Raw genomic sequence first — 57,503 nt, 5'->3', positions numbered from 1 at the left:
CGCTCGACGAAAGCATCAGCGACCCGGCCTGCGAGCAGCTGCCGCTGTTCTCCGACGACATCTTCCTCGCCGTGCCCATCGATTCACCCTTCGCCGAGAAGGCCGAGGTGGACCTGGCCGACCTGGCCGACTCCACCTTCATCACCCTGACCCAGGGCTTTGCCACCCACCGTGATGGTGCACGAGTGTTCCAGCAAGCCGGCTTCGAACCCAAGGTGGCCATGCAGGTGAACGATATCTTCACCCTGCTGAGCATGGTCAGCTCGGGCGTGGGCTTTGCTCTGCTGCCCGGGCGTATCGCGGCGGTGTACGAAAACCGGGTCCGGTTGATTGCCCTGAAGCCGCAATATCGCCTGCAGCAGCATATCGGCGTGGTGTTCCTCAAGGCGCGGGAGCGTGAGCCGAACCTGCTGGCGTTGCTGGCGGAGTGCCGCATGTACAGCCTGGAGCGCTGAATTTTGTTGTTTGCTGCACTGGCCTCTTCGCGGGCTTGCCCGCTCCCACAGGTACCGAGCATGTCTCAGGCAATGCACCATCCCTGTGGGAGCGGGCAAGCCCGCGAAGAGGCCAGTACAAGTCCCCGCTAAACCACCAGGGCCCTCTGCACCTCGCCCACCGTGCTCGCCAGGCTATTCAGGTGCAGGTTCAACACCCGCTCCACCGGCGCCTGATCCAGCGGCCAGTGCAAGGCAATGCTCCCGGCCAGACGCCCTTCGGCATGCACCGGCAGGGCAATCGCGCGGATAAGGAACGGCAAACGCACCGGGTACTCCCAGTGCCCTTCGGTTCGCTGGCCGAATCCCTTGCTCGCGTCCTCCTCGATATCGCGCAGTACCGTCTCGTCGCCCACCCGCTCATGGGCCGCCAGACGCTGCACTTCATCGACCGCCAGCTCACCCAGGCATGCCCGCCCCATCGCCGAATGAAACAGGCTGGCATGGTGCCCGACGATCTGACAGGTGTGCGGGTAGCGCTTGCGCAATACCTGGGGAATGGCGCTCTCCATCACCTCCAGCCGCTCGCCATCGAAACACGACAGGTCAGCCACCAACCCGGTGCGCTCGCTCAATGCCAGCAACATGGGCGCTGCGCTTTCCACCAGGCGCCGCTTGAAACGCAGTTGGCGATCTCCGAACAGGCGCCGCGCGCACAGCCGATAACGCCGGTCACTGAGGCCGCGGTAAACCCAGCCCTGCTCCTGCAAGGTGGCGAGCATGCGCGATACCGTGGCCTTGGGCAGCGCCGTCAGGTAATGCAGTTCTTCCAGGCCTAGCGCCTGGTGTTCGCCCAGCAGGTCGACAATGGCCAGCGCCCGCTCCACCGAACGCACGCCGCCACTGTCTGCCGTGATGCCCATGAGTGTGACCTCCTTGTAGCCGGATGGTCAGGATAGCCAGCAAGATCCGCGCCTGCCCAGCAGTTTCATGGCACTTGCAGCCTCCGGGGTGGGCGCCGCGCTACCCAGCGGGTGAGTTGTTCATGGGCATGGGCCAGCTGCAACACGGCATGGTCGGCCTGGGCCGGGCCGATGATCTGCAGGCCCATCGGCAACCCGGCAGCATTGAAACCGACCGGTACGCTGATGCTCGGCAAACCGGCCAGGGTCGGCCCTATCACCACTTCCATCCAGCGGTGGTAGGTGTCCATCGTCCGCCCCCCGACCACCGTTGGCCAAGGTTGCCGTGCATCGAACGGGAACACCTGGGCCGAGGGCAGCAGCAGAAAATCGTAACGCTCGAACAGCTTGCCCAGCGCACGGTACCAGTCGCTGCGGGCCACTGAAGCCTGGTACACCACCGTAGCACCCAGTTGCAGGCCACCCTCCACTTCCCACTGTGCCTCGGGCTTGAGCAGCGCCCGCCTGCCCGGGTCGGCATAGGCCGCGCCGAGGTTGCCGTGCACCAGGAAGTGGCGGTGGGTCAACCAGCATTGCCACAAACGCGCCAGGTCGAACGCCGGCTGGCAGGCCTCGACCCGGCAACCCAGTTCCGCGAAGTCCGCCAGGGCCGCTTCGCACAGGCTCAGTACCCCGTCATCCATCGCCAGGTAGCCATCGTAGTCGCCCAGCCAGCCAACCCGCACGCCTCGGAAATCGCGCTGCAACCCGGCGGCAAAATCACATCGGCCCTCGCCCAGTGACAACGGCGCCCGCGCATCGAAGCCCGCCTGGATCGACAACAGCCGCGCCACATCCACCACGCTGCGGCCCATCGGCCCCTCGGTGGCCAACTGCTGTACGAACAGTTCCGGCGCCGGCCCATGGGGCACCCGGCCCTGCGACGGGCGCAGGCCATACACGTTGTTGAACGCCGCCGGGTTGCGCAGCGAGCCCATCATGTCGCTGCCGTCGGCAACCGGCAGCAGGCGCATGGCCAGCGCTGCCGCCGCTCCGCCGCTGCTGCCCCCGGCCACCTTGCCCGGGTCGTAGGCATTGGTGGTGGTACCGAACAGGGTGTTGTAGGTCTGCGAGCCGAGGCCGAATTCCGGCACATTGCTCTTGCCCACGATCAGCGCTCCACTAGCCCTTACCCGCGCCACGCTGATCGCGTCCTGCTCGGGCACCTGCTCGGCGAACAGCGGCGAACCCAGGGTGGTGCGCAGCCCGGCAGTGGCAGCCAGGTCCTTGATCGCCTGGGGCATGCCATGCATCCAGCCGCGCGAATGGCCGCGGGCCAGCTCGCGGTCACGCTCATCGGCCTCGGCCAGCAGTACCTCGGCCGGGCGCAGCGACACCAGCGCATTGACCTGCGGGTTGAAGCGTTCGATATGCGCCAGATAGGCCTGCATCACCTCCCGGCACGACATCTGGCGGGCATGGATGGCCCTGGACAATGCCTCGGCATCGAGGGCAACGATGGGGTCGATGGCTAGCGGCATCACGGTTTCACTCCAAGGTTGAAAGCGGCAGGCTGGCCCGCGCGTGGGGCTTCTTTCAGACAATAGGTACCCAGCAGTGTCAGCAGGCAGGCAAACAGCACGTAGAACGACGGCGCCACCGGGGTACCGAGCACCTTGCTCAGCCAGGTGACGATCAACGGGGCGAAGCCGCCGAACACCATCACCGCTACGTTATAGGCCACCGATACACCGGTAGAACGCACCTCGACCGGGAACTGCTCGGCCAGGGCCGTGGGCGCCGGTCCGAAGAAGCCACCGATGGCGGTGCACAGCAGCAATTGCATCACCAGCAGGCGCTCCAGCGACGGCGCGGCAGCCACCCACACATACAACGGATAGACCATGACGAAGAACGCCAGGGTGAAGGCCATCAGCACCGGTCGCCGCCCCAGCCGGTCAGACAATGCACCGGACAGTGGAATCACCACCGTCATCAGCCCCACGGCAAGCATCTGCACCAGCAGCACCTGGTCCAGCGGCAACCCCAGGTTCTTGTGGGCGAAGGTCGGCATGTTCACCAGCACCACGTAGAACGACACCGTCGCGCCACAGGCCAGGCCCATCGATACCAACAGGCTGCGCCGATGCTCACGCAGCACCTGCCACAGGCTGGGCGACTGGCCCTTGGCCTGGCGTCGCGCCTCGATGAACTCCTCGGGTTCTTCCATGTGCTTGCGAATCCACAACCCCACCGGGCCGATCAGCAGGCCGAGCACGAACGGGATACGCCAGCCCCAGCTGTCCAGCGCCGCAGGCGTGCACAAGTGGGTGACCAAGGCCACCATCGCCGCCCCGGAGAACACCGCCAGGCACTGCCCCACCAGCTGCCAAGAGCCATACAGGCCCTTGCGGTGGGCCGGCGCGCTCTCCACCAGGAAGGCCGTGGCGCTGGCGTACTCGCCACCGGTGGCAAAACCCTGCAGCATGCGCGCCACCACGATCAGCATCGGCGCGGCCATGCCGATGGCCAGGTAGTCGGGGGCAAAGGCGATCATGGCAATGGACACGGTCATCAGCCGGATGATCATCTGCATCGCTGCCTTGCGGCCTTTGCGGTCGGAATACATGCCCAGCAGCACGCCGCCCACCGGGCGCATGAAAAAGCCGACGCCGAAGGTGGCCAGGGCCATCAGCAGCGAGGCGTATTCGTCGTCGGAGGGGAAGAACTGGCGGGCGATGATGCTGGCCAGAAAGCCGTACACGATAAAGTCATACCACTCCAGGGCGTTGCCGATGACGGCGGCGACCACTTGCCGGGTACGTGACACGCCGGTGCTCGAAGTCTGCATAGGAAACACTCCACACAATGATTGGGTGATCGCCCAGGCGCGGTCGCGCCCGGGTTCCAGCGGCAGTCGTCAAAAGAAAAGGTCAGGCAGGCGCGAGCCAGCGCTCTGCCAGCGCGCCCCAGTAGGCGGCGCCGGTTAGCAGGATGTCGTCGTTGAAGTCGTAGGCAGGGTTGTGCACCATCGGCCGCGCTACACCGTTGCCGATGAACAGGTAGGCGCCCGGGCAGCGTTGCAGCATCCAGGCGAAGTCTTCGCTGCCCATCAGCTTGCGGGTATTGCCATCCACGGCCTCGGCACCGAGCAACTCCACCCCCACCTGCCGGGCGAAGGTGTTTTCCGCGGCGTGGTTGACCAACACCGGGTAGGCCGGGCGGTGTTCAATGGTAGCGCGGCAGCCAAAGCTCTCGGCCTGGCTGACGATAATGGCCCGCACCCGCTCCAGGGTCTGCGCCCGGACCTCGGCGTTCAGCGCGCGCAGGCTCAGGCGCAGCAGCGCCTGCTGCGGGATCACGTTGGCGGCTTCGCCGGCCTGCAAGGCGCCGACGGTGACCACGGCCGCCTCCTGCGCATCGATATTGCGCGCCACCACGGTTTGCAGCGCCATCACCACACTGGCCGCCGCCACCAGCGGGTCGACGGTCAGGTGCGGCATCGAGCCATGGCCGCCAACCCCGTCCAGGGTCACCGTGAGCAGGTCTTGCGAGGCCATCATCGGCCCCTCGCGAAAGCCCAGGTGCCCTGCCGGCAGCCCGGGCATGTTGTGCATGCCGAACAGTGCATCGCAAGGGAAGCGCTCCAGCAGGCCATCGGCCAGCATCGCCTCGGCGCCGCCCTGACCTTCCTCGGCCGGCTGGAAGATCAGCGTCAGCGTGCCATCGAACTGCCGGGTCGCCGCCAGATAGCGCGCGGCGCCCAGCAGCATGGTGGTATGCCCGTCATGGCCGCAGGCGTGCATGCAGCCCTGGTGCTGGCTGCTGTAGACGACACCGGTGGCCTCGTGGATGGGCAGCGCGTCCATGTCGGCGCGCAGGCCCAGGCGGCGTGAGCTGCTGCCGTTGCGCAGTACGCCGACCACACCGGTCTTGCCGATACCTGTATGCACCTCGTAGCCCCATGCTTCGAGCAGACGGGCGACCAGCGCCGAAGTGCGGCTTTCTTCGAAACCCAGTTCCGGGTGAGCGTGGATATCGTGACGGATTGCATGCAGGTCGCTGGCCACATCGTTCAGCCAGGCCAGGATGTGCTGATGTCGGGACATGTAGAGTCTCCTCGCGCGGGTGGTTTCCCGTTCTTGTTGTTCGCCTTGAGGTCACGACAGGTGAGGCAGGTCGTGCTTGGCTGACAGATAAACGCGAGGAGCGATGAAGCACAATCGAATCTGGTTTCGCACGGTGGAACCGAAACGTGGGTTGCCAGGGTGACCGTCACACTTTTTCAGCCATGCGCACTAACAATACTTTTTCCGGCAGGGGTTCGAGGATGGCCGACTCCTGGCCACGTAGTCGATTCCATCCGGTAACTTCTTTAACGGACTCTACTGCCAGTCTGCGCAGTGGCAGCCTGTGCAAGCGGGCTTCCCGATAGGTCGACCTGACATCGCCATACAACTGCCGCAACTTGCCCACCCCCGCGACAGACGCCGCCCCCAACCCAAATGCCGTAAATGCTTCACTGGCTAATGAGGCAGTGGGAAATGCATAGGCCATCACCACGCCGGGCACTTTAGTCAGGGTACTGAACAAGCCACCGTTAAAGATCATCGCATTGTTGGTTCGGCTCGAGGCATCGAATTCTTTGGGAACTGGCAGGCCCTTGGCTTTGGCGACCGAGCGTTTGACAATTGTCCTGGAGGCCTTGTTAAGTGCCGACAGCATGCCCACCGATCCCCATACAAGCCCTGTTGACTGCCCGATGATGCGCGTGGGTGAATGGCCGTCACGGTCCACATTGTTTATCGGGTCGCCCTTGCAATAGGCATAGGCATTAAGCCCTCCCCGACCAAACGGGCTGAATATGTCCGGGCGATGGAAGCGCATCAACACGGTGTCATACGTACGCTTGCCATTGCCCAACAGGTAACAGCGCGGCAACGATGCTCCTGACTCTCCGGCAAAGGCCAACAAGAGACCGGTTTGGATTACCCGATAGCCATAGGGTGTATAGGGTTTTATTGGGAAATTGTTACCCGCCTGGATTGATGACTGCTGATCAGTTGCCAGTAATGTCGAAGTCTGCATGATTACAAGTTCCTGTAGTTCGTGTTCGCCAAAACACACTAACTACAAGCACCTGTCTCGATAACTCGCAGATTTGCCAAGGGGAAACATTGCCACGCACGAGCGCTGCAATTGCTGTTACCTTGGGCGCACTGTTCAGCTACAGCCAAGGACTGCGTCATGCCCCCACGCCAAACCACCCCAAGCGGCTTCGTTCGTGTGCGGGGCGCCCGCGAGCACAACCTGAAGAACATCGATGTCGATATCCCCCGTGACGCACTTGTGGTGTTCACCGGCGTGTCCGGCTCGGGCAAGTCCTCGCTGGCCTTCTCCACCCTCTACGCCGAAGCCCAGCGCCGCTACTTCGAATCGGTCGCGCCCTATGCCCGGCGCCTGATCGACCAGGTTGGCGTGCCGGATGTGGATGCCATCGAGGGCCTGCCGCCAGCGGTGGCGCTGCAGCAGCAACGCGGCACGCCGAGTGCACGTTCCTCGGTGGGCAGCGTGACCACTCTGTCCAGCTCGATCCGCATGCTTTACTCCCGCGCCGGCCACTACCCGGCCGGCCAGGCAATGCTGTATGCCGAGGATTTCTCGCCCAACACGCCCCAGGGCGCCTGCCCGGAATGCCATGGCATGGGCCGGGTCTACGAAGTGAACGAAGCGACCATGGTCCCCGACCCCTCGCTGACCATCCGCGAGCGCGCTGTGGCAGCCTGGCCCATGGCCTGGCAGGGGCAGAACCTGCGCGACATCCTGGTGACACTAGGCTACGACGTCGATATCCCCTGGCGCGACCTGCCACAGGCGCAGCGCGACTGGATCCTGTTTACCGAAGAAACCCCCACTGCGCCGGTGTATGCCGGGCTGACCCCGGCGCAGACCCGCGCCGCCCTCAAGCGCAAGCAGGAGCCCAGCTACCAGGGCACGTTCATGGGTGCCCGGCGTTACGTGCTGCACACCTTCATGCACTCGCAAAGCGCCCAGATGCGCAAGCGCGTCGCCCGGTTCATGCGCCCCAGCCCCTGCCCGCTGTGCCACGGCAAGCGCCTGAAGCGCGAGGCGCTGGGAGTGACCTTCGCCGGCCTGGATATCGCCGAGCTGTCGCACCTGTCGCTGCAGGCGCTGGCCGGGGTATTGCGCAAGGTGGCGGCAGCGGACTACCTGGCACAACAGCAGGACGACCTGACTCTGGAAAAGCGCCTGGCGGCGCAACGCATCGCCAATGAACTGCTCGAACGCATCGATACCCTGCTGGACCTGGGCCTGGGCTACCTGGCCCTGGAGCGCAGCACACCGACCCTGTCCTCTGGCGAGCTACAGCGCCTGCGCCTGGCCACCCAGCTGAACTCGCAACTGTTCGGCGTGATCTACGTGCTCGACGAGCCGTCGGCAGGCTTGCACCCGGCCGACAGCGAAGCCCTGTTCGAAGCGCTGCTGCGCCTGAAGCGGGCTGGCAACTCGGTGTATGTGGTGGAGCACGACCTGGACACCATGCGCCGCGCCGACTGGCTGGTTGATGTAGGGCCTGCAGCTGGCGAGCATGGCGGCACCATCCTCTACAGCGGGCCCCCCAAAGGCCTGGCCCAGGTCGAGCAGTCGAGTACCCGGGCCTACCTGTTCAGTGCAGCGGCACAGACCACCCGCACACCACGCCAGGCCCACGACTGGCTGAAGCTCGAAGGCATCTGCCGCAACAACCTGAACAACCTCAGTGCAGAATTCCCGCTGGGCTGCTTTACCGCCGTCACCGGTATTTCCGGCTCGGGCAAGTCGAGCCTGGTCAGCCAGGCCCTGCTGGAGCTGGTGGGTGCGCACCTGGGCCATGCCGAGCAGCGCAACGAGCCCGAAGAGCAGAGCCTGGAAGATGAACCCGAACAGGCCAGCAGCGGGCATGTGAGCGCGGGCCTTGGCAGCATCAGGCGCCTGGTGCAGGTCGACCAGAAGCCGATCGGCCGTACACCACGCTCCAACCTGGCCACCTACACCGGCCTGTTCGACCATGTGCGCAAGCTGTTCGCCGCCACCGAGCAGGCCAAGGCAAAAGGCTTCGATGCCGGGCGTTTTTCCTTCAACGTTGCCAAGGGCCGCTGTGAAAACTGCGAGGGCGAAGGCTTCGTCAGCGTCGAGTTGCTGTTCATGCCCAGCGTCTATGCGCCCTGCCCGACCTGCCATGGCGCCCGTTACAACCCGGACACCCTGGCGGTGAGCTGGCAAGGCATGAACATTGCCGAAGTGCTGCAATTGACGGTCGACCAGGCCCTGCAGGTATTCGCCGAACAGCCACCAGCGCGGCGCTGCCTGCAGGTGCTGCAGGACATCGGCCTGGGCTATCTGCGCCTGGGCCAGCCGGCCACCGAACTGTCTGGCGGCGAGGCGCAGCGCATCAAGCTGGCCACCGAGCTGCAACGCATGGCCCGCGGGGCGACGTTGTATGTACTGGACGAGCCTACCAACGGTTTGCACCCGCAGGACATCGACCGGCTGCTGGTCCAGCTCAACCGCCTGGTCGATGGTGGGCATAGCGTGGTGGTGGTCGAGCATGACATGCGAGTGGTGGCGCAGAGCGACTGGGTGATCGACATCGGGCCGGGGGCCGGGGATGCCGGGGGGCAGGTAGTGGTCTGCGGGACGCCGCAGGTGGTGGCCAGGTGTGCTGAAAGCCGCACTGCGCAGTTTTTGGACAAGGCCTTGTAGCGCCTGCACCGGCCTCTTCGCGGGCTTGCCCGCTCCCACAGGTTCACCACAGTCTTGCAAGCTGTGCAGTACCTGTGGGAGCGGGCAAGCCCGCGAAGAGGCCGGCACAGGAGATAGACTGTTTTCATCCCCCGGCACCCTCAAGTACAGTCTGCCCCATGGACAAATACGCCCCCCGCCAGTGGCTCCCCCACGAAAAACCCAGCCTGCCGGGCTCCCCCTCCACGCCCCTGCACTCCCCCGCCAAACGCCTGGCCTACGGCGTGGTCGGGCTGCTGGTGGCCATCACTGGTGGCCTGGGCAACGCGCTGGTCACCGCCAACCTTGTGTTCCTGCAAGGTGCGCTGGGCGCAACCACGGCGGAGATGGCCTGGCTGCCGGCCGCCTACGTGATGACCAACGTGTCCATCAACCTGCTGCTGGTGAAGTTCCGCCAGCAGTTCGGCCTGCGCGCGTTCACCGAGGTGTTCCTGGTGCTCTATGCCCTGGTTACCTTCGCCCACCTGCTGGTCAACGACCTGAACTCGGCCATCGCCGTACGTGCGGCCCATGGCATGGTCGGTGCCGCGCTCAGCTCGCTGGGGCTTTACTACATGATCCAGGCGTTCCCGGCACAATGGCGGCTGAAGGCGATGGTGCTGGGCCTGGGCGCCTCGCAACTGGCGCTGCCGCTGGCGCGGATCTTTTCCGAAGACTTGCTGCAGATCGCCGAATGGCGCGGCCTGTACCTGTTCGAACTGGGCCTGGCACTGGCCGCTCTGGGCTGCGTGCTGATGCTCAAGCTCCCCCCCGGTGACCGCTTCAAGACCTTCGAGCCGCTGGACTTCCTCACCTTCTCGCTGATGGCCAGCGGCACCGCGCTGCTGTGCGCCGTGCTGTCACTCGGGCGAATCGACTGGTGGCTGGAGGCGCCCTGGATCGGCATGGCCCTGGCGGCCTCGATCGCGCTGGTATTCAGCGGCCTGGCCATCGAGCACAACCGCCAGAACCCGTTGCTGATGACCCGCTGGCTGGGCAGCGGCGCGATCATTCGCCTGGCGCTGTGCGTGGTGCTGATCCGCATGGTCACCTCAGAGCAATCCACCGGGGCGGTCGGCTTCCTGCAGGCGCTGAACCTGGGCAGCGAGCAGATGCGCACGCTGTACGCGGTCATGCTCCTTGGCGCAGTGGCCGGCCTGGCCGGCAGTGCCCTCACCATCAACCCCAACCACCTGGTGATCCCGCTGCTCATCTCGTTGCTGGCCATGGCCACCGGCGCCTTCATGGACAGCAGTTCGAGCAACCTCACCCGCCCTGCGCAGATGTACCTCAGCCAGTTCCTGCTGGCGTTCGGCAGCACCTTCTTCCTCGGCCCGTCCATGGCCCTTGGCATCAGCCATGTGCGTGCCAACCCGCGCAACCTGGTGAGTTTTTCGGTACTGTTCGGCATCTGCAACAACCTTGGCGGCCTGATTGGCGCGGCGCTGCTGGGCACCTTCCAGACCTGGCGGGAAAAATTCCACTCCAGCCACCTGATGGATCGCCTCAGCTACCTGGAGCCGTTGGTCACGGCGCGTGTGCAAAGTGGCGGCGCCGGCTACGGCGGCATCATCGCCGACCCGGCCCTGCGCAGCGAAGCCGGCATGCGCCTGCTGGCCAGTGCCGCCACCCGCGAGGCGAATATCATGGCCTACAACGATGTGTTCGTGCTGATCGGCAGCATCGCTATCCTGACCATGGTCTGGATCTGCATTCGAAGCACCTGGCTCTGGCACACGAAACGCCGAACCATTTCCCCTGACTCCACCCTCGGCGCGCCCACCCGATGACCGACGACACCCGCACCACGACCACCACTGCCATTGCCGAAACCCCGGAGGGCGCCACGCCGCCCAGCGAGCCGACCAGCCCGGTGCGTTCGCGGCGGGTGCGTATCCTGTCGTCGATCAGCTTCGCCTGCGTGGCCCTGGCCGGCATCCTGCTGGTGTTGTACGCCTGGCGTCTGCTGCCATTCAGCAGTGCCATCGAAAGCACCGAGAACGCGCTGGTACGCGGCCAGGTGACCATCATCGGGCCGCAGTTGAGCGGCTATATCGTCGATGTGCCGGTGCATGACTTCCAGTTCGTCAAGGCCGGCGACCTGCTGGTGCAACTGGATGACCGCATCTACAAACAACGCCTGGCCCAGGCCATCGCCCAGCTGCAGCAACAACAGGCGGCCCTGGCCAACAACCTGCAGCAGCGTAAAAGTGCCGAGGCCAGCATTGCCCAGCGCCAGGCTGCCATCGACGATGCCGCGGCCCAGGCAGCCAAGGCCAGGGCCGACCTCAGCCGCAACCAGGCGCTGGTCAGCGATGGCTCGGTGTCACGCCGCGACCTGGACCTGGCCCGCGCCAGTGAGGCCGCGGCGGTCGCCAGCCTGGCCCAGGCCAAGGCGGCCCTGGAAATCGCCCGCCAGGATCGCGAAACCGTGGTGGTCAACCGGGCCGCGCTGGAGGCCTCGGTGGAAAACGCCAAGGCCGCCGTGGAGCTGGCCCGCATCGACCTCGACAACACCCGCGTCACCGCCCCGCGCGACGGCCAGCTGGGGCAGATCGGTACGCGCCTGGGGGCTTATGTCAATTCCGGCGCGCAGCTGATGGCGCTGGTACCCGACACCCTGTGGGTGATTGCCAACATGAAAGAAACCCAGATGGCCAATGTACGGATAGGCCAGCCGGTGAGTTTTACCGTGGATGCGCTGAACCACCTGAAGCTGCATGGGCACGTGCAGCAGGTTTCACCGGCCACCGGCTCCGAGTTCGCCTTGCTGCAGGCGGATAATGCCACCGGCAACTTCGTCAAGATTGCCCAGCGCATTCCGGTGCGGATTACCGTGGATGCCGACCAGCCAGAGGCCAAACGCTTGCGGCCGGGGATGTCGGTGGTGGTCAGTATCGATACGCGCAGCCAGGATTGATGTTGTTGCCACTGGCCTCTTCGCGGGTAAACCCGCTCCCGCAGGTTCACCACAAGTCTTCAAAACTGTGCAATACCCGCAAAGAGGCCAGCGAAGCACATGCAGAGATGCCGTCTTGCCATGATTGCACCGCTCTGGCCCGTAGGTTCTAATCGCGCACGACCCGTTTGCCTTCGTCACTCAAGGAAGTGTCACCATGTACAGGAAGACCCTGCCGCTGGCGCTGTTGGCCACCCTGGCCGGTTGCTCGAACAGCGAGGACACCAGCGAGGCCAGTTTCCACAAGGCCGCCCAGGCCTACCTCGATAGCCAATACCCGTACTGCTTCATCACCAGTTCATTCCCCACCAGAACCCAGGATTTCGACCTCCATGGCACCAACAAGGCATTGCATGCCTTGGCCCAGGTAGGCGTGGTCAGTGAAAAGGAGATTTCGCGCACCGAGGTGCCCGCCCGCCTGTGGCAAGCGGCACGCACGGACATCTACTACGCCTATGACCTCACCGACGAAGGCCGAAAGTACTACAAGGCAGATAGCGGGCTGTGCTTCGGCAAGGCTCAGGTCACCGCGATCGAGCAGTTCAGTGAGCCGAGCGAGGTGACCGGGCAGAAGATGTCGAATGTGACCTATGCCTACAAGATCACCGGGTTACCCGCTTGGGCTGCCAATGAACAAGTGAAAGCCAGCGTCGCGGAACTGGGCAAGGCGGTGGCCAGCAATGAAATGCCACTCAAGGAAACCAGGACGATGGTGCTGACCAGCCAGGGGTGGCGGTTGCAGGAGAAATAGCCGTTTGCCGTGTCGGCCTCTTCGCGGGTAAACCCGCTCCCACAGGTCCATCACAGGCCTTGAGACCTGCGCAGTACCTGTGGGAGCGGGTTTACCCGCGAAAGGGCCGGTACAGACTTACATCCACCACGCCAGCACCACCGGCAACCAGGCAAACGACAGCACCGTGGAACACATCACCAGGTTCGCCACCTGCTCCGGCTCGCGATTGGCGCGCACCGCCATCAGGTAGTTGAACACCGCCACCGGCATTGCCGACTGCACCACCAGCACTGCGCGCTCCAGGCTGGCCATGCCCAGCGCCGCGCCTACTGCCCAGCCCACGGCAGCCCCCAGGCCGATGCGCAAACCGCCCAGCAGCATGCCCCTGCCCACATGGCGCAGGCGGATGCTGGCCAGCGACACACCCAATGTCAGCAACATCAGCGGAATGGTCATGCCGCCCAGCAGGTCTGCAGTATTGGCCAGCCAGCGCGGCAGTTGGAAATCAAGAAAAATGATCGGCATGGCGCCGGCCAGGCTGATCACGATGGGGTTGCGCAGCAGTGCCTTGAGCGATGCGGCAGTACCGGAGATTGCCATGCCGAGTGTGAACTGCACGATCGACAGGGTCAGGAAGAACGCCACGGCCAGGGCCAGGCCGTGTTCGCCAAAGGCATACAGGCTGATCGGCAGGCCCATGTTGCCGGTATTGGGGAACATGAAGGCCGGCAACAGCACCCGCCAGTGCATGCCCGAAGCGCGACACACCAGCAAGCCGGCCAGGGCCATGCCCAAGGTGCACAGCAGGCAGGCCATGGCCATGCTGGTGAAGGCGTTCGGGTCCAGTTCGGTGCGGCTGAGCGTAGACAGTACCAGCGACGGGGTGCCGACGGTCATCACCACCCGAGCGATGAATTCGGTGGGGTAGTCCAGACCCTTGCGGGCCCAGGCATAGCCGATGCCGGCGACGATGAAAACCGGCGCCAGCACGGCGAACAGCGAAGCGAACATGGTGGCCTTCCTTGGAAGTGGGCCCGGTATTATGCCGCAGGCTGCGGCGTCTCGTCGCACACCCATGCCCCTTGGGCAAAGCCGCACAAGCCCGTAGAATCGCGCTTCCTTTTCGCCTGTCGCCTTGAACGGTGGCAACCGGCAGCGTCGCATCCAGCCCAGGCACATCCGTGCAGCCCTCGGCCCCGTCAGGGTCGAGCAGGTGTGCGCGTCCGAAAAGGCGCTCATCCGCTCATCCAACCAGAGGTACCTATGTCTCCGCGTTTGCTGGCCATGGCGCTGGCGCCCCTGCTCGGGCTGTTCATCATTGCCCTGGGCAACGGCTTCATGTCTTCCCTTACCACCCTGCGCCTGGGCGCAGCCGGCGAGTCGGCCACCACCATCGGCGTGGTCTCCTCGACCTATTTCATCGGCCTGACCCTGGGTGCCATTTTCAACGACCGGCTGATCCTGCGCATCGGCCATATCCGCGCCTACACCAGCTTCGCCTCGCTGATCGCCGTGACCATCCTGCTGCAAGGCCTGTTCTACGACGTCACCTGGTGGTCGCTGCTGCGCCTGATCAACGGCTGGGCGGCGGTGGGCGTGTTCCTGGTGATCGAAAGCTGGCTGCTGCTGGCCGGCGACGCCAAGATCCGCGGCCGCCTGCTAGCGCTGTACATGATCGCCTTCTACGGCGCCGGGGTGATCGCCCAGGCCGGCCTTGGCGAAATCACCCACATGGGTGACACCGCACCGTTCATGCTGGCCGGCGTGCTCGCCGCCCTGTCGGTCCTGCCCATCGTGATCCTGCCGCGGGTATCACCGCTGCTGGACCAGGTCGAACCGCTCAAGCCGCGCCAGCTGCTGGGCGTGGCACCGTCAGGACTGGTCGGTTGCTTTGGTTCGGGCGTGGCCATTGCCGGCATCTATGCCCTGCTGCCGCTGTACCTGCAGCGCATCGGCCTGGATGTGGGTGAGGTCGGCAACATGATGGCCTGGGTGATTCTGGGGGCGATGTTGCTGCAATACCCGGTCGGGCGCTGGTCTGACCGCAAGGACCGCCAGGATGTGCTGATCGCCCTGGCCGCGCTGTGCGTGCTGCTGTCACTGGTTACGGTATTCCTGCCGTCGGACTCGATCCTGCTGCCGGCCATGCTGTTCCTGCTGGGCGGTGGGGTCTTTACCCTGTACCCGGTGGCGGTCAGCCATGCGGCCGACCGAGCGCCGTCCGATGCGCTGGTGCCGATGATCCAGGGCCTGCTGCTGATCAACTCGCTGGGTTCGGCCATGGCGCCGGTGGCGATTTCGCCGATGATGACCGAGTTTGGCGAGGCCGGGTTGTTCTGGGCCTTTGCCGTGGTCAACCTGGCCATGGTGTGCTTCTTCATGTGGCGCCGTGGCAAGCGCCCGGCGGCAGAGCACCCGGCCCCGTTCACCGCGTCGACCACCTTCTCGCCGACCGGTGCCGAACTGCGGGTGACCGAAGACCTGATGCATGCGGCGCAGGAGCACCCGCCGCTGGAGCCGGTAGAGGCTGCTGCGCAGGCGCAGCGCTCAGAATCGCATTGACTCCGGGGCAATGATTCATTGAATCAGCAGTGACCCTGTGGGAGCGGGCGCGCCCGCGAACACCGGCGCAGCCGGTGCCATCCACCGCGCCGCCTGCTTCGCGGGCATGCCCGCTCCCACAGGGACCCCGCCAGCTGAAGGAATGTGCCGGACCTGTTGGAGCGGGCGTCAGCCATTCACCAGGTTGGCCGGGCGCTCGCCGGCCAGCGCACTGAGCAGGTTGTCCACCGCACAGCGCGCCATGGCCTGGCGGGTTTCTTCGGTTGCCGAGCCGATATGCGGGGTCGCCACCACGTTGTCCAGTTGCAGCAACGGCGACTGCGCCGACAACGGCTCCTGCGCGAACACATCCAGGCCGGCGCCGCGTATGCGCCGGGCACGCAACGCTTCGATCAGCGCCGGCTCGTCCACCACGCGCCCGCGGGAAATGTTCACCAGGATTGCCTGCGGCTTCATCAGCGCCAGCTCCCGCGCGCCGATCAGACCTTCGGTGCTGGCACTCAGCGGTACCGTCAGGCAAACGAAATCCGCCTGCTGCAACAGTTCATCGAGGCTGCATTGACGCGCGGCATAGCGCGCCTCCACCGCAGGCTTGGCACGCTGACTGTGATACAGCACCCGCATGCCGAAGCCCGCCGCAGCGCGCCGGGCCAAGGCCTCGCCAATGCGGCCCATACCGACGATGCCCAGCGTCTTGCCGTGCACATCGCAGCCGAAATGCGCTGGGCCGAGGTTGGCCTGCCAGTGGCCTTCTCGCACCCAGTTCGCCAGTTCCACAACCCGCCTGGCGGTGGCCAGGATCAAGGCAAAGCCCGTGTCGGCGGTGGTTTCGGTCAGCACGTCGGGCGTGTTGGTCAACATCACGCCACGCCGGCCTAGTTCGGCGATGTCGTAGTTGTCCACGCCGACCGAAACGCTGGACACCACTTCCAGTTGCGGCGCCAGGTCGAGCAGGCTGGCGTCCAGGCGCAGGCTGGCCCCCAGCAGCCCGTGCGCACCCGGCAAGGCGTCGCGCAGGCGCGCCAGGCCATCGGGCCCTGAGGTATCCACCCAAGTCACCTCGACGCGCTCTTGCAGGCGTGCCATCAAGTCGTCAGACAGGCGTTTGTACAGCACGATTCGCTTTTTCATTGCACAGATTCCTAATGGTTCATGGCCAGACGCGAGTTGTTGCGCCTGGCCCGGCCAGATGTCTGGGAAGTATTGAGTGCGGCAGTAAGCGCAACGGCGGCCAGCAGCGCACCGCACATGAACAGGTAGGAGGCACCGGGCCCGCCCGTGACGCCATTGAGGTAGCCCACCAGCCACGAGCCACCGAACGAGCCCAGCGCACCCATGCTGTTGATCAGCGCCATGGCACCACCGGCGACGTTGGCCGGCAGGATTTCGGGCACGATCGCGAAGAACGGGCCATAGGGGGCGTACATGCAGGCGCCGGCGACCACCAGCAACGCGTACGATAGCCAGAAGTGCTCGCTGCCCAGGGCGTAGGAGCCATAGAACGCCACGGCGGCGATCAGCAGTGGCGGCCAGACGAAGCGCTTGCGCTTCTGCAGGCGGTCGGACGCCCACGACACACCGACCATGGCCAGCACCGCCGCCAGGTAAGGTACCGACGACAGCCAGCCGGCCTGCACGATGTCGAGGTTGGCCGCCTGCTTGAGGATCGACGGCAACCACAGCACGAAGCCATACACACCGATGCTCCAGCAGAAGTACTGCAGCGCAAGGATGATCACCTGCGGCGAGCGGAACGCCTCGCGGTAATTCTTCATCGGCTTGATGCCTTGCTGCTCTGCAGCCAGCGCCTGCTCCAGGTCGGCCTTTTCCTGCGCACTCAGCCAGTTCACCTGGGCCGGGCGGTCATCCACCAGGCGCCACCAGAAGAACGCCCAGATCACCGCAGGCAGGCCTTCGATGATGAACATCCAGCGCCAGTCGTAATGCTTGACGAGGTAACCCGACACCACCGACATCCACAGGATGGTCACCGGGTTGCCGAGGATCAGGAAGGTATTGGCGCGCGAACGCTCGGCGCGGGTGAACCAGTGGCACAGATAAACCAGCATGGCCGGCATCACCGCCGCCTCCACCACCCCGAGCAGGAAGCGGATGCCGATCAGCATGTAGACGTTGCTGACCACACCGGTGAGCGTGGCAAGGCCACCCCAGAGAATCAGGCAGACAAAGATCAGCTTCTTCACGCTGCGCTTTTCGGCGTAGATGGCGCCCGGCACCTGGAAGAAGAAGTAACCAAGAAAGAACAGCGCCCCCAGCAGAGAAGACAGTGCTGGGGTGATGTGCAGGTCTTCAGCCATGCCGGAGGCGGCGGCGAACCCGTAGTTGGCGCGGTCCAGGTACGCCAGGCTATAGGTGAAGAACACGATCGGGATGATATACCACCAGCGGCGAGGTGCCAGGCTTTGGCTTTGCATGGTTCGTTTCTCCTGAGCTTGTTGTTTTTGTTGCAACAGGTGTTTCGGGTCAAGTGTTCAGGCGCTTCTGCGCAGGTCGTGGGCTTGCAGCTCTTGGCGCAGCGGCAGCCCTTCCATGTCGCCACGCGACTGCACGGCGCGGCTGCCGCACCAGTTGCCACGCGCCACTGCCTCGGCTACGGGGCGGCCCTCCAGCAGCGCACTGAGCACGCCGACAGCAAAGGCATCGCCGGCACCAACGGTGTCCACCACCTGGCTGACCGGCACTGGCGCAACCTGGCCTTCGCCCTTGGCGCTGCGGAAGTAGGCACCGGCGTCGCCCAGCTTGATCACCACCAGTTCCGCCCCTTGGTCGAGGTAGAACGCGGCGATGTCTGCAGGGGTGTGCTGGCCGCTCAGCAGGCGGCCCTCTTCCAGACCGGGCAGAACCCAGTCGGCCTTTACTGCCAGGGCATTGATTTCTCGCACCATGCTGCTGTGGTCAGGCCACAGCGAGGGGCGCAGGTTGGGGTCGAACGAGATGGTGCGACCGGCGGCACGCATGGCATCCATCAACGCATGGGACAACGCCCGGCAACCGTCCGACAGCGCCGGCGGGATGCCGGTGGCGTGCAAATGGCGGGCCTGCACAAAGCCTGGGCGCAGCAGCGCCGGCGACAGTCGGCTGGCTGCCGAACCACGGCGGAAGTACTCCACCGCCGGGTCGCTGCCGTCATCGCAGCGGGCCTTGAGCTGGAAGCCGGTGGGGTAGCTGGCATCCACCTCGACACCGGAGCAGTCCAGGCCTTCGCGGCGCAGGCTGTCGAGCACGAAACGGCCCAGCGAATCGTCGCCCACCCGGCTCAGCCAGCGGACCTTGAAGCCCAGCCGCGCCAGGCCGATGGCCACGTTGCTGTCGGCGCCGGCGATACGCTTGCCGAACTGACCGACACTGGCCAGGTCACCGGCCTGCTCGGCGACGAACATGGCCATGGTCTCGCCGAAACACAACACGTCATGCTCATGCATGGCTCAGCACCCCACTCGATACGCCCTGCCCCAGCGCCGCCAGATCGCGCACCTGGGCGCGGGTCAGCGCCAGCAGATCGTCGCTCACCAGCGGGTACTCGACAGCGCGTACCACGCCAGGGGTGAACTCGGCCATCAGCTCGGCCCATGCCTGCAGGTCCGAGGCCTCTGGCGGCACGGCAACCAGGCGCCCATCGGCCCGGCGCTGCACAGCCTTGCAATGCACATAGCGCACCCAGTGGCCAAGCTGGCGCGCGGCATGCCGGGCAGGCTCGCCCTGCCACTGCCAGTTACCGATATCGAAGGTCATGCCCACCGTCAGCCCGAGCGCATCGGCGCGCTGGAAAAACTGCTGCAGGGGGGCAATGCGCCCACCTTGCGCGGTCTGGTCGTTCTCAACCAGCAGCAACGGCCCGTGCACCGGCAACAGCGTCGCCAAGGCCGCGACGTCACAGCTCGCCTGGAAGTGGCCCAGGGACACTTTGAGCGCTACCGCGCCAAGGGCGCGGGCGATTTCCAGCTTGTGCACCAATTGCGGGTCCGGCACACCTTGTGCGGTCCACAGTTCGAGGGGCGTGGAATACAGGCACTCCAGGCCCAGTGCGGCAATGGCCGCGGCCAGCGCTGCAGTATCCGGCGCACGGGTGAACAGTTCTTCGCGCAGTTCCACGCGAGTGACGCCGGCGGCAGCCAGCAGGTCAATGAACTGCTCCTGGCCACGTTGCCGGACGAAGTCGGCACCGTAGCTGGAGAGGCTGATGGAAACGGGGTTCGAATGCATTGTTGTTGTCCTTATGAAACCGGTTTCATTTTTTGTCGGCAGCAGGCACGCAGATGCCTGCCTCTGATTACTGTGGCTGGGTTGAACCTCGGATGATCAGCGCGGCCTTGAAGTCGATGCGCCGGGCTGCCCCGCTGTCGCCGCGCAGGCGACCAAGCAGGCTTTCGAATGCGGCCACGCCGATGCGCTCGGTGGGCTGGGCCAGTGCAGTGATGCCATTGCCGACCAAGGGGTACCAGTCGAGGTCGTCGAGGGCGATCAGCCCGACGTCGGCGAACAGATTGTGCCCTGCCTCATGCAGGGCCCGGGTCACGGCCAGGGTGGCGACACCGTTGAAGGTGAAGATGGCCTGCGGGCCATGGCCCCTGCCGGCGAGGAACGAAGCCAGCTGGTCATCCAGGCCGGCGCCGGTTTCCAGCACCTGCTGGCGCATGCCGGGGCGACGGCTGATCGACGTGCCGAACGCCTGCACCCGCTCAAGGCGCGAACTGGTGCCATCAAGGGGCTCGGTTACCGCCAGGATGTCGCGGTAGCCTTGCGCCTGCAGGTGGTCGAGGGCCTGCTCGACCGCGTCGGCATTGTCCAGGCCCACCAGGTCGACATTCAGTTCGGGCAACTGGCGGTCGACCAGCACCATGGGGATGTCGCGCTGCAGGTTGAGCAATTCGCCGGGGTGATGGCCGAGCGTGTTCACGATCAGCCCTTCGACGTTGTACGACTGCAGGGCTACGAGGTGGTGACGCTCCTGCTCGTCGTCGCGGTTGGTGTTGCATACCACCAGGCTGTAGCCGTGCTGGCGGCAGGCAGTTTCCACGCCATGCATCACGGCGACCGAATAGGGGTTGAGGATATCGGCCACCAGCATGCCGATCAGGCGCGTCTGGCCGCGTTTCAGGCCACGGGCCATCTGGTTGGGGCGGTAACCGAGGCGCTCGATGACCTCCTCCAGGCGCTTGGCGGTGGCGTCGGCGAGCAACTGGCGGTCGCCACCGATGTAACGCGAGACGGTGGCCTTGGATACACCAGCGACACGCGCTACTTCGCTGATGGTGACCCGTTCGCGGGCATGGGCAGGCGCGTCGGTCATGGGCTGTCCTTATGATTGTTGTGATAGCGATGAAACCGGTTTCAATACAGCAAAATCGCACCTGTTAGTCAACCTGCCGTTGGTCGGCTCTGCTACAAAAAGGTGTTATACAGGATGAAGAGCACCTGACAACAAATTGATATTAAAGGAAATATAACTGAGGAACTTTGTGGGAGCGGGCACGCCCGCGAACACCGGCGAAGCCGGTGCCATTCACCGCGTCGCCTGCTTCGCGGGCACGCCCGCTCCCACAGGGATTGGGTCAGCGAAGGGCTTTCACATCACCAGCCGTAACGGCGCTGCCCTGGTTACCCCAACTGGTGCGGATGAAGTTCACCACCTCGGCAACCTCCTGGTCACTCAGGCGCCAGCCGAAGGCCGGCATGGTGAAGTTCGACGGCGCCGCGTGCGTCGCCGGCACCGTGCCCCCCGCCAACACCACGTGGATCAGCGATGTGGCGTCCGCCGTCTGCACCACCGGGTTGCCAGCCAGGGCCGGGAACACGCGGGTATAGCCCTGGCCATCGGTACGGTGGCAGGCCGCGCAGTTGTCGATGTACACCGCCGCCCCGGGCTTGCTGTCGTCGCCCTTCCACAGCGCATCCGCAACCTGTTTGTCGTACACGTGCGGGCGGTCGTCAGGGTTACTCGGTGGTAGCGTCTTCAGGTAGCGGGCGATAGCGGTCAGGTCGGCATCGCTCAGGTGTTGCATGCTGTGCTCGACTACGTCGCTCATGCCACCGAACACGGCGCTGCGGTCGCTACGGCCAGTCTTGAGAAACTGCACCAGCTGCTCCTCGCTCCAGCTACCCAGGCCGTCCTTGTGGTCACCACGCAGGTTCTTGGCAATCCAGCCTTCCAGCGGTGCACTGCCGGCCAGGAACTGCTCGCCATCCTGTGGGCTGAGTGCCTTTTCCTGCATGGTCAGCGCCCGGGGCGTATGGCACGCACCACAGTGCCCCAGGCCCTCGACCAGGTAGGCACCACGGTTGACAACCGGGTCGGCCGCCGCCGATGCCTGCCAAGGCTTGGCCTCTGGGGCGAACAACCCGCGCCAGATCGCCAGCGGCCAGCGCATGCTCAGTGGCCAGGGGATGTCGCTGGCCTTGTTCGGTTGCTCGACCGGTTCCACGCCTTTCATGAAGTAGGCATACAGCGCCTGCATATCCTGCTCGCTGACGCGCGCATAGGACGGGTATGGCATGGCGGGATAAAGGGTGCTGCCGTCCTTGCCGATGCCCCTGCGCACCGCCTGGTCGAAGTCTTCGAAGCTGTACTGGCCAATACCACTGGCCGCCGGAGTGATGTTGGTGGAGTACACCGTGCCGATCGGTGTTTCCATCGGCAGCCCGCCGGCGAACGGCTTGCCGCCCTTGGCGGTATGGCAGGCGACACAGTCGCCGGCGCGGGCCAGGTACTCGCCCTGGCGCACCTGCGCATCGTCATTCGATGCAGCCTGGGCAGCCAGGCTGGCACCCAGCAAGGTTGCGATCAACATTGTCTTCATGCGCATCGCTCCTCAAGCCTGAACCAGCGGGCCAGGGTTTTTCAGGTACTGCTCGCGGATGGCGCGGGCCGACCAGTAGGTCAGCGCAGCCACCAGCCCGGTCGGGTTGTAACCCAAGCCTTGCGGAAACGCCGAGGCGCCCGGGACGAACACGTTGTGCACGTCCCAACTTTGCAGGTAGCGGTTCAACGCACTGGTTTTCGGATCGGTGCCCATGATCGCGCCGCCGTTCAGGTGAGTGGTCTGGTAGCTGGCGGTGTTGAAGTGGTCCTTGACCTTCTTGCCCAGCACGGCAATGGTCTTGGGGTTCATCGCCAAGGCGATTTTGCTGAGCTTGTCGACCATGAACTGGTTCATCCTGATGTCGTTTTCCTGCCAGTCGAAGGTCATGCGCAGCAGCGGCTGGCCGTAGGCGTCGCGGTAGGTCGGGTCAAGGTCCAGGTAGTTGCCGCGGTAGGACTGGTGGGCACCATGGGCGTCCATCGACACCTGGTGGGTGTAGTAATCGGCGGTGGCCTTCTTCCAGGCGCTGCCCCAGGCCGGCGTGCCGGGAGGGGTAGCGCCGCCGGCAATCGGCCGTGTGCCGGCCTGGTTCACCCACATGGGCGAGCCACCGACGAAGCCGTGCGGGCCATGGTCGAAGTTGTCGGCGTTGAAATCATCGATGGCAATACCGTTGCCACCGGCGCCGATGAAGTTGTTGGTGTAGGTGTCCTTGTCGAAGAACGCCTTGACCGTACCCATGTTCTGGTAGGCAAAGTTACGCCCCACCACGCCTTCGTTCTTGACGGGGTCGTACGGTTTGCCGATGCCCGACAGCAGCATCAGGCGCACGTTGTTGAACTGGAACGCCGCCAGGATCACCAGGTCCGCCGGCTGCTCCACTTCCCGCCCCTGGGCATCGATGTAGGTCACCCCGGTGGCCTTGCGCTTGCTGTCGTCCAGGTTCACCCGCAGCACATGGGCGTTGGGCCGCAATTCGAAGTTCGGCACCTGGCGCAGCGCCGGCAGGATGTTCACGTTGGGCGAGGCCTTGGAGTACATGTAGCACACGTAGCCGCTGCAGAAACCGCAGAAGTTGCAAGGCCCCATCTGCGCCCCATACGGGTTGGTGTACGCGCCGGAGGTGTTGGCCGAGGGCAGGTTGTAAGGCTTGTAGCCCAGGCTGGCCGCCGCCTTTTCAAACAGCCTGGCCGACACCACGTTTTTCTGCGAAGGCAGCGGGAACGGGCTGGAACGGTCCGGCGCATAGGGGTTGCCGCCCTTCCCTTCGCCAACGACCTGGCCGTTGACAGTCCAGGCCTGGCCAGAAGTACCGAATACCTTTTCGGCAAAGTCGAAGTGCGGTTCCAGTTCTTCGTAGCTGACCCCGAAGTCCTGGATCGTCATGTCTTCAGGGATGAACTTGCGCCCGTAGCGTTCTTCGTAGTGGCTGCGCATGCGCAACTCCATCGGGTCCACCCGGAAGTGCACGCCCGACCAGTGCAGCCCTGCGCCACCTACACCTTTACCCGGCAGGAAGGCACCGAGCTGGCGATTGGGCAGTGCCACGTCGTTCATGCCGTGGCGGATGGTGACGGTTTCCTTCGACACGTCTACGAACAGCTTCTTGCGCACGCTGTAGGTCAGTTCGTCGATCACCTGCGGGTAGCTGCCTTCCGGGTAGGTGTCCTGCATAGGCCCTCGCTCCAGGGCCACCACTTGCAGCCCGGCCTCGGTCAGCTCCTTGGCCATGATCGCGCCGGCCCAGCCGAAGCCCACGATTACCGCGTCCACTTTCTTCATCACGCTCGCCATGCCTCAGGCCCTCTCGCCACGGATCGAAACAGCCGGAAACGGGTAAGGCTCGTTGCGCTCGACCCAATCCATGAAATCGGCGCGGGCGCCGGGGAAACCGATCTGGGTCCAGCCGACCATGCCTTTGTTACCGCCATGGATCGGGTCACAGAAGAATCCTTCACGGGTGTTCTGCACCAGCAAGCTGAAGAACAGCTTGGCCGGCACGGTGTCGAAAACCAGCTCGCCAGCTTCGACCTTGCTGAGAACATGGTCCCGGGTAGCGCTATCTTGCGCAGCAAAAACTTGCCCGGAGTTGGCCTTGCACCAGCCGTCCACGGCGGCGATGCCCAGGCGGTAGATCTGTTGCGGGCTGAGTTGCAGCTGGTAACCCAGTTCGGGCGCGGCGTCGGCCTTGAACGGGCCTTGCATGTACCACTGCGCGCCGGTTGCATAAGGGGTGTTCATCTGCCGGTCGATGAATTCGGCAGCGCCGGCTTCAAGTGCGCCAGGGCCAAGCTCGTCGGCCGGGATAATGCGCGAGACGGCTGCCTGCACAAAGGCCCACTCCTCGGCAGTGAAGAAGGTCGGCTGGTAGTTGCCCGCTGGCGGCGTGGCCGGCACTTTCGGTTCATGTTGCGGGGCCGCAAGCAGCTGACCAGCGCCCACGCCAAGGCCAGTGCTGGCCACGGTTACCACAGGGATCAAGGTCAAGGTCTTGCGCAGAAAATCCCTGCGCGGGTTGTCTGGGGCATGCTCAGGCATTGCGAATCCTCATCGGCTGTATGCGGCCTTGAAAAGCGCCATCTGATTTTCAATATGGGGCAGTGGTCTTGATAGGCCATCAACAAAACAGCCGGATAATCTAGCGCGTTCAGAAATGTTTTGAAACCGGTTTCAGACCTGAACTGGAAGGGCTGCCTGGACGTTGGGCCAGCCTGCGCCCTGGCGGTTACATGGACATCCACGAGCGAGGGCCGCGTTCACGCAAGTGTCATGATTGGGGAGGTACGACCCTGCCCCACTCCCCAACCTTGGGGACACGGCGCCCAACGGCAAACGCCTGCGAGCACCCTTGCAAAAGAATTGGATCCCTTGCCCTGCAAGGGCTACAGCATGTTTTTTTCGGCTTGGCACGCCTATTGCCGATCTCCTGCCAGACGCCCCAAGTCCATGGGCCCGTTTGCAGGAGGAAATGACTCATGCACCGACCGATACCCCACCCGCTGGCAATGGCGATTTTCGCCGGCATGCTCCAGCTCCCGGCGCAGGCTGCCTTGAATGCTGTCGACCCCGGCGCCTATGTCCCCGCCAACGGCAATTTCCCCGCTTGGTACCAGGACAGTCACGGTCGCACTCTCGATTTGTGCCTGACCAAGGCGGTCAGCTCGCGTGTCCCTGGCGCACCCGGAGCACCGTCGTACATGTGCACCCTGCTGCCCACCCCTGGCGTGTTCGACGATACTCAACCCATCACCTTCCCCGGCAACTTCCCCGATGAGGCGTTCTGGTTCACCGCCGACGCCACCATCGTGGATGCGGCGCGCGGTATCGACCTGGGCTATGGCACGGCGATAGAGGCCGCGTTCGGCTCTGGGGACCCTGTCGATGGCGATCAGGTCAGCTTCGCCCGGGTGCGTATCCGGGTCGATGTTCCCACCGCCGGCACCTACGTGATTACCCACCCCTATGGCGTCGAAGTGTTCGACGTACCCGCCGGGGGGCGCCGGGCGATCAACATGACCCGTGATATCGGTATTGGCGGTGCAGGCGACTTTACCGGCGCGCTCAAAGGCGACGTTGGGCCGTTCCTGCGCAGCGTCAACGGGCCCTACACCGAAGGCAGCGAGCGATTCATCGGCGACCCGAACCTGGAAGAACGGGTGACCGGCAGCCCGTTCAACACCAACTATGTACGCATCGAAGGCCCCGGCGGCATCGACCTGCGCACCGAGCTGTTCGCGATCTCCGGCAAGCTTTCTACGGTGGCCTTGCCAACCCCGTTGATGCCGCAACGCAGTACCTACTCGCGGCATACCGAAAACGGCGACCTGCGCGCCCAGCAGGACATCTTCGTCATGGCCCCACCACCACCGGCCAGCGTCGCCCTGACCAGCCAGACCCCCAACCTGAACCTCACCGAGGCCAACGGCACGGGTGCCTGGTATGCCCAGTCGGTGCTCGACCCGGCTGCCGGAACGATCCTGACGCTCACCGCCGACAACAGTGTGGCGATTCCCACCAGCAGCCTGACCAGCGCCAACGTGCCACTGACCGACCTGGTCACCATCACCCAGGCCCGGTACCGCCTGTCTACCGGCGAGCTGACCCTGGTGGCCAGCACCAGCGACGAAACCACGCCGCCGGTACTTACCGCGCACACCGGCAACGGCACGTTGATCGGCAACCTGAGCGGCAACGGCGCGGTGAAGACGCTGAACACCACTCTCTCGCCCATCCCGCCGGCCAAGGTGCAGGTCACCAGTGCCAATGGCGGTAGCGACACCGAAGACGTGGTGCTGGTGCCATGAACAGACAAAGGCTCAGCCTTCAAGGAGGCAGCATGAATACTTGGTCGCGCCGTGCGCTGTTGGCCGCCGGATTCTCCCTTACCGTAACCAGCGCAGCCTTTGCCGCGCTCTCTGATGTCGACCCGGGGCCCTACACCTTCGCCACCGGTGGCTACCCGATGTGGTACAAGGACAGCCTCGACCAGTCCCTGGAGCTGTGCCAGTCACGTGCCGTCAGTTCGCGGGCCGCAGGCGCCCCCGGCACACCAGCCTACATGTGCACCCTGCTACCCGAACCGGGTATCTACGACGACACCCTGCCGCTGGTATTTCCCGACAACTGGCCACCGGAAATGTTCTGGTTCCTGGCCGAAACCTCCATCCCGGCCGTGGGTAACAGTGGCTACGAACTGGAAGTCTACGTCGCTGGCGTGGAAGCAGCCTTTGCTGCCGAAAACCCGGTGGATGGGGACCAACAGAGCTTCGCCCGCATCCGTATCCGCGTGTCGGTGCCCACTGCCGGCACCTACACCATCACCCACCCCTATGGTGTAGAGACGGTCAACGTCACTACGCCAGGCCGACGGGCAATCAACATTACCCGCGACATCGGCATCGGCGCGCCAGGCAACTTCCGCGGAGCGCTGGCGGGGGCAATCGGCCCTTGGCTGAAAGGGGTTGGCGGGCCCTATACCGAGGTCAACCCCGATACGGGTGCCGCCGAAACCTACATCGGCGACCCCAATATCACCGAAGCGGTGACCGGAAGCCCCTTCAGTACCAACTTCGTGCGCATCGAAGGCCCCGCTGGCACCATCCAGACCAACGCCTTCACTGTCTCGGGCAAGGTGCTGGATCCACGCGCACAAACACCGGTCACCCTGGAACGCGCCACCTACTCGCGCAACGCCAGCGGCACCCGCACGGAAGTGTTCGCCAAGGCGCCCAGCGCAGCCAGCCTGTGCATGCGCAATGGCATTGCCCTGGTCGGCACCCCGCCTTCGCCGTGCCAGTTCACCCTCACCGCCGACAACAACGGGCTGTTCTTCCACCAGCAGTTCGGCCAGGACGCACCGCCCGCAGTGGTGGTGGTCACCGCCAGCAACAGTGCCGGCGGTACCCAGCCGACCGCGCTGTCGAGCAAGCTCACCGACGTAGTCAAGGTCAGCACGGCACGTTACGACTGGGCCAACAAGCGCCTGCTGATCGAGGCCAGTTCCAGTGATGAAGTGGCGATCCCCGATTTGCTCGCCCAGGGCTACGGTCGCCTGTCCAAGGCAGGCACGCTGCAGAGCCTGACCGTCAACGACGTGCCGCAGCCACCGGCCACCATCACGGTCAAGTCGGCACGTGGCGGCAGCGATGTCGAACCGGTGGTGGTGGTAGGCAACGCGCCGGTCGAGGCAGCCAACCAGCCACCACTGGCCCAGGCCGATATCGGCAGCACCAGCGTCGGCATCCCGATCACCCTCAACCTCCTGCAGAACGACAGCGACCCGGACGGCAACGTGCCGCTGACCATCAGCGACCTGACCCAGCCCGGTACCGGCCTTGGCGGCGTGGTGATGAACGGCACCACCTCGGTCACCTACACCCCGCCAGCCGGGGCCACGCAACCCGTGGTGGCCACCTTCAGCTACCGGGCGGTGGACGCCAAGGGCCTGAAGTCGGAACCGGCTACTGTCACCATCAACGTAGCGCCCAACCGGGCACCAACCGCCAATCCGGAAACCGTCGCCACCCTGGGCGTGCCATTGACCATCAACGTGCTGGCCAACGACACCGATCCGGAAGGCAACGTGCCGCTGACTGTTCCCGCTACTTCCCTCACCCAGCCGGCTACCGGTCGGGGCACAGTCAGCACCGACGGCACCACGGTGACCTACACCCCTCCGGCCACGGTGACCACCGCCTTCACCACCACCTTCACCTACCAGGCCCGTGACTCGCTGGGGGCGCTGTCCAACCCCGGCACCGTCACCGTCAACGTGTCGCCACGGCCCGCCGCCGAAACCTTCGCGGTCACGGCGGCCACGGTCACGGCACGCTCCAACAACCGTTACAACTGGGACCTCAGCGGTACCTCGTCGGTCACCACCGGCAACACCGTCACCGTGCGGGTTACCACCACTACCGGCGTGCAGACCCTTGGCACCGCCACGGTAGCGCTGACCGGCCGCTGGCGCCTGGCGGTGAGCAATAGCACCACGATCGTCCCGACTGCGGCACCGACGGCGACGATCACCACCAGCCAGGGCACCACACGCACCGTCAACGTAACCGTGCAGTAAAGGCCGGAGGGTGCAATGAAACGCCTGTACCCCCTGCTGCTCGGCCTGGCCCTGGCGGGCCAGGCCTGCTGGGCCGAGGACCTGCTGGACAATGCCGACCTCGCGCCCGGCAACGACCTCGGCGACCCGGTGATCATTCGCCTGCTGCCGGCCGGCGCCGGCCAGGCTGCGGTGATCGGGCAGCAAGGCACGGGCAACCGCGCAGTCCTCGACCAGAACGGCCAGGCCCTGCTGGGCCGCATCGTCCAGGCCGGTGGCGCGCAGGAAGCGTACATCTTGCAGGAAGGCAGTGACCTGATGGCCATCATCAGCCAACAGGGAAATGGCAACAGCGCGTCGATCCGCCAAAGCGGCAGCAGCAATAGCGCGGCCATCGAGCAGATCGGCAACGACAACAGCGCCAGCATCGTGCAGTCCGGCACGGGCCTCAACAGCTCCGTGACTCAGGCCGGCAACGGTCAGCACGTTCAGATCACCCAATACCGATAGACCTGGAGGCACCCCCATGTACAAGCTCGCTCCGTTAAGTGCCGCTATCGTCCTGGCCCTTGCAGGTCAGGCCATGGCTGCTGACAGCACCTCGTCCCAGACCCAGGACGGCAAGGAAAACATCGCCGAAGTCAGCCAGACCCTGGCGCCATACGCCTCGGCCACCCAGGCCCAGACCGGCAAGGGCCACAACCACATGGCGATGCAGGCCGAGAGCACCAGCGATATCCGGCAGAGCGCCACCGGCCAGTACAACGCCGGCTACGCCGAGCAACTGTTCGAGAACGGCAGCCAGATCACCCAACACGCCGGCGGCAGCTACAACGATGCCTTTGCCAGCCAGTCGCTGGGCCTGGGCAATCAATCGCTGCAAACCCAGCAAGGCGCCGAGAACACCTCGACCGTGTGGCAGGACAGCCAGGAGGGCAGCAAGGCCACCACCTGGCAATCCGGCCAGCGCAACGAAGCCTTCATCGAGCAGACCTTCGGCGGCAGCAACAACCGCAGCAACATCAACCAGACCGGCCAGGACAATTATGCCGCCGCCGAGCACCTGAACCATATTGATGGCGATATCCAGGTCTACCAGGATGGCCAGGGCAACTGGGCGTATGGTGACCAGCGTGACGGTAACGGCGGCACCATCGGCATTGGCCAGTACGGTGGCGGCAACTCGGTGGAAGTGTGGCAGGACACCCAGACCGGCAGCCAGGCAGCCGTGACCCAGTCCGGGCAGATGAACGAAGGCTATATCGACCAGAGTTTCGGCATGAACAACAAGGTCAGCCTGTCGCAACAGGGCACGGCCAACGCCAGCTGGTCGGACCAGTTCGAGACCAACCACTCGACCACCACCATCACCCAGACCGGTAGCAACAACCTGCATTTCACCTACCAGAACGGTGAAAACCTCAACCTGACCATCAACACCAAGGGCAATGGCAACAATATCACCGCCAGCAACTGGAAAGGCGCCAAGATGGGCGGCCAGTTCGGCACCAACCAGAACGCCACCATCAACCAGAACGGCAATGGCAACGGCGTCAACCTGACCCAGAACGGTGACAACCAGTTGGCCACGCTGACCCAGAAAGGCACCGGCAACCAGATGCAGACAAAACAGGCCGACATGAACAACGAGCTGTACTTCGAGCAGAACGGTACCGACAACATTCTGGTCGCCGACCAGCGTGGTACCGACAACTATGCCTACGGCAACAGCCAGGGCAACGGCAACGCCATCACCCTGGACCAATCCGGCTACAGCAACCAGAGCTACACCAACCAGCTGTACGGTGGCGGCAACGAAGCCACCATCAAGCAGGCTGACAGCATGAACATCGCCTACGTGACCCAGGGCGGCCAGGGCAACCAGGCGTACGTCGACCAAAGTGGTACCAACCAAACCGCCACCATCAGCCAGCTCGGCAGCGCGAACCTGGCCACGGTGACTCAGCAGTAGATCGCTCCCCCCTTGAACCGCGGTGCTCCTCTCCCTGGTGCCGCGGTTCCTTTTTATTCCCGTCACAACTCCTTTTTCTTGCCGACCGGTTCGCGGGCACGCCCGCTCCCACAGGTACTACACAGGCCTGAAGGCAGCGCGGTCGAGGTGGGAGCGGGCATGCCCGCGAATAGGCCTGGCCTGCCAAGCGCATTACAATGGTCTACACCCCAACCGATGCCTGACCCATGATCCAGTCCGACCTTGACCTGTTCGGCGCCCAGCCGCAACGCCTGGCCAGCCACACCGTGCTGCTGCCAGGCTTTGCCCTGGTCGAAATCGAGGCATTGCTCGACGCCCTGCGCCCGGTACTACGCGCCGCGCCGTTCCGGCACATGCACACGCCGGGTGGCCTGCGCATGGCAGTCGGCCTGACCAACTGTGGCACGCTGGGCTGGGTCAGTGATGAACACGGCTACCGCTACAGCCCCTGCGACCCACTCAGCGGCAAACCCTGGCCCGCCCTGCCACCGGTGTTGCTTGACCTGGCAGCCCGCGCTGCGGCCATGGCCGGGTTCGACGGTTTTGTGCCGGATGCCTGCCTGGTGAACCACTACCTCCCGGGCACCCGCCTGAGCCTGCACCAGGACCGCGACGAGCAGGACTTCGGCCAGCCCATCGTGTCGGTGTCGCTGGGCCTGCCGGCGGTGTTCCTGTTCGGTGGCCTGCAGCGCGCCGACAAGACCCGGCGCATCCCGCTGAGCCATGGCGATGTGCTGGTCTGGGGCGGCGAAGACCGCTTGCGCTTTCACGGCGTGTTGCCGATCAAGCCCGGCGTGCATCCGCGCCTGGGTGAACGGCGGATCAACCTGACCTTGCGCAGGGCTGGTGGCTGAATGGCCTGAGGCCGGTCCCCTGCGCAAACAGGATGAACGCACATGAAACACGTTGAACATCTTGGCCGGGCAAGCTTCAAACGATAACCCACGCCCTCTTCAGCCTGGAGCCCGCCATGCCCTGCCAGCCCTGTTCCCCGCCCCCTCACAGCGGAGGCGTGCACCCATGAAAATGCCCTGCCGCGCACCCAATGCCTCCGTACAGCTCGATTACGTACGCGATACCCTGTTCGGCCCGGTGGCTCAAAGCGTGGAGTGCCAATGCCAGCTCGCCGCACTCAACCTGCAAGGCCGCCCGGGCCTGCGCCTGCACATCTGCCCGCCGCTGCCCGACAAGGTCGACCGGGCTCACAGCGTGGCTTTCGTCTGGGACGGGCGCAGCTACCACGGCGTGGTCCGCGACCAAGGCAAGTGCGGTGATGGCGGCCTGAACCTGTTGCTGGAACTGCTGTAACACGATCAACGGCGATCAACCCGACTGAACCCACCTGGCGCAGCACGTCTCCATAGCAAAAGGGCCCACGCCCTCCGGAGAACGCGGAGAACGTCAATGAACAGTCCGTTGCTCAAACTCTTCACCCACCCCGCCGACGCCTGGCTGGAAATCCGCCGAGCCGAGGAAGACCACCCGCAGCAATATCTGCCGCGCTTGCTGGCCTTGGCACTGATCCCCGCCATGTGCCTGTTCGTCGGCACCACCACCTTCGGCTGGAGCCTGGCGGCCGAAGAACGGGTACGCCTGAGTATGGGCAGCGCTGCGCAGCTGGCAGGCTTGCTCTACGTCACCACGGTGGCCGGGGTAATGCTGATGGGCACGATGATCCGCTGGATGTCGCGCGGTTTCGATGCGCAGCCCAGCCTCAACCAGTGCATCGGCTTTGCCGCCTACTGCGCCACGCCATGGTTCTTCGCCGGGGTGGCCGGCCTGCTGCCGGTCCGCTGGCTGGCACTGGCGGCACTGCTGGCAGCCTCGGCGTATGCCAGCGTGTTGCTATATGGCGGGTTGCAGACTTTCCTGCGGCTGAAGAAGGAGCAGGCCATGCTGTTCGCGACCTGTGTGTGGGGGGTGGGGTTACTGCTGCTGGTGACCATCCTGGTGGCGATGATCCTGTTCTGGTTCAACGGCCTGATGCCGGAATATGTGCGCCCGGCCAACCTCGGCTGACCGGGGCGCAGCGGGCGCGCTCAGGCAATCGCCTTGAGTGGCGCCGGGTGGCTGGTACGCAGCGCGTGCAGCTGCCCCACCAGGTTGACCAGGTCGCGGCAACTGTTGAGGCTTTGCAGCGGGACCCCGCTCAGGGTCACGCCCTCATCGAGACTCTGGCCCTGCCCCAGGCGGATGGTCAGGTTGGCGCCGTCCGGGCAGCTGACTTCACAACGGTCGGGCAGGCAGGCCTGCTCGATCATCTGCCGCATTTCTAGCATCGAAACTCCTATCAACGACATGGTACGACCCTCTCTGTGCGATGGCCTGTTGTGTGAGTACGCCTTTGTCAGGCGGGGTGCCAATTGATATTGCGCATGCCGCGGCAGGCGTTCATACGCCGGGGCAATTATCGGGCAGGGAATCCTCTAGCACCTTAGTGGAAGATTGCTTGCCCGGGTGCAGGGTTCGAACGCAATGGCAGTTTTAACGACGAGTGGTCCCGGCAGGCCCCAGCGATGCCCACAGGTGCTGGGCCGCATAGGCCCGCCAGGGTCGCCAGGCCAAGGCGCGTTGCGCCAGTTGGGCGCCATCGCCTTCGAGCAGACGCAATGCCTTGACCAGCGCCACATCGCCCAGCGGCAAGGCATCGGCCGCACCGGCCTGGCGCAGCGCCAGGTACTGCGCGCTCCAAGGGCCGATCCCCTTGAGTTGGCACAGGTTGCGCTGCAGTTCCTCCAGCATCTGCCCGCTGCGTAGCAGCCCGGGCTCGGCCAGCAGTGCGCTGGCCAGCCTGCCCAGGGTGGCTGCGCGCGCCTGCGGCATGCCCAGGCCATCGAACTGCGCAGCCGCCAGTACCGGCAGAGCCGGAAACACATGGCTCAGGCCGGGTACGGGCCAGCGCAAGGCCACGCCGTGGCGTTGCACCAGGCGGCCGGTCAGGGTCATGGCCCCGGCCACACTGACCTGCTGACCCAGCACAGTGCGCACGGCCTGCTCGCACGGGTCCCAGCCTTGTGGCACGCGCAGGCCTGGGCGCTCCTGCAGCAGGCGAGCCATCAGCGGGTCGCGGGACAGATCGGCAGTGATGCGCGCGGGGTCGGCATCAAGGTCGAAGACCCGCCTCAGCCTGGCTGTCAGGCCGGGTAGCGCGTGAGCCGGGACGCCTTCAAGGCAGACCCGCAGGTACTGGCTGCGCGAAGGGGTAGCGTGCAAGACGGCATGGCGGCCGGCAGTCACCAGGGTACGGCGGTAGGTGCCGTCGAGGCAGGTCTCGATACCGGGGATGCAACGGGCAGCGAGGAAGGCCAGGGTCGAGGGCCAATGGTAAGGGGCACGGTAACGCAGCCACAGGATGTGGCGCCCGGGGGTGGGCAATGATCGGCGCACGGCGTGCATGGGGGTGAGCTTGGGCATGGGTGCATCATGCCAGCAAATGTAATGCCTGTACCGGCCCTATCGCCGGCAAGCCAGCTCCCACCTCGACCGCATTGATCCCAAGCCATGTGCAATACCTGTGGGAGCTGGCTTGCCGGCGATAGGGCCGGACAAGCCATTCAATCAATCAGGATCAATGCGCAGCGCCGTCCCGTGCATCGTGCATCTGCCCGAACCGCCCGGCATGGAAGTCGTCGAACGACTCGGCAATTTCTGCCTGGCTGTTCATCACGAACGGGCCATAACCCACTATCGGCTCGTCGATCGGTTCGCCGCTGAGCAACAGCAGGCTGGCACCTTCCAGCGCTTCGACAGCAACATCCACGCCGCCCCGGTCAAGCAGCACCAGGCTGGATGGGCCGGCTTCGCGCTCGCCGTTGATTCGCACATTGCCACGCAACACCACAAGCGCCGCATTGCGCCCGGCGGCCACCGGCAGTTGCAAGGCTGCACCGGCATTCAGGCGCAGATCCCAGACATCCATGGCGGTAAAGGTCCGTGCCGGGCCAGCGTGGCCACGATAGTCACCGGCAATCACCCGCAGGCTACCGCCCTCACGGTCCAACGCCACCACCGGGATCTCCTCGGCCAGCAGCGTCTGGTAGCCAGCCGCGGCGCGCTTGTCCCGCGCCGGCAGGTTGACCCACAGCTGTACCATCTCCAGCGTACCGCCAGTGCGGGCGAAGCCTGGGGAATGAAACTCTTCATGGATGATGCCATTGGCGGCTGTCATCCATTGCACGTCACCGGGGCCGATCAAGCCACCCGCGCCAGTGGAGTCCCGGTGCTCCAGCTCGCCCTGGTAAACGATGGTCACGGTTTCGAAGCCGCGGTGCGGGTGCTGGCCAACCCCACGCCGCGCGCTGGTTGGTGTGAAGTCATAAGGACCGGCATAGTCCAACAGCAGGAACGGGCTGATCTTGCTGGCCAGGTTGTCGTAGGTGAACAGGCTGCGCACCGGGAAACCATCACCTACCCAGTGGGCGTGAGGGCTGCGATGAATACCCAGAATCGTTTTCATGAGAAGGCTCCTCTCTTGGTTGGGATAACCTTATCAATGATGCCAATCACGCGGTAGCTGGCTGGTTTGGCATTCATCGTCCCATCAATGGAACAATTATCTCAACAAGAAACCAAGCACCCACTCCGCAGCCATGGCCGGGTCTTCCTGCATGAAGCAGTGCCCTCCGGGGACCTGCTGCGCGGTCACGTCAGGGTTGAGCGCCGCCAGGCGGTTCACCGAATGGGGCACGAAGGGATAGGTATGTTCGCCATACAGCACCCGTGTAGGCGTGCGGATCGCCGTCAGGCTCGCCCACATGCGCTTGGGGAACGAACTGAAGATTTCCACTTCACGGCTTGGTCGGCACTTGAGCACCACCGCTTCGCCACAGTCACCGATAGCGTGCTCGATGTAGGCGTGCAGCGCCGCATCGGTCCACCCCTTGAAGATCCCCCGCCCCTGCAGCGAAGCCAGGGCCGCCTCACGGTCAGGCCAGTGGCTGCGACGGCTGGCGGCCTTGCGCGCCAACGCATGGCGCCGATGCAAGCCGACCAGCGCTGCAACCCCCATCACTCCCAGCATGCGTCGGCTGAACAGTACCGGGTCAAGCAGCACGGCACGCGTGAACAGTTGCGGTTCACTAGCCAGGATCAGGCCGGTCAGTACGCCACCGAAGCTGTGCCCCACGGCAAAGCGCGGCACGTCGCCATACTCGCCTCGCCCGGCTGCGAAAGCGTCCACTGCCAGCGCAGCGGTGCGGTTCCAGCCACGAAACACCCCGCCGTGGTCACTGTCACCATGCCCCTGGACATCGCTGAGCCACAGGTCGAAGTGCTCGCCCAGGCGCATCAGCAACGGCTGGTAGGCCAGGCAGCAGAAGCCGTTGCCGTGCAGAAAGTGCAGCAGCGGCTTGCCACTGGCCGGGGTTCGCCAGCCACGCAGCGTGAAGCCTTCGGCGCATTCGTGAGACCAGGGGATCAACTGCATCGGCTACTGTACTCGCGAGGTCAGGAAAACGCCGATTCTACAAATAGCAGCGGGTACAGTGAAATCACCAGCAGCAAGGCCATCAGGACATTGAACAGCATCAGCCAGCGCGGATTCTGCAACAGGTTGCGCAGGGCGCTGCCAAACATTACCCAAACCCCCACGCTGGGCAGGTTGACCAAGGCGAACAAGGCGGCAATGACAATCACGTTGGTCACATAGCCTTGCGCCGGTGTGTAGGTGGTTATCGCCCCTACCGCCATCACCCAAGCCTTCGGGTTGACCCACTGGAATGCCGCCGCCCCCCAGAAGCCCAGCGGTTTGCGGGCCCTGGACGAGGCTGTGCCGACCGGCCCGGAGGTGGCGATCTTCCAGGCCAGGTACAGCAGGTAGATGGCGCCGGTGTAGCGCAGTACCGTATACAGCGCTGGCCAGGCCTTGAACACCTCGCCCAGGCCCAGGCCTACGGCCAGCACCATCACCATGAAACCGACGCTGATACCCATGGCATGGGGGATCGAGCGACGCACACCGAAGTTCACCCCCGAGGCCAGCAGCATGGTGTTGTTGGGGCCAGGTGTGATGGAAGATACGAAGGCAAACAGCACGAAGGCGGTCAGCAGGTCGGCAGAGGCAAGCATGGCAGGCATTCCACTTTCTTGACAGGTCCTGTCACACTAACGGAGTCGCCCTCCTGTGCGACCGGTACAGTTCCACTATATTGCATAGATACACATTGCTGTACCGCTACAACCCGACCAAGGAAGCCGTCACCATGAGCCTCACCATTCGCCCTGCCGTACGCGCCGATGCCGAGCAGATCCTGGCCTTCATCACCGAGCTGGCAGAGTACGAACGTGCCCGCCACGAGGTGATAGCGAGCGTTGCCGATATCGAGCACAGCCTGTTCGGCGAGGGCAGCACCGTGCACAGCCTGATTTGCGAGCGCGATGGCCGGGCAATCGGTTTTGCCGTGTATTTCTATAGCTACTCGACCTGGCTAGGCCGCAACGGTATCTACCTGGAAGACCTGTACATCACCCCTGAGCAACGCGGCGACGGCGCCGGGCGACAGTTGCTGCAACACATTGCCCGCGAGGCGGTGGCAAACAAATGCGGGCGCCTGGAATGGAGTGTGCTGGACTGGAACGAGCCGGCGATTGGCTTCTATGAGAAGTTGGGCGCCGAAGCGCAGGATGAGTGGGTGCGCTACCGGCTGGATGGGGACAAGCTGGCGGCGTTTGCTCGCGGGTGAGTGGGTGGATGCTCCCGGCACTGCAAAGCCAAAGCCCTACCATCACGGCAATTGACGCCAAGCCCGCCCCCATGCTCTCCTTATGCCTCGCGTTCAGGTGCCCCCGATGGGGGTGAAACGGGAAACCGGTGCGTTGCAGGCCCTCCAGCAGGGCCGGACAAGGCCGGTGCTGCCCCCGCAACGGTAAGCGAGCGAAGCGTCTGTACCACTGTGCCCGGTCATCGGGCATGGGAAGGTGACGCCTTCCAGGAGCCTGGCTCCTCCTCGCAAGCCCGGAGACCGGCCTGTCGTTCATGAACACCCCGCGGTGGGCGGGCGCTGTTGCATTCCCCTGAGCCGCCACGCTCGGGGCTGCCGCGCTTGCCCATTGCCCACAAAAAGCAGAGGAACGCGTCATGCCCGTCACCAGTGCCAAGCAACACAGCCTTACTACCCCCACCACCCTCAGCCAGCGTGTCGTCATCGCCGTCGGCGCCAGCCTGCTGGGCCTGTGCCTGGTGTACTTCGCTGGTTTCTCGCACATCGAGGCCGTGCACAACGCCGCCCACGACACCCGCCACAGCGCCGCCTTCCCCTGCCACTGAGTACGCCCGATGATCACACGCATTGCCCGTACCGCGGGCTTCAGTGGGCTGCTGGCGGCCTTGCTGCTGACCCTGCTGCAAAGCTTCTGGGTCACCCCGCTGATTCTCGAGGCTGAAACCTACGAGTCCGCGGCCCCCTCCGCCCAGCACGAACATGCTGTCGCAGTGGCCGGCCATGAACACAGCGCCGAAGCCTGGTCACCGGAAGACGGCTGGCAACGGGTACTGTCCACCACCGGCGGCAACCTGGTGGTGGCGGTCGGCTTCGCCCTGATCCTCACCGCCCTCTACAACCTGCGCGAACCAAAGCGTGCCGGCACGGGTGCACTGTGGGGCCTGGCGGGTTTCGCCGTGTTCTGCCTGGCCCCGACCCTGGGCCTGCCGCCTGAACTGCCAGGTACTGCAGCCGCCGACCTGGGACAACGCCAGGCCTGGTGGATCGGCACCGCCAGTGCCACTGCGCTGGGCCTGGCGCTGCTGGTGTTCGCTCGCCACGGGTTGCTGAAGGCACTGGGCGCCGTACTGCTGGTCATGCCCCATGTGATCGGTGCACCGCAACCCGAGGTGCACGAGAGCCTGGCCCCCGCAGCACTGGAAGCCCAGTTCAAAGTCGCCTCCTGGCTGACCAACGCCGCCTTCTGGCTGGCCCTGGGCCTGCTCAGCGCCTGGCTGTTCCGACGCTCCAGCCAGGCCTGATGCCAGCCTTCTACGCCGGTTTCGGCTGCCGTCAGGGTTGCCCGGTGGATACGCTGGAAACCTTGCTACGCCAGGCCCTGGACGATCAGGGCCTGGCGTTGGCCGACCTCAACGGTATCGCCAGCATCAGCCTGAAGGCCGACGAACCCGGTTTGCAGCAGCTGGCCAAGCGCCTCGACGTGCCCTTGGTGTTGTACGATTGCGCGCAGTTGCAACCCTACGCACACCAACTCAGCCACTGTTCCGCCACAGCCTATGCCCACAGCGGCTGCTGGGGCGTGGCCGAGAGTGCGGCACTGGCACTCGCCAGCCAGCGGTTGGGCACGGCCAGGTTGCTGCTGACGCGCCAGGTACTGGGCCCGGCTACCCTCGCCCTGGCCCGTTGAACGTTTCACCCTCCTCTTTCCTGCAAGGACATTCCATGACGGTCTACTTCATCGGTGCCGGCCCCGGCGACCCGGAACTGATCACGGTCAAGGGCCAACGGCTGATTCGCCAGTGCCCGGTGATCATCTATGCCGGTTCGCTGGTGCCGGCCGCCGTGCTCGAGGGCCATCAGGCCGAGACCGTGATCAACAGTGCCGAACTGCACCTGGAACAGATCATTGCCGCCATGCGCAGCGCGCATGAGCGAGGCCAGGATGTGGCGCGGGTACACAGTGGCGACCCCAGCCTGTACGGCGCCATCGGTGAGCAGATCCGTCACCTGCAGGCGCTGGGCATCGCTTACCAGATCATCCCCGGGGTCACTGCCACGGCGGCCAGCGCCGCCCTGCTCGGCTGCGAACTGACCCTGCCGCAGGTCGCGCAGACCGTCATCCTCACCCGCTATGGCGACAGTTCGCCAATGCCGCCCGGCGAACAACTGGGCGACCTGGCGCGCCACGGCAGCACCCTGGCGATTCACCTGGGGGTCAAGCACCTGTCGCGTATCGTCGATGAACTGTTGCCACACTACGGCGCACACTGCCCGGTGGCGGTGGTGCATCGCGCCACCTGGCCGGATCAGGACTGGGTGCGCGGCACCCTCGGCGATATCGTCGAGCGCGTCACGGCCAAGGACTTCCGGCGCACCGCGCTGATCCTCGTGGGCCATGTACTGGGCGACACATCGTTTGCCGAATCGGCCTTGTACCGCGCAGGGCACGCCCACCTGTATCGCCCTGGCGACTGAGCATTGCCAGGTTCGCCGCGGGCGTAGCAGACTCCAGGTTCCCACCTGCAAACAGGAGTCATGCCCATGCTGGACCTACGCCCCAACTGCGAGTGCTGCGATACCGACCTGCCGGGTGACAGCCCCGACGCGCTGATCTGCTCCTTCGAATGCACCTTCTGCCGTACCTGCGCCGAAACCCGTTTCCAGGGCCGCTGCCCGAACTGCACCGGCCAGTTGGTAGCACGCCCGACACGGGTCGGCCGGGCACTGGCCAACAACCCCGCCTCGACCCAGCGCGTGACCAAATCTCACTCTGCCTGCGCTTGAGCGACCTCAAAAAAGACATTGCCGCTTTGACAGGGTGATGTCTTTCCCGCTACTTGTAGGATTTTTCAACAAATACCGCGTGGACTTTCAACACTTCTATACTCGGCATTACCAAATTTAGGGAATGGTCGTATCGTGCAGCGCTTCCGATAACCCACTTGCAGACGTATTCCTGAGTGATCAAGGAAGCGGACCACACCCCGACAGGAGTTTTCCTCATGACAACCGTGCTGATCGTCGACGACCACCCCATCGTCCGGCTGTCCCTGCGCCTACTGCTCGAGCGCGAGCGCTTTCATGTCATCGGCGAGGTCGGCAATGGCAGCGAGGTGGCGCAGGTGGCCCGCGAACTGCGCCCGGACGTGGTCATTCTCGACATCGGCCTGCCCGGCCTGGATGGCATGGAAGTGATCAAGCGCCTGCAATGCCTGGAGCCGGTCCCCAAGATCATGGTACTGACCGGCCAGGCCACCGACCTGTATGTGCGGCGCTGCCTGGATGCCGGCATCGGCGCTTTCGTCACCAAGGAAGAAGACCACGAGGCGTTGCTGTTTGCCCTCAAGGCCCTGGTCAAGGGCTACTCGACCTTCCCGCAAATGTCGGTCAACAGCAACTCGCTGGAAAGCGAACCGGTGCGCCTGGCCAGCCTGTCCAACCGGGAAATGGAGGTGCTGCGGCGGCTGGCGCGGGGCGAGAACAACAAGAATATCGGCACCTGCATGAACCTCAGTGCCAAGACCATCAGCACCTACCGGGGCCGCATCATGGAAAAGCTCAAGACCGAATCGCTGGTTGAAATGGTCGACCTGGCCAAGCGCAACAGCGTCTACTGAGCACTTGGCCGCGATGAAGCGCCTGCTGGCAAGCGCCCTCCTGGCCATCGGCCTGGCCGGTTCCGGCGCACTGCTGGCCAACAGCGAACCCCGCCAGTTGCTGGCCCGATCGGTCAGCGCCGCCGCCCCCCTTGCGCTGACCCAACAAGAGCGGCAATGGCTACAGCAACGCCAGCACCTGGTGCTGGGCAGTTCGCGGCCCGACTACCCACCGCTCGAAATCAATGTCAGCCCGCGCGACTACGAAGGTCTGAGCGCCGATTACGCAGGTATTATCGCCGAACAGCTGGGCATCCCCATCGAGGTACGACGCTACGACAGCCGCCACGAAGCCATCGCCGCCCTGCGCGAGGGCCGTATCGACCTGCTGGGTAGTTCCAACGCCTTCGAGGCCGCGGATGCCCAGCTGAGCCTCAGTGCTGCCTATGCCGACGACCTGCCGGTGATAGTCACCCGCGAGGGTCGCAGCCTGAAGAACACGCCCGACCTCGCCGGCCTGCGGTTGGCCATGGTCGATCATTACCTGCCAGCCAGTAACGTCCGCACCCTGTACCCCAAGGCGCAATTAAGCCTGTATCGCTCGACCCTGGCCGGCTTGGCCGCCGTCGAACTGGGCGAAGCCGACGCCTACCTGGGCGATGCCATCAGTACCGACTTCGCGATTGGCAAGAGTTACCAAGGGACACTGAAGATCGACCATTTCTGCCAGGTCGCCCCGGGGGCATTTGCCTTTGCCATGGCCAGTGACAACCCGCGCCTGCACCAATTGATCGACAAGGCGCTGGCACGCATCAGCGAAAGCGAGCGCCTGAACATTCTGCGCCGCTGGAGCAGTGGCAACACCAGCCTGCTGCTGCAGCGCCATCTCGCCGCCCTGACCGCAGAAGAAGAAGCCTGGATCGCTGCCAACCCCACCATCGACGTACTGGTCAACACCTCACTGGCGCCGCTGACCTTCAACGATGCCCAGCACCGCCCCAGCGGCATTACCCTCGACCTGCTCAAGCAGATCTCGCTGCGCACAGGGCTGCATTTCAAGCCGGTCGAAAGCCCGTCTGCACAGGCAATGGTCGAGCGCGTGGCACACGGCGATGCGCAGATGATCGGCGCATTGGGCTACGGCACGGACCGTTCGAAACAACTGCGCTATACCCGCCCCTACCTGGTCAGCCCGCGGGTGCTGGTAACCCGCGGCGACAACGCATCACCGGCGCAGGCCAAGGCGCTGGATGGCCAGCGCATCGCCCTGGTGCGCGGCTCGCCGCAACGGGCCCTGCTGCAACAGCGCTACCCGCAGGCCAGGGTGGTCGAGGTGGACAACCCGCTCGGCCTTATGGAAGCCGTGGCCAACGGTACCGCCGACGTCGCTCTGAGCAGTCATATCAATGCTGCCTACTACATCAGCCATGTGTTCAAGGACCGCCTGCGCATCGCCAGTGTGCTCGACGACGACCCGGCCATCGCCGCCTTCGCCGTGGCCGCGGACCAGCCCCAGTTGCAGGCCATCCTCGACAAGGCGCTACTGAGCATTCCACCCGAAGAGCTGGACCAGCTGATCAACCGCTGGCGCACCAGCACCCTGGTCAGCGACAGCCCCTGGCGCGACTACCGCACCCTGGCCCTGCAAGTGCTGGTATTGTCGGCCTTGCTGCTGGCCGGGGTGGTGTTCTGGAACAGTTACCTGCGCAAGCTGATCAACCAGCGCACCGAGGCCCAGCATGCGCTGCAAGCGCAGCTGGCGCTAAGCCGCGGCCTGCTCGAACAACTGCGCCAGGCCAAGGACGACGCCGAACAGGCCAGCCAGACCAAAAGCACCTTCCTGGCCACCATGAGCCATGAAATCCGTACCCCGATGAATGCCGTGATCGGCCTGCTGGAGCTGGCCCTGGAAGACAGCCGCGGCGGCCGTTGTGACACCCAGACCCTGCAGACCGCTCATGATTCGGCCATCGGCCTGCTCGAACTGATTGGCGATATTCTCGACATTTCCCGCATCGAATCAGGGCACATTACCCTGCAGCCGGTACCCACCAACCTGGTCGAACTGGTACGTGCCAGCGTGCGGGTGTTCGAAGGCAACGCAAGGGCCAAAGGCCTGCATTTGCACAGCGAACTGCCCGCTGCGCCGGTCTGGGTGCTGGCTGATCCGCTGCGGCTCAAGCAGGTCTTGTCCAACCTGATCAGCAACGCCATCAAGTTCACCGATCGCGGCGAAGTCCAAGCCAGCCTGCTGCTGCCCACGGCCGCCGACAACGACCAGCTGGCCGTGGAACTGACTGTGCGAGACACCGGCATCGGCATCAGCCCGGCCGACCAGGCCCGGCTGTTCAATGCATTCGTCCAGGCCGACGGCCCCCGGGCACGCCAAGGCGCAGGCCTGGGCCTGGTCATCAGCCGAACCCTGGCCGAGTTGATGGGCGGCAACTTGAGCTTGCAGAGCGTCGAAGGTGTTGGCACCAAAGTGCAGGTCAGCCTGCAACTGCCCGCCTGCGCAGCACCGCTGCAGGTCCAGCAGCACGCCCCGACGCTGGAAACCACCAGCGGCCCGATGAACATACTGGTGGTCGACGACTACCCGGCCAACCTGCTGCTGCTGGAGCGGCAACTGCAAACCTTGGGGCACCGCGTGACGTTGGCGGAAAACGGCGAAATCGCGCTGGCGCACTGGCAGGCAGCGCGCTTTGACCTGGTAATAACCGATTGCAGCATGCCGGTCATGGACGGCCACGAACTGACCCGTCGCATCCGCAACCTCGAAGCCGAACGCGGCCTGGCGGCATGCCGGATTCTTGGCGTGACCGCCAATGCCCAGGCCGAGGAACGTGCCCGCTGCCTGGCCAGCGGCATGGACGAATGCCTGTTCAAACCGATTGGCCTGCACACGCTCAAGGCCCGGCTACCGCAGGCCCGTGCCCGGCAACAGCCACCGGTGCGTATCGGCAGCGGGTTCGACCTGGGCGAACTGCGCCACCTGACCCAGGACGACGAACAACTGATTCGGCATTTGCTGGAACAGCTGACACAGAGTATCAGCGAAGACCTCGCCAGCTTGCGCGCACTTGCAGCAGACGCCCCCGGCGAGACCGTGCGCGCACTGGCTCACCGGATCAAGGGAGGGGCGAAAATGCTCAAGATGCGTGCACTGGTCACGGATTGCGAAGCCATCGAGCAGGCTCATGGCCAAGGCCTGCCGACAGCTGACTTGCGCCTGCAATTACAAGCCAGCCTGGAGGCCCTGCTGGAGGAGCTGGGCGATACACTCAATGCAATTGCAGCGTCGAACTGATCTGGCTGATGGCATCCACCACGTGCCGTGAACCCTGCTGGATCTCCATGATCACCGTCCCAGCCTCGTTGGCCAGCGCCACGCCATGGCCGGTGCGCTTCAGGCTTGACTGCATGCTGGCCACGGCCACTAGCGACAGATCGTGGTTCTGCCGTACCACGTCGACGATTTCCAGGGTGGCCTTGCTGGTTCGAGCTGCCAAGCTGCGCACCTCGTCAGCCACCACGGCAAAACCACGCCCGTGTTCGCCGGCGCGGGCCGCCTCGATGGCCGCGTTCAAAGCCAGCAGGTTGGTCTGGTCGGCAATGCCACGGATGGTCAGCACGATCTGCCCGATCACATCCGACTGCCTGTTCACCGCATCGATGCTGCGTGCAGCGTCGTTGAGCTCATGGGAAATCTGCTCGATCACCTGAACCGCCTGCTGCACCACCTCGGTACCTTTGCGTGCGCAGGCATCGGTCTGTACCGAACTGGCATGGGCAGCATCGGCGGCGCTTTGCTGGGTGCTGACCTGGCGGGTGATGTCGCTGGCGAACTTCACCACTTTGTACAAGCGGCCCTTGCTGTCGAAGATCGGGTTGTAGGAAGCCTCCAGGTAGACCATCCGGCCATGTTTGTCGATGCGCTCGAAACGGTGCGAATGGTATTCGCCACGATTGAGCGAAGCCCAGAACTCGCGGTACTCGGCCGATTCGCGCTCGTGCGCCAGGCAGAACAGCCCGTGATGGCGGCCAACCACCTCGTCCAGGCGATAGCCCATGGTATCGAGGAAGTTCTGGTTGGCCTTGATCACCCGGCCCTGCGGGGTGAATTCGATCACCGCCATGGAACGGCTGATAGCTTTGAGCAGGCTTTCGCTCTCGTGCTCCTGCATCACCCGCTGACTGATGTCGGAAGCTACCTTGATCACGCTGCTGACCCGATGCTGTTCATTCAGTACCGGCATGTAGCTGGCTTCCAGCCAGACTTCACGGCCGGCCTTGTCGACGCGCTCGAAAGTACCGCTGATGGCCTTGCCCTGCCCCAGTTCATGCCAAAGTTGCCGGTATTCGGCGCTTTTGGCGTAGGCGGGGTCGCAGAACAGCCGGTGGTGCTTGCCACGCAATTCGTCGGCGCTGTAGCCCATCGCTTGGCAGAAGCGCTCGTTGGCATCGAGGATCGTGCCGTCGGGAGCGAATTCGATCATGGCCATGGAGCGGCTGATTGCCGCTAGCTTCGCCTGCAAGCTGGCCAAGGCCTCATGACTGCGCTGGATCTCGACCAGATCGGACTTGCGGTGGAAATCGAACATGACGCCGGGCTCCTGTTATGCGCGGTGTCATGAGCATAGATCGCCTGGCGTGCGACGTGGTCTTTGTGGCGCCTGCCGCGCGGCGCTCGATTTCAAATCCACCCTATCACTCAAGGCGTACTCAGGAGCTCTCCCGCACCATCAACTCGAAACCCAAATCCTGCTGCGCATTCGGCACCCGCTTGCCATCGAGCAGCGCCAGCAGCGCCTGCGCCGCGCCGCGCCCAACGGCAGCCCGAGGCGTGCGAATCGAGGTCAACCGCGGCACCATGTGCGCCGAAGCCGGCAGGTCGTTGAAACCGACCATCGCCACCTGCCGCGGCACCTCCACCCCTTGGCGCAATGCCTGCAGCACTGCGCCCTGGGCCAGGTCGTCGTTGCAGAAGAAAATGCCGTCGACATCCGGTGCCTGCTGCAGCAGCTGACTGAACAGTGCGCTACCCAAGGCTATGGAAGAAGGCTCCGGCGCCAGCACCTCCAGCTCGGCCGCCTGCAAGCCGGCCTCGGCCAACGCCTGGCGGAACCCTTCGGCACGCTGCATCACTCGCGGGTCGAGCTGGGCGGCAATGAACGCCAGGCGTTTGCGCCCGCGCTCGATCAGGTGGCGAGCCGCAGCGCGGCCGGCCTGCTGTTGCGAGAAACCGACCGAAAGCGCCCCGGCCTCGCCATTGAGTTCCATCATGTGCACGCAGGGCACGCCGCTAGCCGCCAGCATCTGCCGCGATGCCTCACTGCGCTCGAAACCGGTCAGCAGCATGCCGCAAGGCTGGTAGGCCAGGTAGTTGCGGATCAGGTTCTCTTCTTCAGCAAGGTCGTAATGATAGTTGCCGATCAGCACCTCGAGCCCTCGTGGGCGCATGACCTCGTGAATGGCCTCCAGCGTGTCGATGAACAGCTGGTTGGACAGCGACGGGATCAGAACCACTACCGACTGGCTACGTGCCGAAGCCAGCGCACGGGCCGCCGGGTTGGCCACATACCCCAGGCTCGCTGCAGCCGCAACGACCTTTTCCACCAGTTCCGGTGCAACCGTACTGACCCCACGCAGGGCGCGCGAGGCGGTAATCGGGGAAACCCCGGAAAGCCTGGCAACTTCTGCCAGGGTGGGACGACCTGTGGTGCGGGAGCCGGTGCGGGACATGGGTGTTGTAATTTTACTACTTGCAAGGAAAGGGAACGGCCACTAAGGTAGCGCTGTCTCAGGACGCAGGCAATGTAATCTTTGGTAGCAGCCGCCACGCGCTCGCCGCCAAGCGTCCATACTGCGTAAGGACAAGACCAATAACACCGGGGGAAGTGACTGCTCGTCCATGACGAGACAGCGCTATCTCACCCGCAGGAGGTACTGATGAATTCTCCCCTGTCCGCCATCGTGGTGATGGGCGTGGCCGGTTGCGGCAAAAGCTGCATCGGTGCTGCCATCGCCGCCCGAAGCGGCGGCCGCCTGATCGAAGGCGACGCTTTCCACCCTGCCGAAAACATCCGCAAGATGAGCGCTGGCATCCCTTTGGACGACAGCGACCGTGCCGGCTGGCTGGTGCGTCTTGGCCAGGAACTGCAAGCCACCACCGCGGCCGGGGAACGTCCGATCCTGACCTGTTCGGCCCTCAAGCGCCGCTACCGCGACACCCTGCGTGATGCCGTGCCGGGGCTGGTGTTCGTATTCCTCGAACTGTCGCCCGCCGAAGCCGAACAACGCGTGCTGGCCCGCCCCGGGCATTTCATGCCGGCGAGCCTGATCGACAGCCAGTTCGCTGCCCTGGAACCGCCACACGGCGAGCCCCTGACCCTGGCGCTTGATGCCACACAGCCCATCGAAGCACTTGCCGAAGCGGTGGACAGCTGGCTAAAGGGCCGCGGTGAGCGAGGCCTGGCACGAACCGCCTGACCCCGGCGGCTTTCCTTGGCTCACCAAAGACAGCGCTACCCTGCCCCATAAACGTGCGCAAAGTTGCAAAAAAAAAGTTACGCCAAAACAACGATAAGACCGAGGCCTTCAAACCATGTTCGGACTGGCTACTGATACCTTCCTGCTGCTCGACGCGCTGGTTACCATCGTCGGGCTGATCCTGCTGATCACCCACTTCAAGGTCCACCCCTTCGTCGCCCTGACCATCGCGGCCGGCTTCCTCGGCCTGACCTCCGGCATGCCGGTGGCCAAGGTCATGAAATCGTTCCAGGACGGTTTTGGCGGTGTTCTCGGCTTCGTCGGCATCGTGCTCGCCCTGGGCACCATGCTCGGCAAGCTGATGGCCGACTCCGGGGGGGCTGACCAGATCGCGCAAACCCTCATCCGCGCGTTCGGCAAGAAGAACGTGCACTGGGCGATGATGTTCGCCGCCTTCCTGGTGGGCATCCCGCTGTTCTTCGAGATCGGCTTCGTGCTGTTGATTCCGCTGGTGTTCATCGTTGCCCGGCGCTCGGGCGTGTCGCTGATCAAGATCGGCATCCCCCTGCTGGCCGGCCTGTCGGTGGTGCACGGCCTGGTCCCCCCGCACCCGGGCCCGCTGCTGGCGATCGGCATCTTCCATGCCGACATCGGCAAGACCATCTTCTATGGCCTGATCGTGGCGCTGCCTACTGCCATTATCGCCGGCCCGCTGTTCGGTAACTTCATTTCCCGCTACATCCCGGGCAGCCCGTCCCAGGAACTGATGGACCAGATCGCCAAGGAGTCCGACCAGGGCAACCTGCCCAGCTTCACCATCACCCTGGTCACCGTGCTGCTGCCGGTGGTGTTGATGCTGCTGAAGACCTTCGCCGACGTGGTGCTGCCTGCCGAGCACATCGTGCGCCAGTGGATGGACCTGATCGGCCACCCCATCACCGCCCTGCTCGCCGCCCTGCTGCTGGCTTTCTACACCTTCGGCGCGGCCCGTGGCTTCAACCGCCAGCAGATCATGAAGATGCTCGACCAAAGCCTGGCGCCGACCGCCGCGATCGTGCTGATCGTAGGTGCCGGCGGCGGCTTCAAGCAGATGCTGGTAGACACCGGCGTGGGCAACGTGATCGGGCAAATGGCAGTGCAGGCGGAAATTTCGCCGATCATGCTGGCCTGGCTGGTAGCGGCGGTTATCCGCATCGCCACCGGTTCCGCCACGGTCGCCACCATTACCGGCGCGGGCATCGTCGCACCGGTCATCGACCTGGTACCGGGGGTTAACCGCGAGTTGCTGGTGCTGGCCACCGGCGCCGGCTCGTTGATCCTTTCCCATGTGAACGACGCCGGCTTCTGGCTGGTGAAGCAATACTTCAACATGACCGTGGCCGAAACCTTCAAGACCTGGAGCATGATGGAAACCATCCTGTCGATCGTCGGCATCATCTTCATCATGTTGCTTTCACTGGTGGTGTAACCGTTGATCGGGGCAATGGCACCTTGAAGTTTCGGGTAGGGCCGAAAGGAAGTATCAGCCCTACCCGAAGCGAAGGAGCCTGCCATGCCCCGCTCAAGCATCCTGCTGGTTACCCTGCTCGCCGCGCCATTGGCCCTGGCCGCCGGCACCGGCCCCACCTACCCTGACGACCCGCACAGCCCGGCGCCCAAGCCTGGCGTAGACAGCACTCTCAACCCGATCGAAAAACCCGTGCCCCGGAACACCGACCCGCGCATACAGGGCAACGACCCCGACAGCCCGCCGGCGGAACAGAATGACAACCGGGATTTGCCGGGCGTGGATGGCAGTGGCTCGGAAGGCACCGGGCGGCAAGGGGGTGGCGCAGCTGACGGTAGTCAGCGCTAGGCCGGAGGAGCGCCTTGCGGAGCAATTGCCAGCAAGCCAGCTGAGGCGCTTGCTGACAACCGCTCCTGAGGTCAATCCAGCGCGCCGTTCAACACCTCGTAGATGATCCCCGTAGCAACTGCTACCAGGATCAGATCGGCACCCGCCTACATCCATTCATAGCCATCATAATGAGGGAGCTGCCCCAGCAGCCTGCCATCCAGCTTCTTGGCGATACCCGGCGGCAAAGGTTTGCCACGGGCCAGGTTCTTCTGAATGCCGGGGGGCAAGGCCGCCCCCGCGCTCCAGTAATTGCGGTGCCCATCCAGAATGCCAAGCACATCGCCACGGTTAATCGACGGCCCACCATATGCGCTACCGTGCCCTTGGCCATGCTGCCCCTGCCCTTGCCCCTTGCCATGGCCCTGCCCTTTACCGTTACCCGGGTCGCCATAAGTGAGCGCAGGGCCCACTGACAGTGCGATCGAAATAGCGACAACTGCCCACCGATGCTTTGCCATATCTGTTTCCTTACACAGTGACCTCCCTGCACTGTAGAACAAAACCCGGTTCAGGGTGAAAGCCCCCGAAACCCGGGGTCACGGCTTGGCCCCCCGATACAGCACGATGGCTGCAACATCGAGGGCCAGTACGGCAACGGCGAAGAGGAACATGACGTACAGATCTTCCGGAAGCATGGCCGTATCCCCAAAATGCACAGGTTTTCAGCAACGCAGCAATTCCCGTTCCAAACGCCTGGTCGGGGTCAGTAGAGACGGGCTTTGATCAGCGGGCGCAGCAAGTAATTGAGGACGCTGCGCTTGCCGCTGAGTATGTCCACCTCGGCAACCATGCCGGGAATGATCGGCAGCACCTCCTCGCCGCGCTTGAGCTGGCTACCGTCAGTGCGGATCAGCACCTGGTAGTACGACTCCTTGCCATGGGGCGTGTCCTCCTCGATGGTGTCGGCGCTGATCTGCTCCAAGGTGCCCTTGAGGTCGCCATAGATGCTGAAGTCGTAGGCGGTGATCTTCACTTTGGCCGGCATGCCCGGCACCAGGAAGGCCACGTCACGCGGCTTGATCCTGGCCTCTACCAGCAGGCGGTCCTCCACCGGAATCACTTCCATGATCGCCTCGCCGGGCTGGATCACCCCGCCACGGGTGTTTATCAGCACGGTGTTGACCCGCCCACGCACGGGCGAAACGATTCCGGTACGGCGCAACTGGTCCTGGCGCTGCTGCACAATCGGCTCCAGCGCACTGAGGTCGGCCTTGCGCTGTGAGCGCTCGGTGTAGGCGTCCTGGAAGTAACTGCTCTTCAGCTCGGTCAGCTTGCCGTTGAGGGTAGCGATGTCCTGGCTCAACCGCAGCGCCTCCATCTGGCTCACCGCACGCTTGGCCACCAGCGGGCGGACCAGGTCGAGCTGGCTCTGGGCCAGGCTGATCTGTCTCTGGATCGCCTGGCTACCTTCGAGCAACTTGTCCCGTCGCGACTTGAACAGCTCGCGCTCGGAGCGCGCCAGCGGCCCCTGCGGATCGATGTCGGGCGGGAACTCGATGGCCGCCTTGCCCAGCACCTCGGCTTCCAGCCGGGCGATGGCCGCCCGCAGCACGCCGGCCTGGTTGGCCGACTCCTGGAAATTGGTGAGAAAGCGCGTCTCGTCAAGGCGCAGCAGCGGCTGCCCGACCTCCACCAGGTCGCCTTCCTGCACCAGCAGGCGGTCGAGAATGCCGCCTTCCAGGCTCTGGATTTTCTGAATGCGGCTGAACGGCACCACGCGCCCGTCGCCGCGCGTCACCTCATCGAGTTCCGCCCAGGCGGCCCAGGCGACGAACAGCAAGACACTGCCGAGCAGGGTCCAGAGCAGCGGACGGTAGACCGGGTGAGTGGTCGCCAGCAAGGGATCGGCCAACTGCCGGCGCAGCTGTACAGAGTAATTTTCAGCAGCCATGACCCGCTCCCTCGGCGACCTGTGGCGCCTGCACCTGGTTGCCCAGCACCACCTGATTCAGCGGGCCGTCCATGATCACCTGGCCATTGCGCAGCACCACTGCACGGTCCACCAGCGCCAGCACGCTTTTCTTGTGGGTGGTAATGATCAGTGTGCGCCGGCCCAGCCACTTCTGCAGGTAGTCGATCACCTGTTTCTCGCTGTTCTGGTCGAAGGCCGCCGTCGGCTCGTCGAGCAACAGGATCGGCGGGTCCTGCAACAGTACCCGGGCTAGCCCGACCGCCTGACGCTGGCCGCCGGAGAGGCTTGCGTTGCCCTGGATCGGCATGTCCAGGCCCAACGGGTGAGCGCGCACGAAAGTGCCCAGCCCCACGCCGTCGAGGGCTTCCAGCAATTCCTCGTCGCTCAACGCAGCGTTCGCCAGGTTGAGGTTTTCGCGCAGGCTGCCGTGGAACAGCGCCACGTCCTGTGGCAAGTAGCCGATGCCGCGCTGGCGGTCGGCCGGGTCGAGCTGGCTCAGGGCAATATCGTCCAGCAACAGCCGGCCGGATTGCGCGTCGAGCAAGCCACTGAGCAGCCGCAGCAGGGTCGATTTGCCCGCTCCATTGCCGCCGAGCAGCGCCACCCGCTCGCCGGCCTGGATGCTCAGCGCCTGCACATCGACCACCGGCGAGCTGTCGCCGTGGGCCAGCCGCAGCCCCTCCAGGCGGTAATGCCCATGGAGCCGCTCGCGGTGCACGAAGCGCTTGCCGACGGGACGCTCCTGTTCGGCCGACATCAGCTGGTCGAGGCCCTCCAGTGCCACCTTGGTGTGCTGCCAGCGGCCGAGGATGGCGGCCGCCTGGGACAAGGGGGCGATGGCCCGCGAGGCAAGGATCGAACAGGCCACCAGGGCACCGACGGTCATCGCCCCGTCGCTTATGCGGTAGACGCCGAACACCACCACCCCGACGTAGCACAGCTGCTGGACGATACTGGCCGAGTAGCTGAGGGTCGAGGCCAAGGCGTGGGTCTTCATCGCGGTACCGGCCAGTTCCCCCGTGAGTGTCTCCCACTGCTGGCGGCAACGGCCTTCGGCACGCGCGGCCTTCACCGTCTCCAGGTGTTCGAAGGCTTCCAGCAGCACGCTGTTCTTCATCGCCCCCTCGCGCAGGTTCTGCCGCGACAGGTGCCCCAGCACGCGCTGGGTCAGCAACCCCGGCAGCAGCATCAACACGCAGGCCACCAGCGGAACCCAGACCACATGGCCACCGATCACGGCGATGAGCAACAGGAAGATGGCCACGAACGGCAGGTCGCTGATCAGCGCGGCGCTGGACGAAGTGAAGAACTCACGGACCGACTCGAATTCCCTCACCTGGGTGCTGAACGCCCCCATCGACGCCGGTTTGGCGGCAATCCGGGTGCTCAGCACGCGAGCGAACAGCAGGCTCGACAGCTGCAGGTCGAGGCGCTTGCCAAGTACGTTGAGCAGGTGCCCGCGAAGGATCCGCAACACCCCGTCGACAATGATTGCCAAGGCCACGCCGCTGGCGAGTATCCACAGGGTATCGAAGGCCGCGTTGGGCACCACGCGGTCGTACACCTGCATGGCGAACAGCGCCGAAGCGACCGCGAGGACGTTGGCCACCAGGGCAGCCGCCGTGACTTCCACATAGGAGCGCCAGAGCCGCTTGAGCGGCCCGAAGAACCAATGCTCCGGCAAGCTGCTGGCGTAGTCGCCGACCCGGCCGTCGGGTTGATAGCGGCATTTGGCGAACACCGCCGTGCCGCTGTAAAGCGCCTCCAGCGCGGGTAACGCCATGCATTCACGGCCACCGTCGCTCTGCGGCACCAGTACCTCGCACTGCTCGCCTTCGACGCCAACCAGCAGCAGGCTGCGGCCATCGCCGAGCAGCAGCAGGGCCGGCAGCAGGTAGGCGTCCATGTGCCGCAATGGCAGCTCCGCGACCCTGGCAGTGAGGTCGGCACGGCGCAGCGCGCGCACGACCAGCCGCAGCGGCAGGCGTCCGTGCTCCAGCGCCAGGCCATCGACCAGCTCGGCGTCGCCCAGCGGCCGGCCCAGTTGCCGGCACAGCAGCAGCAGGCCCTGGCGCAGCGGGTCGTCGTGGTTCAGGGGCAAAACGTTATCTGGGGCTTGTTCAACTTCCATGATTCAACCGATTCTCCAGTAGAGCCCCCAACAGACCGACCTGCGCGGCCGCCCGGTACTCGATACGCTTGCGTTCGATGTGCAGATTGATCAATTGCCGCTCGGCCTCGAAACGCTCGCGCTGCACATTGAGCAAGTCGATCACGTCACGCCGGCCGACCTCGAACTGCTCGCGGTACAGCTCGCCGACCTGTTCCGCCTCCGTCACCTGCTGGCTAAGCGACTGCTCCCGCCAACGCAGCGTGTCACCGTTGTCGAACAGCGTCTGCAACTGCCGGCGGATATCACGCTGCATCGCATCGGCCGTCCATTGCGCCGACTCCAGGCGCTGTTGCGCAGCGGTCGGCCGGCGGAAATTGGAAAGCCCCTGGAAGGTGTCCATGCGAAAGCGCAGCGACATCACCGAGTCGCTTTCCGGGCGACCGCCGATCTCCCGGCGCAACGCGGAGGCCTCCAGGTTCAACTGCGGCAGCAACGAAGCCTTGGCCTCGCGGACTTGCGCCTCGGCGACATTGGCGTCCTCCAGTGCCTTGCGCTGCAACGGCGATTCACGGATCACCCGTGCCACGTCGCTGGCAGCCAGGTAGCGCTGCAGCGACATCGGCTCGGGCTCCACCAGTTCGGAGGGGTCCTGGCCAACCAGGATCGCGTACTGGTTGCGCGCGTCCTGCAGGTTGCCCTTCTCCAGCGACAGTTGTTCCTGGGCGCGTGCCAGTTCCAGGTTGGCGCGGTCCAGTTCGCTACGGTCGGCGTAGCCATCACTGCCGCGCGCCTGGGTCATCTCGCGGATGCGGTCCAGACGCTGGATGTGCTGGCGCACCGTCTCCACCCGGCGCTCCGAGGCAAGCACGTCGAGGTAGGTCTCGACGATATCCAGCGCCGCATCGTCGCGCGCCACCAGCACCGCCTCGGACAGCTTGCGCCGGGTTGCGCTGGCGCTGTCGACCTTGCTTGTCACCCTTCCCCAGTCATACAGCATCTGCGATACGGTGAGGTCGTAGACGACCTCACCAACGTCGAACTCCTGCGGCCCTCCGGACATCGTGACGGAGGGGTAGTAACCACCCTTGGCGATCTCTACCTCGGTGCCCGCACGGTCCGCCTCGGCCATCGCCGAACGCACCTGCGGGTGGATCGCCAACCCCTCCCGCACCGCCTGGTCGAGAGGAATTGCCGAAGTGGACAACGGCAGCCCGAAGCACAGGAGCCAAAGGGCTCCCGCGCCACGGCGCCTTCCCTTGAGCACGGACAGGCCGCGCATCAGACCACAACCTGTACCGTGTTGTCCTCGATCAGCAGGGTACTGCTGCCAAAGCTGTAGACATCGTAGGTAATGCCGTTGAGCTGCTGGGTGGTCCCGGTGTTCACGGCACCCGCCACGTTGAGGGTGTCGTTGCTCTCGCCGGTAATCTGCAGCACGTTGTTGGCATCGGTGATGGCGTCGACCTCCGCTGCGGTCAGGGTCAGCACACTCCCCGAGTCACCCCGGCCGAGGTCGATACGCTCGATGTTGGAGAGCGTGCCGACGCCGACGGCGTTGTAGTCGAGGTCGATGCCGTCGGCCAGGACCAACGTGTCGAAGCCCGCGCCGCCATCGATGCTGACGAAGTCGGTCGCGGTGATCTGGACGGCGTCGTTGCCGTTGCCGGCCACCACGTGATCACCGGTCCCCACGTTGAAGATCAGGTCGTTGCCATCGCCTCCATTGATGTGCTCCGAACTGCCGCTCGCCCCGGACATGACATCGTCCCCCGAGGTGCCGGTGACGTCGATCTGGCCAATGTTCACTGACAGCCCGTTCGGGGTCAGGGTGATGCCGTATGCCGAGCTGTCGTTGCCGTTGGTATCGGTAGCGACGATGTTGAACGAGATCTGCGAACCGAGGTTAAGGATATCGGTGATGTTCAACCCCAACTGGGTGAGGACGGTCGGGCTCAGCAGGTTCAGCGAGAAGTTGCCAGAGCTGTCCGCCGCGATCGGCAGCAGCTCGACGTTCAGCGCCGGGGTGATGACCCGGATCACCACGCTGGAGTCCGGTTCGGTGGTGCCACTGAAACCGAACCGCGGGTTCAGCGGGTTGAGGCTGACGTCGACCCCGAAGTTGCCGATGGTAACGGGCTGCTCGATGCTGCTGCCGACACCGATGGTCGCCACATTGCTCGGGTTGCCGGCCGGGTCCTCACCGGTCACGGAGACTTGGGCATTGAGCAACTGGTCCAGGGTAAGGTCGATGTCCAGATCGGTAAGCAGATTCAGCGAGGCCAGCCCGCTGTTGTCGGCAGTCACCGTGGCGGTGGCGGTGACGCCGCCGATGTCCACTTCGACCGTCAGTTCGGTTCCCGGATCCGTGGAGATGGTCAGGATGCTGCCCACCAGCGACAGCACCGGGGTCGCAGGCGGGATGGTGTCGACAGTGAACGGCACCGGGCTCGACGCAGCTCCACCATTGATGTCTGCGGTGACGGTAGAGGCGCCCTCCGGGAACGGCCCCATGCCATCGCCAGGGGGAATGGACACGGTGACACTGCCGGCCAGGATATCGCCAGCGGTGATGGTGTGCGTCGCCTGCGTCTCGTAGCCGTTCTGCCCGGCGAAGGCGACGGTGATCACCTGGCCGACCTGCATGGTCGGGCGTATCGTCACGTCGACCTGGATGCCATCGCTGATCTCGGCAGCGTTGATCCAGGTATCGGCGGCTTCTGGCACGCTGATGGTCGGCGGTGCCAGGTCCGGCGCGTTGATCGTCGCTGGCCCGCTGACGTTGCCCGCAGCGTCCACTGCGACCCCGGCGATCAGCTCGCCGGTGATCAGCGGCGGTGCGAGCGGCAGGCTGAAGTTGCCGCTACCGTCGACATTCACCGTGATCGGGTTGGCGGTATCGCCATCGATCACAATACGCACCTGGCTGTTCGGCTCGGCGGTACCGGTAAGCAGCGCACCGTCGCTACTGATGCTCAGCAGTGGCGCCGATGGTGCCACCGAGTCGACCGTGGTACTGGCCGGGCCACTGGTATTGCCGGCGGCGTCCTCGGCCACGGCGTTGACCACCGTGCCGTTCGCCAGCGGGGTCGCAGGCGTGAAGGCCCAGTTGCCACTGCCGTCGGCGGTCGTTTCGCCGATCGGGTTGCCGCTGCCGTCGGTAAGAATCACCTTGGCCCCGGCTTCAGCGGTACCACTGATCACCGCCCCGTTGCTTGGGTTGAGGATCGGTGCAGGTGGCGCGACGGCGTCGACGGTGACGCTGGTCGGCCCGCTGGTATTGCCGGCCGGGTCCTGGGCCACGGCGTTGATCACCGTGCCATTGGCCAGCGGGGTCGAAGGCGTGAAGGCCCAGTTGCCGCTGCCATCGGCAGTAGTCTGACCGATGGGGTTGCCGCTGCCGTCAGTGAGGATCACCCTGGCGCCGGCTTCGGCGGTACCGCTTATCTCGGTGCCGTTGCTTGGGTCAACCGTCGGCTGGCCAGGGGCGACCGTATCCACCGTAGTGCTGACCACTGGCGAGCTGGTGTTGCCGGCCGCGTCCTGGGCCACGGCATTGACCACCGTACCGTTGGCCAACGGCGTACCGGGGGTGAAGGCCCAGTTGCCGCTGCCATCGGCGGTCGTCTCCCCGATCGGGTTGCCGCTGCCGTCGGTGAGGATCACCTTGGCCCCGGCTTCGGCGGTACCACTGACCACTACCCCATTGCTCGGGTTGAGAATCGGCGCAGGCGGCGCGACGGCATCAACGGTAGCGCTGGTCGGCCCGCTGGTATTGCCGGCGGCGTCCTGGGCCACGGCGTTGATCACCGTGCCGTTGGCCAGCGGGGTCGCAGGCGTGAAGGCCCAGTTGCCACTGCCATCGGCGGTCGTTTCGCCGATCGGGTTGCCGCTGCCGTCGGTAAGGACCACCTTGGCCCCGGCTTCAGCGGTACCACTGATCACCGCCCCGTTGCTTGGGTTGAGGATCGGTGCAGGTGGCGCGACGGCGTCGACGGTGACGCTGGTCGGCCCGCTGGTATTGCCGGCCGGGTCCTGGGCCACGGCGTTGATCACCGTGCCGTTGGCCAGCGGCGTACCGGGCGTGAACGACCAATTGCC

At 64.7% G+C, this 57,503-nt stretch carries 48 protein-coding genes, 3 pseudogenes and 1 riboswitch (1 of these 52 running past the window's edge); of the genes and pseudogenes, 24 read left to right on the top strand and 27 right to left on the bottom strand.

The genetic code is table 11. From position 1 onward, the window contains the following. Positions 1-455 carry the 3' end of a LysR family transcriptional regulator gene (locus CAF70_RS12175; RefSeq protein WP_085624850.1) on the top strand. The gene continues 457 nt to the left of window position 1, outside the view, so only the last 455 of its 912 coding nucleotides appear in the window; its start codon lies off the left edge, out of view; its stop codon occupies positions 453-455. A 128-nt stretch (positions 456-583) separates the two neighbouring features. On the opposite strand, the gene CAF70_RS12170 is transcribed toward CAF70_RS12175, so the two are convergent. The 5 genes from CAF70_RS12170 to CAF70_RS12150 form a co-directional block, all read right to left on the bottom strand. After that, entirely contained in the window at positions 584-1,357 is a 774-nt protein-coding gene (locus tag CAF70_RS12170) for an IclR family transcriptional regulator (RefSeq protein ID WP_085624848.1), read from the bottom strand. A 65-nt stretch (positions 1,358-1,422) separates the two neighbouring features. Then, the gene (locus CAF70_RS12165) at positions 1,423-2,877 is read right to left on the bottom strand and encodes an amidase (protein WP_178076383.1); all 1,455 of its coding nucleotides are present in this window, start codon (positions 2,875-2,877) and stop codon (positions 1,423-1,425) included. Further along, positions 2,877-4,187: a citrate-proton symporter gene (locus CAF70_RS12160; protein WP_085624844.1), complete on the bottom strand. Its 1,311-nt coding sequence runs from the start codon at positions 4,185-4,187 to the stop codon at positions 2,877-2,879. The genes CAF70_RS12165 and CAF70_RS12160 overlap by 1 nt, the downstream gene beginning before the upstream one ends. Before the next feature lie 82 nt (positions 4,188-4,269). Then, positions 4,270-5,445 carry a M20 aminoacylase family protein gene (locus CAF70_RS12155; protein WP_085624841.1) on the bottom strand — a complete coding sequence of 392 codons (1,176 nt, stop codon included), beginning with the start codon at positions 5,443-5,445 and terminating at the stop codon, positions 4,270-4,272. Between the two features lie 166 nt (positions 5,446-5,611). Further along, on the bottom strand, positions 5,612-6,424 hold the full coding sequence (locus CAF70_RS12150) for an RHS repeat-associated core domain-containing protein (RefSeq protein ID WP_085624839.1): 813 nt from the start codon (positions 6,422-6,424) through the stop codon (positions 5,612-5,614). 159 nt (positions 6,425-6,583) lie between these two features. Here CAF70_RS12150 and CAF70_RS12145 point away from each other — a divergent pair, with 159 nt between their 5' ends. From CAF70_RS12145 to CAF70_RS12130, 4 genes are all read left to right on the top strand, one after another. Next, positions 6,584-9,100, top strand: a complete 2,517-nt coding sequence (locus tag CAF70_RS12145; protein WP_085624838.1) for an excinuclease ABC subunit UvrA — start codon at positions 6,584-6,586, stop codon at positions 9,098-9,100. 158 nt (positions 9,101-9,258) lie between these two features. Continuing rightward, the gene (locus CAF70_RS12140; protein WP_085624835.1) at positions 9,259-10,908 is read left to right on the top strand and encodes an MFS transporter; all 1,650 of its coding nucleotides are present in this window, start codon (positions 9,259-9,261) and stop codon (positions 10,906-10,908) included. Beyond that, the gene (locus tag CAF70_RS12135; protein ID WP_085624833.1) at positions 10,905-12,038 is read left to right on the top strand and encodes an HlyD family secretion protein; all 1,134 of its coding nucleotides are present in this window, start codon (positions 10,905-10,907) and stop codon (positions 12,036-12,038) included. The genes CAF70_RS12140 and CAF70_RS12135 overlap by 4 nt, the downstream gene beginning before the upstream one ends. A 196-nt stretch (positions 12,039-12,234) precedes the next feature. After that, positions 12,235-12,828 (top strand): hypothetical protein, encoded by a 594-nt coding sequence (locus tag CAF70_RS12130; RefSeq protein WP_085624831.1) that lies wholly within the window; start codon positions 12,235-12,237, stop codon positions 12,826-12,828. Between the two features lie 117 nt (positions 12,829-12,945). Here CAF70_RS12130 and CAF70_RS12125 read toward each other — a convergent pair whose 3' ends face one another. Next, entirely contained in the window at positions 12,946-13,821 is an 876-nt protein-coding gene (locus CAF70_RS12125; protein ID WP_085624829.1) for an AEC family transporter, read from the bottom strand. A gap of 252 nt (positions 13,822-14,073) precedes the next feature. Here CAF70_RS12125 and CAF70_RS12120 point away from each other — a divergent pair, with 252 nt between their 5' ends. Continuing rightward, on the top strand, positions 14,074-15,372 hold the full coding sequence (locus tag CAF70_RS12120; RefSeq protein ID WP_085624827.1) for an MFS transporter: 1,299 nt from the start codon (positions 14,074-14,076) through the stop codon (positions 15,370-15,372). A gap of 168 nt (positions 15,373-15,540) precedes the next feature. Here the strand turns inward: CAF70_RS12120 and CAF70_RS12115 are convergent, their stop codons facing one another. The 8 genes from CAF70_RS12115 to CAF70_RS12075 all read right to left on the bottom strand — a co-directional run bounded on the left by CAF70_RS12115 (position 15,541) and on the right by CAF70_RS12075 (position 24,731). After that, the gene (locus CAF70_RS12115) at positions 15,541-16,503 is read right to left on the bottom strand and encodes a D-glycerate dehydrogenase (protein WP_085624825.1); all 963 of its coding nucleotides are present in this window, start codon (positions 16,501-16,503) and stop codon (positions 15,541-15,543) included. An 11-nt stretch (positions 16,504-16,514) separates the two neighbouring features. Continuing rightward, positions 16,515-17,807, bottom strand: a complete 1,293-nt coding sequence (locus tag CAF70_RS12110) for an MFS transporter (protein ID WP_085624822.1) — start codon at positions 17,805-17,807, stop codon at positions 16,515-16,517. 57 nt (positions 17,808-17,864) lie between these two features. Next, positions 17,865-18,815: a sugar kinase gene (locus CAF70_RS12105; RefSeq protein ID WP_085624820.1), complete on the bottom strand. Its 951-nt coding sequence runs from the start codon at positions 18,813-18,815 to the stop codon at positions 17,865-17,867. Continuing rightward, entirely contained in the window at positions 18,808-19,596 is a 789-nt protein-coding gene (locus CAF70_RS12100; protein ID WP_085624818.1) for a TIM barrel protein, read from the bottom strand. Before CAF70_RS12100 ends, CAF70_RS12105 begins: the two co-directional genes overlap by 8 nt. A 67-nt stretch (positions 19,597-19,663) precedes the next feature. After that, positions 19,664-20,683: a transcriptional regulator PtxS gene (gene ptxS, locus CAF70_RS12095; protein ID WP_085624816.1), complete on the bottom strand. Its 1,020-nt coding sequence runs from the start codon at positions 20,681-20,683 to the stop codon at positions 19,664-19,666. 262 nt (positions 20,684-20,945) lie between these two features. Next, positions 20,946-22,190 carry a cytochrome c gene (locus CAF70_RS12085; protein ID WP_085624814.1) on the bottom strand — a complete coding sequence of 415 codons (1,245 nt, stop codon included), beginning with the start codon at positions 22,188-22,190 and terminating at the stop codon, positions 20,946-20,948. Positions 22,191-22,202: 12 nt separating this feature from the next. Then, positions 22,203-23,987 (bottom strand): GMC family oxidoreductase, encoded by a 1,785-nt coding sequence (locus CAF70_RS12080; RefSeq protein ID WP_085624812.1) that lies wholly within the window; start codon positions 23,985-23,987, stop codon positions 22,203-22,205. Between the two features lie 3 nt (positions 23,988-23,990). Further along, on the bottom strand, positions 23,991-24,731 hold the full coding sequence (locus CAF70_RS12075; RefSeq protein WP_085624810.1) for a gluconate 2-dehydrogenase subunit 3 family protein: 741 nt from the start codon (positions 24,729-24,731) through the stop codon (positions 23,991-23,993). Between the two features lie 437 nt (positions 24,732-25,168). On the opposite strand from CAF70_RS12075, the gene CAF70_RS12070 reads away from it, so the two are divergent. The 7 genes from CAF70_RS12070 (at position 25,169) to CAF70_RS12040 (ending at position 32,758) form a co-directional block, all read left to right on the top strand. Further along, a complete protein-coding gene (locus CAF70_RS12070; protein ID WP_085624808.1) occupies positions 25,169-26,497 on the top strand; it encodes a hypothetical protein in 1,329 nt (442 codons plus the stop codon). A gap of 32 nt (positions 26,498-26,529) precedes the next feature. Then, complete coding sequence (locus CAF70_RS12065) at positions 26,530-28,767, top strand: Ig-like domain-containing protein (protein ID WP_085624806.1); 2,238 nt, start codon at positions 26,530-26,532, stop codon at positions 28,765-28,767. Positions 28,768-28,782: 15 nt separating this feature from the next. After that, complete coding sequence (locus CAF70_RS12060; RefSeq protein WP_085624804.1) at positions 28,783-29,256, top strand: curlin; 474 nt, start codon at positions 28,783-28,785, stop codon at positions 29,254-29,256. Between the two features lie 16 nt (positions 29,257-29,272). After that, positions 29,273-30,718, top strand: a complete 1,446-nt coding sequence (locus tag CAF70_RS12055) for a curlin (protein WP_085624802.1) — start codon at positions 29,273-29,275, stop codon at positions 30,716-30,718. A gap of 227 nt (positions 30,719-30,945) precedes the next feature. After that, positions 30,946-31,593 (top strand): DNA oxidative demethylase AlkB, encoded by a 648-nt coding sequence (gene alkB / locus CAF70_RS12050; protein WP_085624800.1) that lies wholly within the window; start codon positions 30,946-30,948, stop codon positions 31,591-31,593. 166 nt (positions 31,594-31,759) lie between these two features. Continuing rightward, complete coding sequence (locus CAF70_RS12045; RefSeq protein ID WP_085624798.1) at positions 31,760-32,047, top strand: hypothetical protein; 288 nt, start codon at positions 31,760-31,762, stop codon at positions 32,045-32,047. Positions 32,048-32,143: 96 nt separating this feature from the next. Beyond that, positions 32,144-32,758: a Yip1 family protein gene (locus CAF70_RS12040; protein ID WP_085624796.1), complete on the top strand. Its 615-nt coding sequence runs from the start codon at positions 32,144-32,146 to the stop codon at positions 32,756-32,758. A 20-nt stretch (positions 32,759-32,778) separates the two neighbouring features. Here the strand turns inward: CAF70_RS12040 and CAF70_RS12035 are convergent, their stop codons facing one another. From CAF70_RS12035 to CAF70_RS12015, 5 genes are all read right to left on the bottom strand, one after another. Then, a complete protein-coding gene (locus tag CAF70_RS12035) occupies positions 32,779-33,039 on the bottom strand; it encodes a DUF1652 domain-containing protein (protein ID WP_085624794.1) in 261 nt (86 codons plus the stop codon). A 184-nt stretch (positions 33,040-33,223) separates the two neighbouring features. Beyond that, positions 33,224-34,153 (bottom strand): DNA-3-methyladenine glycosylase, encoded by a 930-nt coding sequence (locus tag CAF70_RS12030; protein WP_085624792.1) that lies wholly within the window; start codon positions 34,151-34,153, stop codon positions 33,224-33,226. A 154-nt stretch (positions 34,154-34,307) separates the two neighbouring features. After that, positions 34,308-35,195, bottom strand: a complete 888-nt coding sequence (locus tag CAF70_RS12025; RefSeq protein WP_085624791.1) for a pirin family protein — start codon at positions 35,193-35,195, stop codon at positions 34,308-34,310. 96 nt (positions 35,196-35,291) lie between these two features. Next, positions 35,292-36,164 (bottom strand): alpha/beta fold hydrolase, encoded by an 873-nt coding sequence (locus CAF70_RS12020; protein ID WP_085624789.1) that lies wholly within the window; start codon positions 36,162-36,164, stop codon positions 35,292-35,294. A 20-nt stretch (positions 36,165-36,184) separates the two neighbouring features. Continuing rightward, a complete protein-coding gene (locus CAF70_RS12015) occupies positions 36,185-36,814 on the bottom strand; it encodes a LysE family translocator (protein WP_178076379.1) in 630 nt (209 codons plus the stop codon). A 125-nt stretch (positions 36,815-36,939) separates the two neighbouring features. Between CAF70_RS12015 and CAF70_RS12010 the strand changes: the two genes are divergently transcribed. The 8 genes from CAF70_RS12010 (at position 36,940) to CAF70_RS11975 (ending at position 44,301) form a co-directional block, all read left to right on the top strand. Further along, entirely contained in the window at positions 36,940-37,419 is a 480-nt protein-coding gene (locus CAF70_RS12010) for a GNAT family N-acetyltransferase (protein WP_085625182.1), read from the top strand. A 78-nt stretch (positions 37,420-37,497) separates the two neighbouring features. Beyond that, positions 37,498-37,722, top strand: a riboswitch (cobalamin riboswitch). A gap of 92 nt (positions 37,723-37,814) precedes the next feature. Continuing rightward, on the top strand, positions 37,815-38,003 hold the full coding sequence (locus CAF70_RS12005) for a CbtB domain-containing protein (protein WP_085624787.1): 189 nt from the start codon (positions 37,815-37,817) through the stop codon (positions 38,001-38,003). A gap of 9 nt (positions 38,004-38,012) precedes the next feature. Then, on the top strand, positions 38,013-38,699 hold the full coding sequence (locus CAF70_RS12000; RefSeq protein ID WP_085624785.1) for a CbtA family protein: 687 nt from the start codon (positions 38,013-38,015) through the stop codon (positions 38,697-38,699). Beyond that, complete coding sequence (locus CAF70_RS11995; RefSeq protein ID WP_085624783.1) at positions 38,699-39,085, top strand: cobalamin biosynthesis protein; 387 nt, start codon at positions 38,699-38,701, stop codon at positions 39,083-39,085. The genes CAF70_RS12000 and CAF70_RS11995 overlap by 1 nt, the downstream gene beginning before the upstream one ends. Positions 39,086-39,120: 35 nt before the next feature. After that, positions 39,121-39,873, top strand: a complete 753-nt coding sequence (cobM, locus tag CAF70_RS11990) for a precorrin-4 C(11)-methyltransferase (protein WP_085624781.1) — start codon at positions 39,121-39,123, stop codon at positions 39,871-39,873. Between the two features lie 66 nt (positions 39,874-39,939). Further along, positions 39,940-40,182 (top strand): DUF1272 domain-containing protein, encoded by a 243-nt coding sequence (locus tag CAF70_RS11985; protein WP_063914194.1) that lies wholly within the window; start codon positions 39,940-39,942, stop codon positions 40,180-40,182. A 218-nt stretch (positions 40,183-40,400) separates the two neighbouring features. Beyond that, positions 40,401-41,015, top strand: a complete 615-nt coding sequence (locus CAF70_RS11980; RefSeq protein ID WP_085624779.1) for a response regulator transcription factor — start codon at positions 40,401-40,403, stop codon at positions 41,013-41,015. Positions 41,016-41,028: 13 nt separating this feature from the next. After that, entirely contained in the window at positions 41,029-44,301 is a 3,273-nt protein-coding gene (locus CAF70_RS11975) for a transporter substrate-binding domain-containing protein (RefSeq protein ID WP_085624776.1), read from the top strand. On the opposite strand, the pseudogene CAF70_RS28140 reads toward CAF70_RS11975, so the two are convergent. The 3 genes and pseudogenes from CAF70_RS28140 to CAF70_RS11965 all read right to left on the bottom strand — a co-directional run. After that, a pseudogene (locus tag CAF70_RS28140) lies at positions 44,276-44,707 on the bottom strand (methyl-accepting chemotaxis protein); the annotation flags it as partial. The gene CAF70_RS11975 and the pseudogene CAF70_RS28140 sit on opposite strands and share 26 nt — an antisense overlap. Positions 44,708-44,812: 105 nt before the next feature. Further along, positions 44,813-45,496 (bottom strand): annotated as a pseudogene (locus CAF70_RS28135) (PAS domain-containing protein); the annotation flags it as partial. A gap of 220 nt (positions 45,497-45,716) precedes the next feature. Continuing rightward, on the bottom strand, positions 45,717-46,736 hold the full coding sequence (locus tag CAF70_RS11965; protein ID WP_025339312.1) for a LacI family DNA-binding transcriptional regulator: 1,020 nt from the start codon (positions 46,734-46,736) through the stop codon (positions 45,717-45,719). A gap of 207 nt (positions 46,737-46,943) precedes the next feature. On the opposite strand from CAF70_RS11965, the gene CAF70_RS11960 reads away from it, so the two are divergent. From CAF70_RS11960 to CAF70_RS11950, 3 genes are all read left to right on the top strand, one after another. After that, positions 46,944-47,483 carry a gluconokinase gene (locus CAF70_RS11960; RefSeq protein ID WP_085624772.1) on the top strand — a complete coding sequence of 180 codons (540 nt, stop codon included), beginning with the start codon at positions 46,944-46,946 and terminating at the stop codon, positions 47,481-47,483. 115 nt (positions 47,484-47,598) lie between these two features. Next, positions 47,599-48,951 carry a GntP family permease gene (locus CAF70_RS11955; RefSeq protein ID WP_085624770.1) on the top strand — a complete coding sequence of 451 codons (1,353 nt, stop codon included), beginning with the start codon at positions 47,599-47,601 and terminating at the stop codon, positions 48,949-48,951. An 84-nt stretch (positions 48,952-49,035) separates the two neighbouring features. Beyond that, on the top strand, positions 49,036-49,338 hold the full coding sequence (locus CAF70_RS11950) for a hypothetical protein (RefSeq protein WP_085624768.1): 303 nt from the start codon (positions 49,036-49,038) through the stop codon (positions 49,336-49,338). Between the two features lie 71 nt (positions 49,339-49,409). Here CAF70_RS11950 and CAF70_RS11945 read toward each other — a convergent pair. The 5 genes and pseudogenes from CAF70_RS11945 to CAF70_RS11925 all read right to left on the bottom strand — a co-directional run. Next, positions 49,410-49,838, bottom strand: a pseudogene (locus CAF70_RS11945) (anti-virulence regulator CigR family protein). Between the two features lie 245 nt (positions 49,839-50,083). After that, the gene (locus CAF70_RS11940) at positions 50,084-51,271 is read right to left on the bottom strand and encodes an HlyD family efflux transporter periplasmic adaptor subunit (protein WP_085624766.1); all 1,188 of its coding nucleotides are present in this window, start codon (positions 51,269-51,271) and stop codon (positions 50,084-50,086) included. Then, positions 51,261-53,423, bottom strand: a complete 2,163-nt coding sequence (locus CAF70_RS11935; protein ID WP_085624764.1) for a type I secretion system permease/ATPase — start codon at positions 53,421-53,423, stop codon at positions 51,261-51,263. The genes CAF70_RS11940 and CAF70_RS11935 overlap by 11 nt, the downstream gene beginning before the upstream one ends. Continuing rightward, positions 53,413-54,684 (bottom strand): TolC family protein, encoded by a 1,272-nt coding sequence (locus CAF70_RS11930; protein ID WP_085624762.1) that lies wholly within the window; start codon positions 54,682-54,684, stop codon positions 53,413-53,415. Before CAF70_RS11930 ends, CAF70_RS11935 begins: the two co-directional genes overlap by 11 nt. Further along, positions 54,684-57,503: Ig-like domain-containing protein (locus CAF70_RS11925; protein ID WP_256575310.1), on the bottom strand; the 2,820-nt coding region annotated here is incomplete at its 5' end. The genes CAF70_RS11930 and CAF70_RS11925, both read right to left, overlap by 1 nt.

This window comes from Pseudomonas sp. B19(2017) (assembly GCF_002113165.1).
Lineage (GTDB): Bacteria > Pseudomonadota > Gammaproteobacteria > Pseudomonadales > Pseudomonadaceae > Aquipseudomonas.
This window is presented reverse-complemented; position numbering and strand designations above follow the sequence as displayed.

Bases quoted from the DNA above. Each gene is read 5' to 3' on its own strand.
- CAF70_RS12120 (WP_085624827.1), top strand. From the start codon at position 14,074: ATGTCTCCGCGTTTGCTGGCCATGGCGCTGGCGCCCCTGCTCGGGCTG.
- CAF70_RS12150 (WP_085624839.1), bottom strand. From the start codon at position 6,424: ATGCAGACTTCGACATTACTGGCAACTGATCAGCAGTCATCAATCCAG.
- CAF70_RS12060 (WP_085624804.1), top strand. From the start codon at position 28,783: ATGAAACGCCTGTACCCCCTGCTGCTCGGCCTGGCCCTGGCGGGCCAG.
- CAF70_RS12115 (WP_085624825.1), bottom strand. From the start codon at position 16,503: ATGAAAAAGCGAATCGTGCTGTACAAACGCCTGTCTGACGACTTGATG.
- CAF70_RS12030 (WP_085624792.1), bottom strand. From the start codon at position 34,153: ATGCCCAAGCTCACCCCCATGCACGCCGTGCGCCGATCATTGCCCACC.
- CAF70_RS12015 (WP_178076379.1), bottom strand. From the start codon at position 36,814: ATGCCTGCCATGCTTGCCTCTGCCGACCTGCTGACCGCCTTCGTGCTG.
- CAF70_RS12125 (WP_085624829.1), bottom strand. From the start codon at position 13,821: ATGTTCGCTTCGCTGTTCGCCGTGCTGGCGCCGGTTTTCATCGTCGCC.
- ptxS (WP_085624816.1), bottom strand. From the start codon at position 20,683: ATGACCGACGCGCCTGCCCATGCCCGCGAACGGGTCACCATCAGCGAA.
- CAF70_RS12145 (WP_085624838.1), top strand. From the start codon at position 6,584: ATGCCCCCACGCCAAACCACCCCAAGCGGCTTCGTTCGTGTGCGGGGC.
- CAF70_RS12110 (WP_085624822.1), bottom strand. From the start codon at position 17,807: ATGCAAAGCCAAAGCCTGGCACCTCGCCGCTGGTGGTATATCATCCCG.
- CAF70_RS12130 (WP_085624831.1), top strand. From the start codon at position 12,235: ATGTACAGGAAGACCCTGCCGCTGGCGCTGTTGGCCACCCTGGCCGGT.
- CAF70_RS12085 (WP_085624814.1), bottom strand. From the start codon at position 22,190: ATGAAGACAATGTTGATCGCAACCTTGCTGGGTGCCAGCCTGGCTGCC.
- CAF70_RS12055 (WP_085624802.1), top strand. From the start codon at position 29,273: ATGTACAAGCTCGCTCCGTTAAGTGCCGCTATCGTCCTGGCCCTTGCA.
- alkB (WP_085624800.1), top strand. From the start codon at position 30,946: ATGATCCAGTCCGACCTTGACCTGTTCGGCGCCCAGCCGCAACGCCTG.
- CAF70_RS12160 (WP_085624844.1), bottom strand. From the start codon at position 4,187: ATGCAGACTTCGAGCACCGGCGTGTCACGTACCCGGCAAGTGGTCGCC.
- CAF70_RS11975 (WP_085624776.1), top strand. From the start codon at position 41,029: ATGAAGCGCCTGCTGGCAAGCGCCCTCCTGGCCATCGGCCTGGCCGGT.
- CAF70_RS12080 (WP_085624812.1), bottom strand. From the start codon at position 23,987: ATGGCGAGCGTGATGAAGAAAGTGGACGCGGTAATCGTGGGCTTCGGC.
- CAF70_RS12140 (WP_085624835.1), top strand. From the start codon at position 9,259: ATGGACAAATACGCCCCCCGCCAGTGGCTCCCCCACGAAAAACCCAGC.
- CAF70_RS12065 (WP_085624806.1), top strand. From the start codon at position 26,530: ATGAATACTTGGTCGCGCCGTGCGCTGTTGGCCGCCGGATTCTCCCTT.
- CAF70_RS11955 (WP_085624770.1), top strand. From the start codon at position 47,599: ATGTTCGGACTGGCTACTGATACCTTCCTGCTGCTCGACGCGCTGGTT.
- CAF70_RS11995 (WP_085624783.1), top strand. From the start codon at position 38,699: ATGCCAGCCTTCTACGCCGGTTTCGGCTGCCGTCAGGGTTGCCCGGTG.
- cobM (WP_085624781.1), top strand. From the start codon at position 39,121: ATGACGGTCTACTTCATCGGTGCCGGCCCCGGCGACCCGGAACTGATC.
- CAF70_RS11950 (WP_085624768.1), top strand. From the start codon at position 49,036: ATGCCCCGCTCAAGCATCCTGCTGGTTACCCTGCTCGCCGCGCCATTG.
- CAF70_RS12100 (WP_085624818.1), bottom strand. From the start codon at position 19,596: ATGCATTCGAACCCCGTTTCCATCAGCCTCTCCAGCTACGGTGCCGAC.
- CAF70_RS12075 (WP_085624810.1), bottom strand. From the start codon at position 24,731: ATGCCTGAGCATGCCCCAGACAACCCGCGCAGGGATTTTCTGCGCAAG.
- CAF70_RS11965 (WP_025339312.1), bottom strand. From the start codon at position 46,736: ATGTCCCGCACCGGCTCCCGCACCACAGGTCGTCCCACCCTGGCAGAA.
- CAF70_RS11960 (WP_085624772.1), top strand. From the start codon at position 46,944: ATGAATTCTCCCCTGTCCGCCATCGTGGTGATGGGCGTGGCCGGTTGC.
- CAF70_RS12040 (WP_085624796.1), top strand. From the start codon at position 32,144: ATGAACAGTCCGTTGCTCAAACTCTTCACCCACCCCGCCGACGCCTGG.
- CAF70_RS12135 (WP_085624833.1), top strand. From the start codon at position 10,905: ATGACCGACGACACCCGCACCACGACCACCACTGCCATTGCCGAAACC.
- CAF70_RS12035 (WP_085624794.1), bottom strand. From the start codon at position 33,039: ATGTCGTTGATAGGAGTTTCGATGCTAGAAATGCGGCAGATGATCGAG.
- CAF70_RS12155 (WP_085624841.1), bottom strand. From the start codon at position 5,445: ATGTCCCGACATCAGCACATCCTGGCCTGGCTGAACGATGTGGCCAGC.
- CAF70_RS11930 (WP_085624762.1), bottom strand. From the start codon at position 54,684: ATGCGCGGCCTGTCCGTGCTCAAGGGAAGGCGCCGTGGCGCGGGAGCC.
- CAF70_RS12045 (WP_085624798.1), top strand. From the start codon at position 31,760: ATGAAAATGCCCTGCCGCGCACCCAATGCCTCCGTACAGCTCGATTAC.
- CAF70_RS12020 (WP_085624789.1), bottom strand. From the start codon at position 36,164: ATGCAGTTGATCCCCTGGTCTCACGAATGCGCCGAAGGCTTCACGCTG.
- CAF70_RS12010 (WP_085625182.1), top strand. From the start codon at position 36,940: ATGAGCCTCACCATTCGCCCTGCCGTACGCGCCGATGCCGAGCAGATC.
- CAF70_RS12070 (WP_085624808.1), top strand. From the start codon at position 25,169: ATGCACCGACCGATACCCCACCCGCTGGCAATGGCGATTTTCGCCGGC.
- CAF70_RS11935 (WP_085624764.1), bottom strand. From the start codon at position 53,423: ATGGAAGTTGAACAAGCCCCAGATAACGTTTTGCCCCTGAACCACGAC.
- CAF70_RS12105 (WP_085624820.1), bottom strand. From the start codon at position 18,815: ATGCATGAGCATGACGTGTTGTGTTTCGGCGAGACCATGGCCATGTTC.
- CAF70_RS12005 (WP_085624787.1), top strand. From the start codon at position 37,815: ATGCCCGTCACCAGTGCCAAGCAACACAGCCTTACTACCCCCACCACC.
- CAF70_RS11940 (WP_085624766.1), bottom strand. From the start codon at position 51,271: ATGGCTGCTGAAAATTACTCTGTACAGCTGCGCCGGCAGTTGGCCGAT.
- CAF70_RS12000 (WP_085624785.1), top strand. From the start codon at position 38,013: ATGATCACACGCATTGCCCGTACCGCGGGCTTCAGTGGGCTGCTGGCG.
- CAF70_RS11985 (WP_063914194.1), top strand. From the start codon at position 39,940: ATGCTGGACCTACGCCCCAACTGCGAGTGCTGCGATACCGACCTGCCG.
- CAF70_RS12170 (WP_085624848.1), bottom strand. From the start codon at position 1,357: ATGGGCATCACGGCAGACAGTGGCGGCGTGCGTTCGGTGGAGCGGGCG.
- CAF70_RS11980 (WP_085624779.1), top strand. From the start codon at position 40,401: ATGACAACCGTGCTGATCGTCGACGACCACCCCATCGTCCGGCTGTCC.
- CAF70_RS12025 (WP_085624791.1), bottom strand. From the start codon at position 35,195: ATGAAAACGATTCTGGGTATTCATCGCAGCCCTCACGCCCACTGGGTA.
- CAF70_RS12165 (WP_178076383.1), bottom strand. From the start codon at position 2,877: ATGCCGCTAGCCATCGACCCCATCGTTGCCCTCGATGCCGAGGCATTG.